Annotated in this window: 43 protein-coding genes (1 of these 43 running past the window's edge); 17 read left to right on the plus strand and 26 right to left on the minus strand. The window is 48.4% G+C overall.

Features of this window, described 5'->3' with window-relative positions:
* The first annotated feature begins 468 nt into the window (after positions 1-468).
* The 3 genes from QNJ26_06890 to QNJ26_06900 all read left to right on the plus strand — a co-directional run bounded on the left by QNJ26_06890 (position 469) and on the right by QNJ26_06900 (position 5,190).
* Complete coding sequence (locus QNJ26_06890; GenBank protein ID MDJ0985252.1) at positions 469-2,067, plus strand: protein kinase; 1,599 nt, start codon at positions 469-471, stop codon at positions 2,065-2,067.
* Positions 2,068-2,185: 118 nt separating this feature from the next.
* Positions 2,186-3,952, plus strand: a complete 1,767-nt coding sequence (locus QNJ26_06895) for a protein kinase (protein MDJ0985253.1) — start codon at positions 2,186-2,188, stop codon at positions 3,950-3,952.
* Positions 3,953-4,152: 200 nt separating this feature from the next.
* On the plus strand, positions 4,153-5,190 hold the full coding sequence (locus QNJ26_06900; GenBank protein MDJ0985254.1) for a zinc-binding dehydrogenase: 1,038 nt from the start codon (positions 4,153-4,155) through the stop codon (positions 5,188-5,190).
* 280 nt (positions 5,191-5,470) lie between these two features.
* Here the strand turns inward: QNJ26_06900 and QNJ26_06905 are convergent, their stop codons facing one another.
* From QNJ26_06905 to QNJ26_06930, 6 genes are all read right to left on the minus strand, one after another.
* Entirely contained in the window at positions 5,471-6,592 is a 1,122-nt protein-coding gene (locus QNJ26_06905) for a Coenzyme F420 hydrogenase/dehydrogenase, beta subunit C-terminal domain (protein MDJ0985255.1), read from the minus strand.
* Between the two features lie 140 nt (positions 6,593-6,732).
* Positions 6,733-9,786 carry a CoB--CoM heterodisulfide reductase iron-sulfur subunit A family protein gene (locus tag QNJ26_06910; protein MDJ0985256.1) on the minus strand — a complete coding sequence of 1,018 codons (3,054 nt, stop codon included), beginning with the start codon at positions 9,784-9,786 and terminating at the stop codon, positions 6,733-6,735.
* Between the two features lie 2 nt (positions 9,787-9,788).
* On the minus strand, positions 9,789-10,664 hold the full coding sequence (locus QNJ26_06915; GenBank protein MDJ0985257.1) for a CoB--CoM heterodisulfide reductase iron-sulfur subunit B family protein: 876 nt from the start codon (positions 10,662-10,664) through the stop codon (positions 9,789-9,791).
* A 209-nt stretch (positions 10,665-10,873) separates the two neighbouring features.
* Entirely contained in the window at positions 10,874-12,613 is a 1,740-nt protein-coding gene (locus QNJ26_06920) for a 4Fe-4S dicluster domain-containing protein (GenBank protein MDJ0985258.1), read from the minus strand.
* 208 nt (positions 12,614-12,821) lie between these two features.
* Positions 12,822-13,298 carry a response regulator gene (locus QNJ26_06925; GenBank protein ID MDJ0985259.1) on the minus strand — a complete coding sequence of 159 codons (477 nt, stop codon included), beginning with the start codon at positions 13,296-13,298 and terminating at the stop codon, positions 12,822-12,824.
* Between the two features lie 210 nt (positions 13,299-13,508).
* Entirely contained in the window at positions 13,509-14,597 is a 1,089-nt protein-coding gene (locus tag QNJ26_06930; GenBank protein ID MDJ0985260.1) for an ATP-binding protein, read from the minus strand.
* Positions 14,598-14,897: 300 nt separating this feature from the next.
* Between QNJ26_06930 and QNJ26_06935 the strand changes: the two genes are divergently transcribed.
* A complete protein-coding gene (locus tag QNJ26_06935; protein ID MDJ0985261.1) occupies positions 14,898-15,239 on the plus strand; it encodes a DRTGG domain-containing protein in 342 nt (113 codons plus the stop codon).
* Positions 15,240-15,414: 175 nt separating this feature from the next.
* On the opposite strand, the gene QNJ26_06940 is transcribed toward QNJ26_06935, so the two are convergent.
* The 4 genes from QNJ26_06940 to QNJ26_06955 form a co-directional block, all read right to left on the minus strand.
* Positions 15,415-15,858 carry a hypothetical protein gene (locus QNJ26_06940; GenBank protein MDJ0985262.1) on the minus strand — a complete coding sequence of 148 codons (444 nt, stop codon included), beginning with the start codon at positions 15,856-15,858 and terminating at the stop codon, positions 15,415-15,417.
* Between the two features lie 154 nt (positions 15,859-16,012).
* Entirely contained in the window at positions 16,013-16,705 is a 693-nt protein-coding gene (locus tag QNJ26_06945) for a DUF1641 domain-containing protein (protein ID MDJ0985263.1), read from the minus strand.
* Positions 16,706-16,715: 10 nt separating this feature from the next.
* Entirely contained in the window at positions 16,716-17,957 is a 1,242-nt protein-coding gene (locus tag QNJ26_06950; GenBank protein MDJ0985264.1) for an FAD/NAD(P)-binding oxidoreductase, read from the minus strand.
* Between the two features lie 149 nt (positions 17,958-18,106).
* Positions 18,107-18,526, minus strand: coding sequence for an Rrf2 family transcriptional regulator (locus QNJ26_06955; protein MDJ0985265.1), 420 nt, complete (start codon positions 18,524-18,526; stop codon positions 18,107-18,109).
* A gap of 304 nt (positions 18,527-18,830) precedes the next feature.
* On the opposite strand from QNJ26_06955, the gene QNJ26_06960 reads away from it, so the two are divergent.
* The 3 genes from QNJ26_06960 to cysK all read left to right on the plus strand — a co-directional run bounded on the left by QNJ26_06960 (position 18,831) and on the right by cysK (position 21,530).
* Positions 18,831-19,121, plus strand: a complete 291-nt coding sequence (locus tag QNJ26_06960) for a hypothetical protein (GenBank protein MDJ0985266.1) — start codon at positions 18,831-18,833, stop codon at positions 19,119-19,121.
* A 293-nt stretch (positions 19,122-19,414) separates the two neighbouring features.
* Positions 19,415-20,413 (plus strand): serine acetyltransferase, encoded by a 999-nt coding sequence (locus tag QNJ26_06965; protein ID MDJ0985267.1) that lies wholly within the window; start codon positions 19,415-19,417, stop codon positions 20,411-20,413.
* Between the two features lie 193 nt (positions 20,414-20,606).
* Entirely contained in the window at positions 20,607-21,530 is a 924-nt protein-coding gene (gene cysK, locus QNJ26_06970; GenBank protein MDJ0985268.1) for a cysteine synthase A, read from the plus strand.
* Between the two features lie 198 nt (positions 21,531-21,728).
* Here cysK and lpdA read toward each other — a convergent pair whose 3' ends face one another.
* The 3 genes from lpdA to QNJ26_06985 form a co-directional block, all read right to left on the minus strand.
* Positions 21,729-23,138 (minus strand): dihydrolipoyl dehydrogenase, encoded by a 1,410-nt coding sequence (lpdA, locus tag QNJ26_06975; protein ID MDJ0985269.1) that lies wholly within the window; start codon positions 23,136-23,138, stop codon positions 21,729-21,731.
* Between the two features lie 2 nt (positions 23,139-23,140).
* Complete coding sequence (gene odhB, locus QNJ26_06980) at positions 23,141-24,463, minus strand: 2-oxoglutarate dehydrogenase complex dihydrolipoyllysine-residue succinyltransferase (protein MDJ0985270.1); 1,323 nt, start codon at positions 24,461-24,463, stop codon at positions 23,141-23,143.
* A gap of 248 nt (positions 24,464-24,711) precedes the next feature.
* Positions 24,712-27,462: a 2-oxoglutarate dehydrogenase E1 component gene (locus QNJ26_06985; protein ID MDJ0985271.1), complete on the minus strand. Its 2,751-nt coding sequence runs from the start codon at positions 27,460-27,462 to the stop codon at positions 24,712-24,714.
* Between the two features lie 224 nt (positions 27,463-27,686).
* On the opposite strand from QNJ26_06985, the gene QNJ26_06990 reads away from it, so the two are divergent.
* The 10 genes from QNJ26_06990 (at position 27,687) to QNJ26_07035 (ending at position 40,995) form a co-directional block, all read left to right on the plus strand.
* Positions 27,687-29,162, plus strand: coding sequence for an HDOD domain-containing protein (locus QNJ26_06990; GenBank protein MDJ0985272.1), 1,476 nt, complete (start codon positions 27,687-27,689; stop codon positions 29,160-29,162).
* Between the two features lie 259 nt (positions 29,163-29,421).
* Positions 29,422-30,510 carry an efflux RND transporter periplasmic adaptor subunit gene (locus tag QNJ26_06995; protein ID MDJ0985273.1) on the plus strand — a complete coding sequence of 363 codons (1,089 nt, stop codon included), beginning with the start codon at positions 29,422-29,424 and terminating at the stop codon, positions 30,508-30,510.
* Positions 30,511-30,772: 262 nt separating this feature from the next.
* Complete coding sequence (locus QNJ26_07000; protein MDJ0985274.1) at positions 30,773-33,880, plus strand: efflux RND transporter permease subunit; 3,108 nt, start codon at positions 30,773-30,775, stop codon at positions 33,878-33,880.
* 247 nt (positions 33,881-34,127) lie between these two features.
* On the plus strand, positions 34,128-35,123 hold the full coding sequence (gene trpS / locus QNJ26_07005) for a tryptophan--tRNA ligase (GenBank protein MDJ0985275.1): 996 nt from the start codon (positions 34,128-34,130) through the stop codon (positions 35,121-35,123).
* A 269-nt stretch (positions 35,124-35,392) separates the two neighbouring features.
* Positions 35,393-35,650 (plus strand): hypothetical protein, encoded by a 258-nt coding sequence (locus QNJ26_07010; protein ID MDJ0985276.1) that lies wholly within the window; start codon positions 35,393-35,395, stop codon positions 35,648-35,650.
* Between the two features lie 20 nt (positions 35,651-35,670).
* Positions 35,671-37,065: a class II fumarate hydratase gene (locus QNJ26_07015; GenBank protein ID MDJ0985277.1), complete on the plus strand. Its 1,395-nt coding sequence runs from the start codon at positions 35,671-35,673 to the stop codon at positions 37,063-37,065.
* A 368-nt stretch (positions 37,066-37,433) separates the two neighbouring features.
* Positions 37,434-37,640 (plus strand): hypothetical protein, encoded by a 207-nt coding sequence (locus tag QNJ26_07020; GenBank protein MDJ0985278.1) that lies wholly within the window; start codon positions 37,434-37,436, stop codon positions 37,638-37,640.
* A 170-nt stretch (positions 37,641-37,810) separates the two neighbouring features.
* Positions 37,811-38,758 (plus strand): UbiA family prenyltransferase, encoded by a 948-nt coding sequence (locus tag QNJ26_07025; protein MDJ0985279.1) that lies wholly within the window; start codon positions 37,811-37,813, stop codon positions 38,756-38,758.
* Between the two features lie 25 nt (positions 38,759-38,783).
* The gene (locus tag QNJ26_07030) at positions 38,784-39,497 is read left to right on the plus strand and encodes a cytochrome b5 domain-containing protein (GenBank protein ID MDJ0985280.1); all 714 of its coding nucleotides are present in this window, start codon (positions 38,784-38,786) and stop codon (positions 39,495-39,497) included.
* A 688-nt stretch (positions 39,498-40,185) separates the two neighbouring features.
* Positions 40,186-40,995 carry a cytidylate kinase-like family protein gene (locus QNJ26_07035; GenBank protein ID MDJ0985281.1) on the plus strand — a complete coding sequence of 270 codons (810 nt, stop codon included), beginning with the start codon at positions 40,186-40,188 and terminating at the stop codon, positions 40,993-40,995.
* Between the two features lie 95 nt (positions 40,996-41,090).
* Here the strand turns inward: QNJ26_07035 and QNJ26_07040 are convergent, their stop codons facing one another.
* The 13 genes from QNJ26_07040 to QNJ26_07100 form a co-directional block, all read right to left on the minus strand.
* On the minus strand, positions 41,091-41,741 hold the full coding sequence (locus tag QNJ26_07040; GenBank protein ID MDJ0985282.1) for a class I SAM-dependent methyltransferase: 651 nt from the start codon (positions 41,739-41,741) through the stop codon (positions 41,091-41,093).
* 30 nt (positions 41,742-41,771) lie between these two features.
* Complete coding sequence (gene ubiE / locus QNJ26_07045; GenBank protein MDJ0985283.1) at positions 41,772-42,566, minus strand: bifunctional demethylmenaquinone methyltransferase/2-methoxy-6-polyprenyl-1,4-benzoquinol methylase UbiE; 795 nt, start codon at positions 42,564-42,566, stop codon at positions 41,772-41,774.
* A gap of 780 nt (positions 42,567-43,346) precedes the next feature.
* The gene (locus QNJ26_07050; GenBank protein MDJ0985284.1) at positions 43,347-45,758 is read right to left on the minus strand and encodes a serine protein kinase PrkA; all 2,412 of its coding nucleotides are present in this window, start codon (positions 45,756-45,758) and stop codon (positions 43,347-43,349) included.
* Between the two features lie 18 nt (positions 45,759-45,776).
* Complete coding sequence (locus tag QNJ26_07055) at positions 45,777-47,462, minus strand: SpoVR family protein (protein MDJ0985285.1); 1,686 nt, start codon at positions 47,460-47,462, stop codon at positions 45,777-45,779.
* Between the two features lie 149 nt (positions 47,463-47,611).
* The gene (locus QNJ26_07060) at positions 47,612-48,994 is read right to left on the minus strand and encodes a DUF444 family protein (GenBank protein ID MDJ0985286.1); all 1,383 of its coding nucleotides are present in this window, start codon (positions 48,992-48,994) and stop codon (positions 47,612-47,614) included.
* Between the two features lie 94 nt (positions 48,995-49,088).
* The gene (locus tag QNJ26_07065; protein ID MDJ0985287.1) at positions 49,089-49,295 is read right to left on the minus strand and encodes a hypothetical protein; all 207 of its coding nucleotides are present in this window, start codon (positions 49,293-49,295) and stop codon (positions 49,089-49,091) included.
* A 411-nt stretch (positions 49,296-49,706) separates the two neighbouring features.
* Positions 49,707-51,776: a serine protein kinase PrkA gene (locus tag QNJ26_07070; protein MDJ0985288.1), complete on the minus strand. Its 2,070-nt coding sequence runs from the start codon at positions 51,774-51,776 to the stop codon at positions 49,707-49,709.
* A 676-nt stretch (positions 51,777-52,452) separates the two neighbouring features.
* Positions 52,453-54,993, minus strand: a complete 2,541-nt coding sequence (locus tag QNJ26_07075; GenBank protein MDJ0985289.1) for a heavy metal translocating P-type ATPase — start codon at positions 54,991-54,993, stop codon at positions 52,453-52,455.
* A 257-nt stretch (positions 54,994-55,250) separates the two neighbouring features.
* Positions 55,251-55,769, minus strand: a complete 519-nt coding sequence (locus tag QNJ26_07080) for a c-type cytochrome (GenBank protein MDJ0985290.1) — start codon at positions 55,767-55,769, stop codon at positions 55,251-55,253.
* Positions 55,770-56,054, minus strand: coding sequence for a hypothetical protein (locus QNJ26_07085; protein ID MDJ0985291.1), 285 nt, complete (start codon positions 56,052-56,054; stop codon positions 55,770-55,772).
* On the minus strand, positions 56,054-56,329 hold the full coding sequence (locus tag QNJ26_07090; GenBank protein ID MDJ0985292.1) for a hypothetical protein: 276 nt from the start codon (positions 56,327-56,329) through the stop codon (positions 56,054-56,056). The genes QNJ26_07085 and QNJ26_07090 overlap by 1 nt, the downstream gene beginning before the upstream one ends.
* Positions 56,330-56,380: 51 nt before the next feature.
* Positions 56,381-56,617 carry a cbb3-type cytochrome oxidase assembly protein CcoS gene (ccoS, locus tag QNJ26_07095; protein MDJ0985293.1) on the minus strand — a complete coding sequence of 79 codons (237 nt, stop codon included), beginning with the start codon at positions 56,615-56,617 and terminating at the stop codon, positions 56,381-56,383.
* Between the two features lie 224 nt (positions 56,618-56,841).
* Positions 56,842-57,671: the 3' portion of a cbb3-type cytochrome c oxidase subunit II gene (locus QNJ26_07100; GenBank protein MDJ0985294.1), read on the minus strand. 103 nt of this gene lie beyond the right edge of the window; the window shows 830 of its 933 coding nt (coding positions 104-933); its start codon lies beyond the right edge, outside the window; the stop codon is at positions 56,842-56,844.

Here is a 57,671-nt window from a genome sequence, read left to right on the forward strand (position 1 = left end):
CCAGATTATGAACAAAATTTACAGGTGGTTTTTGCAAGGGGTGTGTAAAGCCCTTTTCGCCGGAGATATCTTTTTGCATAAACACTGAGCCCCGTTTGGGGCGACGGAATTTAAATACATAATTATTGCTTCTGCCCGCCGCTGTGGGGAGTGCAATTTGCGAAGCTCTGCATGGGAGCGGGTGTATTGTAACGCCGCATCCGAATGGAGGTCTGTAGGATGAAGCTGAGAGCGGAGCGACATAAGCAGAAGCATAAGCGGACTGCTTTTTACAATTTAGGGCAGCGATTTGACTTAAAGCTCATGCCTCGAGGGAGGTGTGGGCTTTCTTTATTTCAGCTACCATGGTTTGTTGATTCGGAAATGTTGCTGTAACAACACTAGACGAATTATTTTTGCAACCATAAAACTTCTACTGACAAGTAAATCTGATCGATGGCAGGTAAAAAAATCAATTGCTGGGAATTCATGAAATGCGGCAGAGAGCCTGGAGGAGCCAGAGCGTCTGAATTGGGCACCTGCGTCGCAGCAACGGATTCATCTTATGGAGGCATCAACGCCGGTAAAAATGCGGGGCGTATCTGCTGGGCAGTAGCCGGTACCTGTTGCGACGGAAAAATCCAGGGCACCTTTGCTGAGAAGCGCGACTCGTGTACGGAGTGCCCTTTTTATCGATTGGTTCAGGAAGAAGAAGATATTTCAACTAAAACACACAAAATTCTGAACTATTTTTCAGAAGATGAAAAAAGATTTCTGGCCTCCAAGGTGACCTGTAAAATCATTGAGGCCGGCGAACGTTTTATCACCCAAGGCGATGTTCAGCAAACGGCTTATATCATACAGCGGGGCGCCTGTTTGCTCGTGGTTGAAAAGGAAGGTCAATTGCACCCTGTGGGTCATCTGGGCAGAGGTGATATTGTCGGTATCCGCTCATTTCTGACCGGAGAGCCTCAGAGCGCCCACGTGGAGGCGGAAACGGCCATGGAACTCTGGGCCCTGGATAAGGGCCTTTTTGACAATATCTCCAAAAAAGATCCGGAGTTGCTTGAATTTCTCACGGAGCTTGTCGCCAGCCGGTTCGATTCCAAAAGACCGACGGCTGACCGGGTCATTGGAAAATATATGGCGATGGATATTATTGGCCGCGGGGCATACAGCATTGTATACAAAGGCAAAAACACGGACCTGGGTATGCCGGTGGCTATCAAGATGCTCAGACACAACCTGGCGATGGATCCTGACTTTATAACAGGTTTTCGAAACGAAGCCAAAATCATTGCAGGTCTAAAACACGACAACATTTTAAGAGTCTATGATATCGAAGAACGCTTTAACACCGTCTTTATCATCGAGGAGTTGGTTGAGGGTGAATCTTTGGCCAACATGCTATCTCGGCTGAAATGCATACCGCCAAAATTGACCATCAGTTTTCTCATTCAACTGTGTTCGGGACTACAATATGCCCATCAAAAAGGCATCATCCATCGCGATATCAACACTTCTAACATTTTTATTCAACAAAACGATCGGCTCAAATTACTCGATTTTGGACTGTCATGCCCAATCGGAACCGAAGATTTGGCCTCCTTTGGTACCATGGCCTACATGGCACCGGAACAGATCCAAAGCGAACCCATGGATCAGCGTACCGATATTTACGCCATGGGGATCACGGCTTTTGAAATGCTTGCCGGCCAAAATCCATTTCCGGAAACAGATGCCCAGAAGCTCATCGATTTGCATCTGAATTGCGGCATACCAGACCCGGCGGATGTGGTTGCGAACATCCCTAAAACGCTTCGGCAATTCATCCTTAAAGCCTGTCGGCGGAATCCCGATCACCGCTATCAGACTGTAACCGAAGCCCTGGATGACCTAAAGGGTCTGGCCATTGAACTGGGTATCACCGGCAAGCAATCAGATGCGGAAAAAATGAATATGACCAGCCTGTTTATGGTTTACAAAGAAAACCAACAACCGGCCGTCAAACAATTAATGGAAAGCCTTCGGGAACAGGCCAGGGAGCTGGGCATCGATTTAAAATCGGCAGATCTCTCGGATTTATAATTATGAAAAAAATATAACGATCTGAAGCGCAAAATTGTTGCCATCCATGGCCGCATGCGCCATAGAAGGGGTTATATAAAATAAAAAGGATAATAACCTCTTTTAAAAGGAAGATCTTATGGACCAAAACACTTCTCGAAGACGGAGTCAAAGAATCGACCTGGATCCACCGGAAGTCGGGATTCTCTTTTTGGAAGAAGCTGGCTATGTTTCCGGGACCACACTGGCTCCGCCCCCCAAAAAGCTATTTGTCGACCTGATCAATCGCAGCGACGAAGGAGTGGGTATTCGGGCTGAACAAAAAATCGAGCCGGCCACTGTCTTTTATTTGAGTGCTTTTAACAAAGCAGAAAAAACCTGGGATCTGTTTGTGGGTGAATCCAAATGGATTATACCGGATGAAGAAAAAGATCAGAGGCACAAATTGGGAGCGACCATCCAGCCGACTGAAGATACGAACGGGCTCTTTGGCGATGGTGATTCCCTTGACAAAAAAATACCGCTTGCCTCCGATTATCAATTTTTTCGCAAAACGGATTTGTTGAAATCTATCTCCCGGGATTCGGTCTGTCCCATACTTAACTGTATAACGTTTCAGCATGTGAAGGCCGGCGAGCGGTTTATGACGCAGGGCGATCCCGGTGATGACTGCTACATCATCCAAAAAGGCACCTGTGTTATCAATGTCGAAAAAAATGGTGAGCTGATCCCGGTGGCGCGGCTGCGTGAAGGGGATATCGTTGGTGAGATGGCACTGATTACCGGAGAGCGCCGCAGTGCGCATGTGGAAGCTGAAACCGACATGCAGCTATGGCGCCTGACCAAAGAACAGTTTGATGCCATATCTGAGGTTTACCCAGACTTGCGCAGCTTTTTAACGGACCTGGTGACGAAATGGTTTGAAACCCGAACCATAACCGCTGATCGAAGAATCGGCAAATACCTGATTACTGAAATTCTGGGAAGCGGCGGTTACAGTATTGTTTATCGGGGCGTGCATGAGGCGCTGCACATGCCGGTTGCCATCAAAATGATGAAACATGATATGGCCACTTCTTCGGATTTCATTAAAAAATTCAGAGAAGAGGCCCGCATCATTGCAAAGTTCAATCACGAAAATATTGTACACGTCTACGATATCGAGGAGCGCTACAAAACGCTTTTTATTATTATGGAGCATCTTGAAGGCATGTCATTGAGAACGTTGCTCAAGCGCATGCTGAAACTGCCTTACCAGCGGGTTGTTCACTACCTTTTGCAAATCTGTGCCGGCTTGCAGTACGCCCATGCGGAAAACGTGGTGCACCAGGATATCAAACCCGGCAATCTTTTTATTTTGCCAAATGATAAAATTAAAATTCTTGATTTTGGACTGGCCTCTCCGTGCGGCGCCGAAAGCAGTTTCACGGGCACACCCTTTTACATGTCCCCCGAGCAAATTGATTGTCTGCCAGTCGATGCCAGAACGGATATTTTCGCCCTGGGGCTTACGGCATATGAAATGCTGACCGGTCAACGTCCGTTTGCCGAGGAGGATGCCTGGAAAACCATGAATTTGCGTGTGGAACAAGACATACCGGATCCGGCAGCGATCTTGCCTGATTTGCCCGCAACACTCAGCAAATTTATCATGAAAGCCTGTGCGCGGGATATCAACCAAAGATACCAAAACGTGGCTGAGATTGTTGAAGAATTGCAACCGCTGGTTGAAGATCATGGTCCAGTACTTGAGACCGATTCATCGGCCAGTCGCAAAATGGCGACCATGTTTTTGCTGTACTCGGATGAGCACCAGCCGGAGCTGAACCGGATGATGGAAGAGTTTTGTGAGAAAGTCAATGAGTTGGGGGTTTCATGCCGGGCAGCGGATTTTAAAGAGATTTAGTATAGACAGGATTAGCTGTATCATTCAGGGCATACGCATTGCGTATATTTCAATTTTGCCTGCCCGCCATCGTGGAGACCAAGAGCCATCTTCCAACCAACGGAAACCAGGTGGCCTCACGTGGCGGGTGGGTTTCTAAAATCTATAGAAATTTTAATTCTATTAAAACACAGCGTAATTTAATCAAGGAAAAGGTCATCATGGCTGCTTCCATTCCTTCAGAAATGCGGGTGCTCGAGCTGGAAAATTATCATGAGGACATAACCAAAACTGTTGAGGGCTTGCGTGTTGTGCAAAAGCCGACCCCGCAGCCGGGTTCCGGGCAGGTGCTCGTCCGCATAGAAGCCGCCCCCTGCAATCCGTCTGATCTAATATTTATGCAGGGGCTTTATGGCGTCAAAAAAACCTTGCCGGCCGTGCCGGGCTGGGAAGGGGCCGGCACGGTGGTGGCCAGTGGTGGTGGAATGATGGGCAACTGGCTTAAGGGCAAACGGGTGGCCTGTGGCGGCCAGGCGGATTCGGACGGCACCTGGGCTGAATATTACATTGCAGATGCCAAAACTTGCGTGCCGTTGCGCAAGGGCATTTCTTCTGAAAAGGGCGCAACCTTAATCATTAACCCGCTGACGGCCTGGGCCATGGTTGATACGGCTAAAAAAGGCGGTCATCGAGCCATCGTCCAAACTGCGGCTGCCAGCCAGCTGGGACGAATGGTAGTGCGTCTGGCCAAAGATGCCGGAATAGCGTTGATAAATGTCGTGCGGCGCCAAGAACAGGAAGATCTGCTGAAGTCATTGGGGGCGGAAGTCGTGTTGAACTCAGAATCGGAAGATTTTGAAGCCCGGCTGCGTGAAGAATGCCTTCGCTTAAAATCGACCATGGGTTTTGATGCTGTCTGCGGGGAGATGACCGGAAAGATTTTTAGCGCCATGGCGCCGGGAGCCACCGTCTTGGTATATGGGGTGCTTTCATTTGAACCTGCCAGCGGTCTGGATGGGGGCGATTTGATATTTGGTCAAAAACGCGTGGAGGGCTTCTGGTTAACAGACTGGGTCCGCAAGGCTGGATTCGTGCGCGTTTTTCAGGCCACCGGCCAGATTCAAAAGCACATTGCCGCTGGGTCTTTTGCAACCCAGGTACGGAAAAAGCTCAAATTAGAAGATGTCCCCGCAGGCATATTGGAATACCAAAAGGAAATGACCGCAGGGAAAATACTTATTATTCCAAAGGAAATGTAGAAGTCATTTGAAAATTTTTTACCGCTGATTTGCGACTTTTGAAAAGCGCTAAGCTTGCTGCGCTAATCCGCCTGAGGCGGAGAAAACTCGGCCTGGCGTCCTCAGACAGTTCAAGATTTTGCGCTCCGCATCGCTAAGCGCTTTGTATCAAAAGCTCGCAAAATGCGCTTTAAAAAAGTTTTCAAATGGCTTTAAATTTTGAGAAATTGAAGCCTTAAAACAAGCGGTTCTGAGGATTAGATATCGAAGCACATAAAGCAATAGAATTGATGGATGCGTATCAAGTCTTCTGCTTTAAACCGGGGAATTTGCGGTCCAGCACTTTGCGGTTTTGAGCGGCTGTATCTTTTTTGCGGGCCGACCAGGTCTGGACCTTTTTTAGCGCCCGGGATGTCTTTTGGGGAAAATCCTTGGTGCGGTTTTCCTCAATAGCCGAGGGTCGGGCGTCGGCAAAAATGGCGCGGCCGACGGGTGTGCGGGTTATGACGGTGGTCCAGCCTTCCTCGGAGCCGATACCGCCAAATGATATATCAGCGTATTCGGCAGAATAATCCGGGCAGAAATAGCAGGCAAAGCGTTTCATGAACTCGAGCTCTTCGAGCATCATGGTTTTTTCTTTACCGCCTTTCAAGTGGACGATCAGCTCTTCTTTGATGTTTATTTTTTTGACATCCTTAAATTTAAATGCACCGATCTGACCGATTTTTTCCTGCTCTTTTTTGCCGAACACAAAATTACCCGAGCAAAATAAACCCAGGCAGAATTTAATCGAATCAGAGGGAATGATGCCCAAAGCCTGCATGCGCCGTACCGCTTTGATCTGGCAGGGGGTGCCCACAAAGGCCACACGCGACAGGCCTTTTTTGATCAGGGGATCAAATTCTTTGATCTGTGAATAGGTTAAATAATAATCGCTGAAATTGGTCATGCCGTGGGAGGTATCAAAGGAAAAGCCGGCGGCCTCCAGGATGTCTTTTTCGGTCTCCGCCAGAAACGGCAGGCGCTGAAACGGGCCGGCCGGTTTGGTGACGATGGCGCCGTCAATGCGGCCGCGTTTGAACAAATGTACCAGCAAAGCGGTGACCACCCCGCCGTCGGTGGCCTTTTTGCGGATTTTGGGATCCACGGCCCGGGCAATACTGGTTTCAATCACGCGCCCGATGGGCGGGATCCAGCCCGAACTTTGGCGGGTTTCTTCATCCAGCTCGTCAATCTCAGGGCAGATGCTATGGCACAGGCCGCATTCAATGCATTTGGCTTCATCCGCATAGCGGGGCTTGCCTTCGCTGTCCAATTCCAGGGCAGCGTAATTAACGGCCGTGCAAAAGGTCACGCACCCGCCGCAGCGATGGCACAGCCCAGGTTTCTGCACATCCTCAATCAAATTAGTAAAGGTTTTCATTTCAACTCCTGTTCGGTTGGCCGGTTTGCCTGTTACCCGTTGAGCCCGTTATAAAAAATTAGATTGAAATCCTTGTTTAACCGACTAACCGGAAACGGGCCAACTGGCTCAACCCGTACCCATTTCCAAATGAATAAAAGTTAGCTAAAAATCGATTCTGATGGTACACCCTCGAATAAGCACGTCTTGAGCTGCGCAAATATCTGGCCGGTGTCAAAGCCTTTCAAATGAATGGCCGCAGAGCGGCAGGAGGCCACGCACAGCCCGCAACCCTTACACAGGGTGGCTTGAATTTCAGCTTTGCCGCTTTTTTCATCAAATTTGGGCGCCGAATAGGGGCAGATATCCACGCAAACCCCGCAGCTGCTGCAAAAGTTCGGATCTACCATGGCCACCGTGCCGCTGACGGAGACTTCCAGGGCAGATAAAACCGTTACTGCCCGGGAGGCAGCGGCCTGAGCCTGGACGATGGATTCTTCTATCGGTTTGGGTGCGTGCGCGAGACCGCAGACAAATACGCCATCGGTGGCAAAATCATTGGGCCGCAGTTTGACATGTGCCTCGGCAAAAAAGCCATCGTCATTTTGCGGCACCTTAAACATTTGCGCCAGGGGGTTGGCTTTTTGCGGCACCACCGCACTGGCCAGAACCAGCAGGTCGCTTTCGATCACCATCTGTCTTCTGAGCACCCGATCGGTAAAGGTAATGTTGAGGCCATTTTCGGCGGCGCCGACCCCGATTTCCTGGTCGTTGTCATAGCGGATAAACTTAATGCCCTGTTCGCGCGCTTCGCGGTAAAGATCCTCCCTGAGACCGTAAGCACGCAGATCGCGATATAATATGAAAATATCCGTAGCAGGATTTTGGGCCTTGAGGCTCAGGGCGCTTTTAATCGATGCGGTGCAGCACACTTTGGAACAATAGGGGCGCTCGGGATTCCGTGATCCCACACATTGGACAAATACAGCCGTGCGACCGGGATCAAACCCGTTGCCGGCCTTGAGTTTGTTCTGGAGCTCCAGACCGGTAAGTACCCGCTGATCCTGGCCGTACAGATAGTCGTCGGGCTTAAACTCCTCGGCGCCCGAAGCAATCAGGGTCACACCGTGTTCGACAACGTTGTTTTCCCCGTTTATCTGGACCGTGGTTTTAAAATTGCCGATAAATCCATCCACATTGTCAATCCGGGCATTTAACAGCAACTCGATGTTTTCATCAGCGCTAACATCAGCGATCAGGCTGTCGAGAAACGGGCCGATCGCCTCGGCCTGCCAAGTTTCCGCCAGGTGGCGGGCCTGGCCGCCCAGTTGTTTGTTTTTTTCCACCACCACGGTTTTGTACCCCTGATCGGCCAATGTCTTAGCCGCCGTCAGACCGGCCATGCCGCCACCGATGACCATGGCGGTCTGGTTGATTTTCATTTTGGGCTCCGCCAGGGGCTCATGCAGCGCGACCTTGGCCACCGCCATCTGCAGCAGGTCTTTGGATTTATCGGTGGCCTTGTCCATGTCGTCTTTGTGCACCCAGGAGCACTGGTTGCGGATATTGGCCATCTCAAAAAGGTATTTGTTGAGCCCGCCGTTGATCAGGGTTTCCTGAAAAAGGGGCTCATGGGTCTTGGGTGTGCAGGCGGTCACCACCACCCGGTTGAGGCGGTGCTTTTTGATGGTCTCTGAAATCTGGGTCTGGGTATCCTGTGAGCAGCTGAACAGGTTTTGCTCGGCGTAGACCACATTCGGCAGGGTTTTGGCGTATTCGACCACGGCGGGCACATCCACAAACCCGGCGATATTGGTGCCGCAGCAGCAGACAAACACGCCGATACGCGGCGGCTCGCCTTTGATATCGATCTCTTCGGGCAGCGCTTTGGTTTTGGTCAGCGTTCCGCGAGCATCTGCCAGCCGGGCGCCGACTTTGCCGGCCGCCGCACTGGCATCGATGACCGACGACGGAATGTCTTGCGGCTCGTGAAAAGCGCCGCACACATAGATCCCCGGTCGCGAGCTTTGAACCGGATCAAATCCGCCGGCGCGGGCAAACTGATAGGAATTTAAATCAATATCCAGTTTCTGGGCCAGCGCAACCGCCTGTTCCCGGGCGCCCAAACCCACCGACAGCACGACGATATCAAATTCTTCTGCCTGACTATGGCCGGCCGCATCGACATAGCGAATCAAGTGCTTGCCGTTATCGCCCATGGGCTCGACATGCGTGATGCGCGATTTAACGAAACGCACCCCCAGATCATCTTTGGCCTTGTTGTAGTAGCGCTCGAAATCTTTGCCGAAGGTGCGAATGTCGATGTAAAAGATGGCCGTATCCAGGCCGTCGCTGCTGTGCTCTTTGGCCAGGATAGCCTCTTTGACAGCGTAGGTGCAGCAGACTGCCGAGCAGTAACCACGGGCGCCGATGTGTGTGTCGCGGGATCCAACGCATTGCAGCCAGGCAATTTTTTCAGGCTCGGTTTTATCCGAAGGTCGCAGCAGGTGCCCGCCATAGGGCCCGGAGGCCGACAGGATTCTTTCAAATTCCAGGCTGGTGACAATGTTGGGAGATGCTGAATAGCCGAAGGTGTCATAGGTGCTTGGATCAAAGGCCTCGCTGCCGGCGGCAATGACCACTGCGCCCACTTTCAGCTTGAGGTCTGTTTTTTGATCTTCAAAATTGATGGCGCCTGTTGGGCAAAATTTTTCACAGGCTTTGCATTTGCCTTTCAGAAAATAAATACAGGTATCGGCATCAATGGTGTATTTTAGCGGCACCGCCTGGGCGTACTGCACATAAACGGCCTTGCGCTTGCTCAGCCCGCCGTCATAGGCGTTGGATACTTTTTTGGGGCATTTTTCCGCGCAGGCATCACAGGCAATACATTTGTCCATGTCGACATAGCGCGGGTGTTGTGTCAATTGGACGTCAAAGTTGCCTTCTTTACCGCTGATACTGTCAACTTCAGTAAGGGTGAGCAACTCGATGTTGATGTGCCGGCCGACCTCGACCAGTTTCGGCGATATGATTCACATCGCACAGTCATTGGTGGGAAAGGTTTTGTCCAACTGCGACATCATGCCGCCGATGGAACTCGAGCCTTCCACCAGGTAGACATAATAGCCGGAATCGGCAAGATCCAGAGCGGCTTGCATGCCGGCTATCCCGCCACCCACGACCATGACTGCGCCTGTGCCTGATTGCGACATAATTACTCCGTTATTAGAAAGGATGTAATGTTGGTTAAATCAATTTCATTTCGATCAATGCCCAGGGTTTTTTCATCGATACCCATGCTTAAACCCAGCAATTGAGGGTACAGGATTGGCGCCAGGGTTTCGCCGTCGTTCGATTGCGCGGCCATACGCTTTTGCACGCCGTCAAACTGCAGCTGGGTATAGGGGCAAGCGGTGCAGATAAACTGAGCACCGGTCTCCCGGGCGCTGTCGATTTTCTTTTGCGCCATATCCATGGCCAGCTGATCATTGACGCCGGTCAGGGGCGCACCACAGCAATCCAGTTTGCGGGTCCACTCGACGCTAAAGGCGCCGGTGGCCTCAACGAGTTCATCAAAAATTTTGGGAGAGACCGGATCATCAAATGCGGTTATCGAGCTGGGTCTTAAAGCATGACAACCGTAGCTGACCGCTATTTGAAGACCGCTATAGGCTTTGGAAATTTCTTCTTTTATGCGTTTCAGTCCCACATCATGATATAGGGCCGACAACAGGTGTTTGACACTGGTTTGGTGTTGATATGCCAGATTTTCCCGGCCCAGGATACGGTTGATGTCCGCTGTCAACTCCGCATCCTGGCCTAAAAAATATTCCGCTCGTTTTAAACTGCCGTAGCAGCACTTGCACATCACCAGCATATCTAATCCGGCTTGCTCGGCAAGCGCCAGGTTTTTGGCAGCCGACAGGACATAGGCGCGATGATCGGAGTTGCGCACCGGATACCCGCAGCAATTAAAGCCGTCCATCTCAACCAGCTCGATACCCAGCCGGGCGCATACGGCTGCGGTAGCGTCAGCGTATTGCTCAACGCGGGAAGGGATGTTGCAGCCATGGAACAACGCAAACTTCATAAATTTCCTTTTGGAAATGGCCTTTTTTCGGTTTTTTTCAATAGCGGTGTTTTCCGCTTATGTTAGTTCTCACGCAAAGTCGCAAAGTTTTTTTAAATCAAACTATTTTTCTTAACTGGTCAGCGCCTTTGCATAATTAATATCAAACAGTTCCCGTTAACGAATAATCAATAACTAATAACAAATAACCAATAACCATCCCTCGAGCCCTATTGCTCAATGGATGCGACCGCGAAGTTTTTCAAGCGATACAAAATATCACACACCTCCACCTGCTGCGGGCAGTTTTCCTGGCATTTGTAGCAGGTCAAACAATCCCAGATCATACCGGCACCGGACGCCATCTCGTTTAGTCCCAAACCCAAACTGCACATGATTTGATGCGGCAGCAAGCCGAGCTCCTGCTCGGGGTCATCATAGTTGGCAACCACCGGGCAAACCGTTGTGCAGCTCTGGCAGCTGAAACAATGGACGTAAGTACGGTCTTTTATGGCCGGTTGGGCTTCCGGGTCGGCCTGCGCATTCAGCGGGATGGGCGTGTCCGGATCGGTCAGGTTAACAAAGTGGCCGGATACCACCTGCCGGGCCTTATCAACCGGCGCGCTGTAACTGTCGGCGCCAAGAGTTTGTTGAACGATCAACCCCCGGGCAAAGGAAAAAGGGCTTAACACGTAGGGCAGCGGCGGACCCTCTGCCAGCAGAGACTCGCGCACACTGTACCACAGCTCTTTTAGCCGGATACCGGAAGGACAGCGCACCGTACAGCGATCGCAGTTGGTGCACAGATAGACACCCTCCTGGATGGCGCGCATCTGGGCATCATCCAATTTTTTGCCGGCTGCCATTTTTTTGAGCAACGTCATTTTTTCCGAAGGTAGGATGTATTCGTTGCCGATGGCCTCAAAGACCATGCCCGCCGAACAGTTCAGACTGCAGCTTCCGCAGTGAGTGCAGGCATCCAGCTCCATGACCTGGCGCGTGACCACGTTGGCCGGCACTGATTTTTTCGGATCCATGACGCGGTTGGCGATCAGGCTAATGGGGGTGGCAAACAGGTGAAACATTTTGCTGAATGGCAAATAGGCCAGCCCGATAAAGCAGGCGATAATATGCACGTACCACAACAGGGTAACACCGTTGAGGTCATCCAGCCACAAAGCAATCGGTTTAATGAACTTGGCAGTGGCAAACCCGGTGAATGCATGGGATGCCGGTGCATGGCAGTCCAGGCAGCTGCTTTCGTGCACTTCAAGGCCGGCCTCCAGCAGCTCCTCGTCAAAAGGCGCCTGGATGGTGGGCGAGACCGTGCCGTATTCTTTGACCCAGAGGGTTTCCAGCGCCGCAATTTCCTCTTCGTCATCCAGACCGGCATAGTCGTCAACCATGCGCATAAATTCGCTGTGAGAGGCGATTTTAAGACCCAGCAGGGCGACTCCGGACAGCATGATCACCGCCACGATCATGATGGCATAATGATCCATTGCGCCTGTCTTAAGGCGGCGGGGCTTTACAAGGTATCGGCGAACCATGGCCAGGATCACGCCGGCCAGCACCATGGCACCGAAAAAATCCCGCAGAAAGAAAAACGGGTTTACAGTGGAATAATATTCGCTGAATAATGCTTCTGAAATCACGGATTCCAGGGCATGCATCAGCAACAGCAGCATAAAGCCGTAAAATATCAACATATGCGCCAGCCAGCGCGAAACGCTTTCTTTAAAAACGCGGCGCTGCAGCAGGACATCCAGCACGATCGCCTCGATGAGACCAAGGATTTTTGAGCTGAAAATGACGCGGACGAAACCAACCGCAGCCGCCTGCAGCCGTTGGGCCGTCGTGAAGTCGTTTCCCAAAATGCCGATTTTACGGCTAAACCAGGTAGAGATTTTGTAGATCAATCCCAGGAGAAAGATAACAAGAGAGGTATAAAAGAGATAATCAAACACCATACGGCGACATCCTTATTTGATGAAACAAAAGATGTAACCAGCCAGCAAACCGGGCCGGATAGCTGACGTCAAATCAGCCTCAAAGTGGAGCGAAACGAAGGTGGAGATTCAAAATGATGTTATACGCCGCGATTTTTAGTTGGTATCGTTAACGGTCATTTCAAAACATGCAGAACATAAACAATCGAGCCAACTGCCTTACGGGGAATCAGGACGATTTTTTTTGAGAGGCTTTCTGGGCCCAATCGGCTTCCATTTCCTTTTTCCACTTGGGGCTACGCTTGCGTTTCTGCGCATTCTGGATCACCTCGGGAATCAGCTGCAGCAGCCGCTGTTTATCGATGGGTTTTTCCATAAAGGTGTCCGGGCGGAAATATTCATAATCGGGCCACTGGCTGTAGTTAATATCCAATTCATCACCCATGGCGGAGATGCCGATAATGGGTGTATCCTTCAGATCTTCATCTGAGCGCACCTGTTTGCAAACCTCAAATCCGGAAAACAGGGTCTCCATCATGATATCGAGCAAAATGACATCGGGGCGCTCTTTTTTGATTAAGTCCATTCCCGATTGGCCATCTTCTGCAGTAAGCACCTCAAAACCATTTCGTTGCAGGAAGGTCTCCATCGTAAACAGCAAGTCCGTATTGTCGTCAATCATAACGATTTTGAGGTTGTTCCCCATGGTCAGCTCCTTTTTGGCGTCAGGTTTAAAAAGAATGAAGTCCCCAAAGCCGGATTCAACCGTCGCTATATCCTAGTTAAGCACTATGATATATAGTATCAAACGTCCAGCTTCGTCAAGTGATTACCGGATTTTTTGCATTAAAATCAATGAGAGTTTAGATATCAAATTTTTATAGCAATTTGAGGCTAAATCTATAACTTACAAATGTTATTTTATTTTAAAAATAATGCTAAATCGGGTGCCCTTACCCGACGCCGAAGTTACCTCAATTTTTCCGCCGTGACGGTTGACCACCTTTTCCACAACCGCCAGGCCGAGTCCGGTTCCAGAGCTGCCTTTGGTTGAAAAAAATTCCTCATATATGTTGCGCTGGGTGTCAGCATCCATACCAATCCCATTATCGGTGACTTCAAACATAAAATGATCGGCATCCACCAGGTCTGTTTTGACACTGACGGAATGTTTCTTTTGCTCCTTGTCGACAAAGCACGCCTCCAGTGCGTTCCAGATCAAATTGTTGAGCAACCGTCGGATGCTGGCGATGTCCAGATGGACCTCGGGGACGGCATCATTAATTTGTTGTTTTAGCTCGATATCCAAACTGGCCGCTTTTTCGCGGAACAAGGCCAGCGAATCCCGGGCCAGCTGCCCGGGCGAAATACGCTCGTATTTCAGCGGGCGATCTTTTGATGAGTACAGTATATTTTGGACCACATCGGCAATATCGAAAATATTTTTATTGACGATTTTCCATCCTTTTTGGGCCATTTCGATATTATTGTCTTTGAAGCCCTCGTCAACGACATAGGCACCGCCCTGCAGTCCTTCCAGTATATTTTTGATGCCATGGGATAAAAGGGCGATAGACTGACCCAGGGTGACCAGTTCCTTGCGGTCCTTTTTGAGCTGGGTGATATTGGTGGCCAATTCGATGACGGCGGTAACAACCCCGTTTTTATCGATGATGGGCGACGTTTGAATGAGAACCTGGGATACACCGCCGCCGCTCAAGGTCACATTTTCCTCGGCAATATGCGGTTGTCTGTCTTCGAAGGTTTTTTGTACCGGGCAGTTGGGGCATATCTCCGATACGCATTTATAGACCATGTGGCATTTTTTACCGATACCGTCGCCAAAATCCTTTTTAAATTTGCTGTTCACATACAACAGGTTTAAATCGCGGTCCTGAATGGAAACGTAGCAGGGCAGATAATCGACCAATTGATTAAGGTTCAACCCTGGGATAGCTGGGGAAGCGGTGGATTTATTTTCAGGGCTTTTCTTTTTGGGAGCCATGTGAGATCAACCGGAATAAAGGGAATACCGCCAACGGTGCCTGTCGAATTGCGCCTTCACTATAACCAAACGGGCCTGATAAATCAATTGTATTCAAGTTGCGCGGGCAAAAAGGGCTTGAATTATTTAGGATGCTCTATTAGGTATAATCAATTTAAACAAATGAACGTCATTCTTGGGTTGCCTGTTGAGCCAGTTTAACTTCCGACATGGGCAAACGAGCCATTCTCGTGTGACAGGGACCTTCGGCAGGTAAAGGGCTCAACCTAACAATACAGAAAGCGAGAGGGTGATGATGCCATGAATGTCAAAGAATTTGTGGACCAATTTAAGCTGCACGTGGCCGCCGGGCAAAATGAGCTGGATCGTAATATTCAAGGCGGGTATTGCGGTGATCTGCTAAGCGATGTAATGGCCAATGCGCCCACCGGTTGTATCTGGTTGACGGTGCAAACCCACCAGAATATTGTCAATGTGGCAGTGTTGCATGAGATGGCTGCGATTGTGCTCACCGGCGGGCAGACCCCCGACCAGGAAACCATTGATCGCGCCAATGAAGAGGGTATACCGCTTCTGATGTGGTCAAAATCGGCCTATGATCTTGCCGGTAAATCCTTTGCTGCCGGCTTGGTCAATCCCTAGGGGTAACGATTTCTCACACGTCGGCTGTTTGGGCGGCTGTAAACCCCGTGGCATGGGCCTCCAGACGAATTTGGTTAAGCCCCAAAAAAACAATACCTGCAGGCGAAAACGCTTATAAGCGCTTCGGCCGCAGGCATTTAATTGGCAAATTTTTCTGGCGCTCTGGGCGCCGCTATCAATTTCTTTTAATCCCCGGGGAATATTGCAGCGTCGCGCCGGTTTCCATCGGCATCCCTTTTTCAAGTTTGGCAAGATCGTTTTGAATGGTCTCAATTTCGTTTTCGATCTCTTCCAGGGCGCTTTGATGTTGGGCAATCTTTTTTTGCTCAATGACTTGTCGCGATTCCAGCTGTTTTAGCTGATCGCGCAGCTTACTGATTTTCTCACCTCGCAGGGTGTCACTGATGCGGTCCATCAGATGACTGTGCTTGCCTTCAGGATCCGTGATGAAATACCAGGTTTTGGTTTGATAGCTGTACCAGGCTTCTCCGGAAACGTGCTTGCCTTTTAAGCGCACACCCGCTTTCCAGACCTTAAAGCCGCCTTCCTCCTTGGGAACGCCGTGGATGCGCGCCTGCCGTCGGCGACCATCCTCGCATTGAACCATCTGTTTTTCCATAATCTTTCTCCAGCAAAATTTTACCCAAAGCCTAATGTTTTTATGCCAGAACTGTTGGAAAAAGGCAAGAGTCCCCTTTTTGCCAAATCATTTTTTTTACTTGTGCAGGGTGCCGGCCGTGAAATTTTCGGCGGCACCCTGCCAATATAAAAAATTAAGCGATCGGTTCTGCTTCCTGGGAGGCGGTGCTGCTGCCACCATTTTTCAGATCGCCCATGGCTTTGGTTAACTCCATTAATACGCCTAAGCCCTGGCGGGCTTCTTTGCTGGACAGCGCCCCCAGCATGCCAAAAGGTCCTACCGGTTTGGCATTGTCCAAATCCACTTTGCCGGGCAATGCGGCCATTTTTCCCAGAAAGGCCTGGGCCTGCGGACTGCTGAGGCTCTGGGCCAGGCCCAGAAGGGCTACCAGGCCATCACCGATCTGATCGACATCATCGGGGCTGTAAGCTGCGGCCACTTTGGCGCGTACATCCAGGGTTGATTGGATAATTCGCAGGACGCCTTTTTGCTCGAGGTCATCCAGATAATTGATCAATTGCGGCACGGATGACTTGAGCAGGGGTTCAATGGTAAGCGCAAAGTCGACGACATTTTCCATCTGTTCCAGGGCAAACTGCATGTGCTTGACACTGCGTAAAAACCGTTTGCCCAGCGCTAACAGATCTTCCAGCTGAAAGCCGGATTCCACATCTTCAAGCTCTCGGATCAACAGCCGAAATGCCTGACCGCTCAGGGGGATCAAATCTTCTCTGAGCTCATTGATGCCCCTGGCCGATGCCGATACCGGTGCCAGCTGCGCTTCAATGCGATCGAGTCGCTCAAGAATTTGTTCTTCGGTTGTCATGGCGGCCTCCTTATGCTTGGGTCATGACGTGGCGCATTTTACCGGCCATTGTCATTTGTTGTTCCAGTGGCAATTCCACACCCTTGAGCATCATGTTCCAGTAAACCCACTTGAACATCATTTTGCCCCAGTAGTTCATGTAGCTGTCGCCCAGCAGGCTAAAGGGACCGAGACCCGGAAATGGAAATTTGCCGGGCAGCGGTTCATATTCATAGTTAAAATCAATCAAAAACGCTTTTTCATGACCCGAGCAGATAAAGCAGGTGGCATGGCCGTCAAAGGTCCCGTGAGGTTCCTGGCCATCGATTTCACGCAGCAAATTTTCAACCACTGTTTCGGATTCATAGTGGGCCACCGCACCGGCCTTGGAAGCTGGTACGTTGGTGGCATCGCCGACGACGTAAACATGGTCGGCATTTTTGGCTTTGAGTGTGAAATGGTCGGTATCGACGAAGCGCAGCGGGTCCTCAAGGCCAGAGCCTTCCAGGAAATTGGCGCCAAAATTGGGCGGAATCGCTACCAGTAAATCGTAATCCACTTTTTCGCCCTTGTGCGATTCAATGGTCTTTTCATCGACATTGACCTGTGCGATATCAAAATTCGGGGTGACCTTGATATTTTTTTCAATGGCAATATCGCCCAGGATGCTTGATGCAATCGGCTTAGAAAATGCACCGGCCATGGGTGTGACCAATTCAACTTCCACATCACCGCGGGCGCCTTTGGTTTCAAAAAACCAGTCGGCCATAAAGACAAACTCGATTGGGGCCACCGGACATTTATATGGTAACTCAGCGATGTTGAGCACGACGCGTCCCTTATCGAAATATTTCAACTTTTCATATAAGGCTATGGCACCATCCAGCGTGTAAAAATCATGAATGTCTTTACGCCATCCATCCATCATGCCCTCAACTTCTTCTGGCTCGATATCGCAACCGGTGGCGATCACAAGCCAATCATAGTTGTATGTCCCCTTTTTGGCTTGTACTTCACGTTTGGTCGTATCGAGACCAACCACTTCGTCCAATACGAAATCAACGCCTTCGGGGATGAATTCCCGTTTGGGTTTTTTACAATCTTCTTCGGTATAGACACCGAATGGAATAAACAGCCAACCCGGCTGGTAGTGGTGGACTTCATCATTGTCGATGATGGTAATCTGCCACTCTTTGGTGCTGAGCTTCCTGCGCAATTGGGTGGCTACCATCGTTCCACCGGCTCCTGATCCTAAGATAACAATTTTTTTCATGGTATCCTCCTGTTTAGTAATCGGTTGGCTTAAAACAAAATAAATTGAATCCCTTATATTATTTTTGAAAATTTGGAATATGCTCTTGCCACCTCATGTATTCATCGCACGCATATCCGGGCAGGTTTTGGATCTACAGGTGCAATATGTCAATCATCCCCGGCATAATTTCCATTCATCAGATCGGATATGGTTGTCGAATCCAGTTTTTGATACAGAACCTCGGTGGCATCGCGCCAGGCCAGGCGAACCTGGCAATCATCAGACATGGGACATTTCTCTGGAAAGCTGACGCATTCGACCAGATCGGCCTGCCCCTCAAACAATCGCACCACCTGACCCAGCGAAATATTTTCCGGCTTTTCGGCCAGTAAATGCCCCCCCTTGGGGCCGCGCACGCTGGTCACTAATTTGGCCTTTTTCAATGGTCGAATGAGCTGTTCGAGGTATTTGACCGATATGTCCTGGCGCTTTGAGATTTCACCGATTTGTACTGGGCCTTGGTCCCTGTTACGGGCCAGATCAACCAGGATTCTGGTTCCGTAGCGGCTTCTTGTGGATAGTTTCATATATCTCTGCCCCTGGTTTTCAGAGTTTATCAATCTATATAAGATTAGTATGAATTAGCGACAAACGTCTCTTGTGTCAAGCAAAAAAATACATTTTTAAGGAAATATTGTGCGGGATTGTAGATTTTTTGACCCGCTGGAATGTATAAATTTTAAAACAACGTCGCAAGTTGAATGGCCGAACCTTCTTATTGACATGACCCCGATCGGGTTTATTATTAGGATATTATTATAATTTTTTGATTATTCGATACAAAATTCAGTCGGTATCTGATGATTGCAGATAATTAGAAAGGGGGCAGCTATGGATGTAAAAGACTATTGCCATTCCATGGAAATTGAGCTTAACGGCTGGAAAGCAAAAATGTACAATATGATTCGCAAAGTCGATAAGCTTCGTGGCGCCGACAAAGATAAGCTTGCAGCCCAGGTAGAGGGTTTGCATAAACACATCGAAGACATCGAGCGGATTGTCAATACACTACAAACTGAGTGCCCGGCGGATTTTGGTCCTCAGAAACAGGAAATTGACGCATCTCAGGATGAGATGAAGAAAAAATATGATGATGCTATGGCGGCTGTCCTGCAATTTTAACAGGGATCTGTTTAATACAAGGCTTGCCTTAATTTTTCACAATGATGTGATGTATAAAGCAGAGCTCATTAACCTGCTAAGGCGGATTAAGCTCTGCTTTTTCATTTTAACTGATTCAAACCGCAGAGCGCTTATGGATAGATCTCCACATGGTAATATACATTACCGGGTTTGTGGAATGACGGTTGTGCCTGGCGCTTTGTTTATTGGGCATCTGATTTGACCTAAATCAATGCCCGCTCAAGCGATCATCGTCTATACCATTTTAAGTGAGTACGTATGGAGGTAAATCAGTGGTGGAACAAAAAAAGCAAGACACGTGCAAAATAGATTTCCATGATCTGAGCTCGATCAAAGCCCGTTTGCCCGAAATTGCCGAGGACATAATCCAGAGCTGTACAGATCAAGAGTGTTACACGCACGTCGATTATGAGCCGATACCATCACAGGAAGGCGTCATTGAAATCATCAACCGCCTCAGAGAAATTCTTTTTCCGGGATATTTCAGTCAGGCTAAACTTGATCCGGCCAATTTAAAATACGCCGTCGGGCAATCTGCGACCGCCCTGTTTGATCTGCTCTCCGAACAAATTTGCCACAGTATTCGACACGATTGTTTACGATATGATCAACCTTGCAGCGAATGTGATGAGCAGGGATACCGACTGGCCCTTCAGTTCTTGGAAGCCATTCCAAAGCTTCGCAAAGCTCTGGCAGCTGATGTGCGTGCAACCTACGATGGTGACCCGGCGGCCAAAAGTTTTGATGAGGTTATTTTCAGCTATCCGGGAATATTCGCCATCACCGTATATCGGATTGCGAATCTTTTGCTGAATATGGGGGTGCCGCTACTACCGCGCATTATGACCGAATACGCCCACAGTACAACCGGTATCGATATCCACCCGGCCGCCAATATCGGTAAAAACTTTGTCATTGATCATGGTACCGGTGTGGTCATCGGTGAGACCACCAAAATAGGCAACAATGTCCGCATTTACCAAGGGGTCACACTGGGCGCGCTATCCATTCCCAAGGGCACCATTGAAGACTTCAGAGGTAAGAAACGTCACCCAACCATTGAAGATGATGTTATCATTTATTCCGGTGCGACTATTTTGGGCGGAGAAACCCTTATCGGAGCCCGTTCGGTCATCGGGGGCAATGTGTGGCTGACCGAATCGGTGCCTGCAGATACCACCGTTGTAATTGAGACCCCGCGACTGATCTATAAGTCGAAGAAGCAGAAGCTGTTGAGGGAGCAGCTCAAAGCAGCCCATCAGTCTGGTTAATGGTTATTCGTTATTGGTTATTGGTGGTTCTTAGGCGGCGTTTTCTTCGGCTGAAATTAAAAGTAATTTTCTACTATAATGATCTAAGTCGGCCACGAAAACTTCTATTCGTTTTTTTATCAGTTCTATCCAGTTTTCCAATAAAGAATAACAAATAACTAATAATGCGCAGCATTTTTACGGGAGGTTAGATATGAAATATCATTCTATTATCAGCAGCGCCATTGGTTCAACGCCGCTGGTGCGGCTGAATCGAATTAATGAAGGTCTGGATGCGGAGATTCTGGCCAAATTGGAATTTTACAATCCACTGAATACCGTTAAAGACCGTATTGCTGCTTCGATGATTGCCGCCGCTGAACTGGATGGTTCAATTACATCGAAGACTCTGATCGTTGAGCCCACCAGCGGAAATACGGGTATCGCGTTGGCCTTTATCTGTGCTGCTAAAAATTACCGTCTGTGTTTGACGATGCCCGATACCATGAGCATCGAACGACGCAAACTGCTCATCCACATGGGGGCGGAGCTGGTTCTAACCCCTGGTGCCAATGGCATGCCCGGGGCGATCGAAAAAGCGCAGGAGATATTAGAATCCGAAAAGAATTCCTTTATGCCCAATCAGTTTAACAACCCGGCCAATCCCAGAATTCACCGCGAAACCACTGCGGAAGAAATTTGGCAGGATACCGAGGGCCAGGTCGACATTCTGGTTGCCGGTGTCGGGACCGGCGGTACCATTACCGGGGTGTCGCAGGTCATCAAACCGCGCAAACCGTCTTTTAAGGCCATTGCGGTGGAGCCCACCGACTCACCGGTACTTTCCGGCGGCCAAAAAGGACCTCATAAAATTCAGGGAATCGGTGCCGGTTTTGTACCGGATGTCCTGGATCAGTCACTGCTGGATGACGTGGTGACCGTTTCCAACGACGACGCATTTGAAACATCGCGCCAAGTGGCCAAAATGGAAGGCATTGTTTGTGGTATTTCTTCCGGTGCGGCGGTGAAGGCGGCTCTTGAGGTAGCCAAGCGCCCGGAATCCAGCGGAAAAACCATCGTGGTCATTATCCCCAGCCCGGCTGAGAGGTATATCAGCACGCCCCTCTTCGAGGATTAAAAACGATTTCAAAAATGCATCTAATGCCCAAGGGCTGTGTTAAAAACCGATTCAAAATGCTCGAATACTATCGTGTATGCTCCACTTTTGAATCGGTTTTCGCCTTGCCCTTGAGCATGATCTACTATTTTTGAAATCGTTTCTAGTACCCCAAAAGAATTTTGATGGCGATTTGATAATGCACCAAGAATAGATTGATTACCTTTGAACGGCCATGGCGGCTTCCATTAAGGCCTCTGCAAAGGTCGGATGCCCGTGAACGGTGCGGGCGATATCTTCCGAGCTGCCGGCAAATTCGACGGCCAGCACACCTTCTGCAATCATATCGGCTGCCCGTGGCCCGATGATGTGTATGCCTAAAATCCGATCGGTTTTTTCATGGGCAAGAACCTTCACGAGCCCCTCTGTCTCACCCAAGCAGCGAGCGCGTGCCACACCGGTGAAGGGATATGTTCCTGAACGATAGGGAATATTGCGTTCTTTGACCTGCTCTTCGGTCAAACCCACACTGGCCACTTCCGGCCAGGTGTAGATGATAGATGGGATGGCGTCGTAATTGACATCACCCGGTCGCCCGGCGATGATCTCGGCCACCGCGATCCCCTCAGCCGAGGCTTTGTGCGCCAGCATGGGGCCGGGAATCAGGTCACCGATGGCATAAATCGACGGAATATTGGTTCGATAGGCCTGGTCCACTTTTACACATCCGGCGTCTGGATCGGTTTCAACCCCCACTTCCTCAAGGCCCAGACCGCTTGTTAAGGGTCGCCGCCCGACACTTACCAGCAATTTATCACAGGTAACCGTTTCCTTTTTTCCCTTGGTTTCCAGTTCGACTTTAATGTTTTTGGCCATTTTTTTGGCCCGGGTGACCTTTGAATTCATGTGAAATTTGAATCCCTGACGTTTAAGAACCCGCTGCAATTTGCGGCTTACCTGGCCGTCGGTGCCGCTGGCGATGTTAGGCAGCATTTCAAATACGCTCACCTTGGCGCCCAGCCGCAACCAGACCGAACCCAGCTCCAGACCGATATAACCGCCGCCGACGATGCCCAGGTGTTTGGGTACCGCATCTAATTTTAAAGCGTCGGTGGAGCTGATAATCTTACTGCCGTCAAATGGCAGATCCGGTAAAGAAATGCTTTCACTGCCGGTAGCCAGAATAATGGCTTTGGCGGATAAGGTGGTTTTTTTCTTTTTTTTTGACGAACCTGATCCCGATTCGATTGTTACCTGATCGGGCGCGGCTAGCCGCGCGGTACCCTCAATGATTTCCACCTTATGGCCCTCAAGCAGCCTTTTGACATTTTCAGTCAGATCCTGAACCACTTTTTCTTTGCGGGCCATCATCGCCGCCAGATCCAGGCCGATACGACCGGTTTTGATACCGTGATCGGCAAACTGGCTTTTAGCGAGCTGCAGATATTCGCTTGAATCCAGCAGGGCTTTGCTGGGGATACAGCCGACATTCAGACAAACACCCCCCAGGCGAGGTGCTTTTTCAATACAGGCGACTTTCAAACCCAGCTGGGCGGCGTGCACAGCAGCCACATACCCACCGGGTCCGCTGCCAATAATGATCACATCATAGGTGCTGTTTTCAGCCATAACTAAATCTCCATCATTATGCGTTCCGGGTTTTCGGTACATTCTTTGATGCGTTTGAGAAAAGTGACGGCTTCACGACCATCGATGATGCGGTGATCATAACTGAGCGCAACATACATCATGGGCCGGATAACGATCTGGTCGTCTATCGCCACGGGCCGTTTTTCGATACGGTGCATGCCCAAAATTCCGCTCTGGGGCATATTCAAAATAGGTGTACTCAACAGCGATCCGAAAACACCGCCATTGCTGATGGTAAATGTTCCGCCCTCCAAATCCGACAGTTCCAGTCGATTCTCCCTTATTTTATTGACAAAATCGATAATGGCCTGTTCCAGTTCGGCGAAGTTGAGCTGATCGGCATGGCGGATGACGGGAACCACCAGCCCCTTTTCTGAACCTATGGCAACTCCGATGTGATAATAATGATGGTAGATGATGTCTTTATTATCGATATAAGCGTTGACTTCGGGAAATTCCTTGAGCGCTTCTACACAGGCTTTGATAAAAAATGACATCATACCCAGGGAGATGCCGTATTTTTCTTTGAAGCTGTCTTTATACTGAGCACGCAGCGCCATCACCCGGGTCATATCGATATCGTTAAAGGTGGTGAGCATGGCCGTATTTTGCTTGGCAGCCAGCAAATGAGAAGCAATTCGCTGGCGAATAGGGCTCATCGGTTTGCGCGTGATCACTTCTTGGCCGGGCTGTGGTGTATCAGCTGATGGCTGCAGTTGGGTTGGGACGGGTTTTTGAATGGCTGCATCGCCTGGAGAGGTCGCTGGCGGCTGCAGCCCTTCCATAAACAGGATAACGTCTCCTTTGGTGATGCGCCCGGCGGGCCCGCTCCCTGAAATGAGGGCCGGATTAAGGTTTTTCTCGGCGATTAAGCGGCGAACAGATGGCGCCAGACCTTCCAAATCAGGTGATGGTCTAGATGGTGCAGGTGTGGATTGCGGTTCCGGTGGCAGCGGGGTCGGTGGCGAAGGTGTTTCCGGTGCCGGTGCTTGAGGTTCTGCGGCGGGTGGTGCCTCCTTTATTTGAGGTGCTTCCGGTGCCGCCGGCGCTTTTGCAGGTTTTGGCGCCACCGCGGTGTCAATCGTGCCGACCACAGCGCCGATGGCAACCGTTTCGCCTTCCTGAACTTTGATGGCCAGTGCGCCCGCAGCTTCAGAAACAACTTCTAAAGTGACCTTGTCGGTTTCGATCTCAAAAAGGGGCTCGTCTTTTTGGACCGTATCACCATCACTTTTAAACCACTGGGCCAGCAAGGCCTCTGTAACCGATTCGCCCACGCTGGGGACCTTCACCTCTATTATCATATGTGCCTCTTTTTCATTTACAACAAATTATCAGCGGTATTTAAATTAAGAACTTTTCCCTATCAGGTGTCAGGTGTCATACCAGGGGACAGAGAACAGAAAACAGAGGGCAGAAGATATTCGGTTGTCTTATCTAACAGTGTTTTTCATCTGTCGTCTGACCTCTGTAATCTGAAAATCTGAAACCTGAATCCGCTTGCGGCGGAACACCTGAAACCTGTTTGAGACCGGCTGCAGGCCGGCTCAAACTATCCGGCCACGGCTTTGCCTTTACCCTTGCGGATGGTCGGCGGGCCTAAAGCCTGCGCAACGATCGCCTGTTGTTCCAATTTGGCAAGGCTAGGAAAGCCCGAAGCCGGGCTGGAAGACGCTTTTCTGCCGATATATGTGAATGATTTTTCGGTAACAGCGTTCAGGCGCGGTTGTACAAATTGCCATCCCCCCATATTTTGCGGTTCTTCCTGTACCCAGAACCATTTTTTGGCCTGACGATATTTTTGGAATATCTTTTTGAGCTGCGATTCGGGAAACGGATAGAATTGTTCCAGCCGCACGATGGCAACCTCAGTTTTGCCCATCTCTTTGCGGTTTTGAAACAGCTCGTAAAAGATCTTACCGCTGCAGACCAACACCGTTGATGCCTGTTTAGATCCTGCGGGATCATCTAAAACTGGCATAAAATGTCCGCCAGACAGGTCTTCAATAGTTGATACCGCCAGTGGGTGTCGTAACAAGCTCTTGGGTGTCATGACAATATGGGGTTTGCGAAAGGGCGCTTTGACCTGACGACGCAACAAGTGGAAATATTGCGCCGGTGTGGTCGGGTTGCTCACCTGGATGTTGTCGCCGGCACACAACTGTAAAAAACGCTCAAGCCGTGCACTGGAATGCTCGGGGCCCATGCCCTCATAGCCATGGGGCAGCAGTAACGTCAGGCCGCTGAGCCGCTGCCACTTGGTTTCACCGCTGGCAATAAACAGATCAATAACGGACTGGGCATTATTGACAAAGTCACCAAACTGCGCTTCCCACATCACCAGGCTGTTGGGTTTGGCCAAAGAATAGCCGTATTCAAAACCAAGCACTCCGGCCTCAGATAAAAGGCTGTCATAAACATCAAAGCGGGCCTGTTCGGTATCGATTGAATTTAAGGGGTGGTAGGGTGTTTCATTCTGGATATCAATCAAAGTGCTGTGACGCTGGCTAAAGGTGCCGCGCCCGCTATCCTGGCCGCTGAGACGTACAGCGAAGCCTTCTATGAGCAAAGACGCAAACGCCAGCGACTCGGCATTGGCCCAATCAATACCCTCGCCTTGCTCAACCGATTCTAAGCGCTTTTTAAGCAGCCGTTGCAATTTGGGGTTGAGGTTAAAGGCTTCCGGTACCGTATTTATTTTTTGGGCCAGCGAGATCAGGGCGTCTTTATCGACTCCAGTAGGAATGGTCTCATCGGTATAAGTGGCACTGATGCCTTCCCATTGTTCAAAAAAACGGGAATCGGGAAACGGGCATTCACTGCCGTGAACGGTCTCATAAGCCTGGTCCAAGCGGCTGTTGATTTCCGTTGTGAGCTTATCGAGATCTTCGGGTTTGGCAATGCCCTCGGCAATTAGCTGCTCGGCATAAAGCTGGTGTAAAGAGGGGCGCTGTCGGATACGGTCATACATACCGGGCTGGGTAAAATAAGGTTCATCGCCCTCATTATGTCCATAGCGGCGATAGCAGACCAGATCGATGACCACATCTTTGGCAAACTCGCGGCGGTAATCCGCGGCCAGCTGCATGACATGCACCACCGCTTCGGGATTTTCGCCGTGCACATGAAAGATGGGGACCATCAGCATTTTTGCGATGTCGGTGGAATATCGAGTGGAGCGTGCATTTTCGGGAAGGGTGGTGTAACCAATCTGATTGTTGATGATGATGTGAATCGTGCCGCCGGTTTTATAGCCTTGCAGCTGCGACATATTCAAGGTTTCAGCAACGATGCCCTGTCCCGCAAAGGCGGCGTCGCCATGCATTAACAGGGGCAGAACCTGAGCGCCGCTGCTGTCGCCGGTCAGATCCTGGCGGGCACGGGCAAATCCCTCAACCACGGGGTTAACCGCTTCGAGATGACTCGGATTGTTCATTAAAAACATGCGCAGCTGTTGACCGCTGGCGGTTTTAAGGTCGGCCAGGTAACCATTGTGGTACTTCACATCGCCGGCACCGACGAGTTCTTCGGGGTTATAGCAGCTTTCAAACTCGCTGAGGATATCTTCATAGGGCCTCTGGAGGATGTTGGCCTGAACATTTAGTCGGCCGCGGTGCGCCATGCCGAGAATGATCTCTTTACCGCCGAATTCAGCCACATGCTGAATTAAAAAATCCAGGGCGGCAATCAAGGCTTCACCCCCTTCAAGGGAAAAACGGGTGACGCCGATATATTTTTTATTTAAAAAATGTTCAAACAAAGTCGCTTGGGTCAGATTGTTTAAAATGCGCTGTTTGGCATCCGCCTCCAAACGGGGCTGGTTGCGATCCGGTTCCATGCGGTTCAAAAGCCAGCGTCGCTCCGATGGGTCCTGCAGGTGCATGAATTCCACACCAATGGAGTGACAATAGGTCTCTTTGAGCGCCTGAATAATATCTTTCAGGGGTGCATGTCCGGCCGTGGTGAAACGGCGGGTAAAAAAGTCGCGCTCCAAATCCTCCGGGCTTAGGTTAAAGGCCTCCAGATCCAACAGAGGATGCGAGGTCGGGCAGGCTGCCAGCGGATCAAGACAGGCCAGCAGATGGCCCAGATCGCGGTACCCATAAATCAACGATTCGACTCGTGATTGCCGCAACAGCTGTTCTTCCTCAAAGCCCTCACCGGCTTGAGGGATTCCGGAAGCCGCCAGTTCAAATCCTTCAAAAAAAAAGCGCCAGTCCTTGGAAACGCTGGCGGGGTCCGTTTTCCACCGTTTATATTGTGCCTCAATATACTCGGCATTCCAGGCGGCACTTAGCTCCATTGTGAATTTACCTTTTTTAATTCAAAATGAGGGTCAACAACCAAACTTTACATGGCGATCATAAGAGAAAGCCCTATACCTGTCAATTTTTATTTGGCCGGCTGGCAACTATGCTATCTTATGGATATTTCATCTATAAAATGCTATGCTATATGTATAGTTGTATTGATTCTATAGCTATTTTTCTAAATTGCAAGCAATACGATTTGTTAAAGGAATATTTGATGACATCATTTGCATTACCTCGATCTGAATCCGAATTTAAAGAATGGATTCTGGAGCTGGTCAACACCCTTTTGACGATTATGGAAGAAAAAGATGGATCTCTTAAAAAACACTCCAAACGCGTAGCCGATAACAGCGCTAATTTTTGTGAGCAATACAAGCTGCTGCCGGAAAATGAAAATTTTGATCTCTATCTTGCCGGTTTGCTGCATGATTTTGGGATGGTTTTTTTCCCGAATACGCTCTTATTAAGTGATCCTAATGATCGAAGCGATGAGGAAAAAGTTCAGATGCGAAAACACCCGGTGGTGGCTGAAACCATTCTTTCCAATATGAGCTCCCTTAAAGGTATATTGCCTTTTATTCGGCACCATCATGAATCCATTGACGGCAGCGGCTATCCCGACGGCCTGAGCGGCGAAGATATCCCGCTCGGGGGGCGCATTCTTTGTCTGTTCAATGAACTGGATACCATGATTTACCCGTATTCAAAGGAGCCGGCTGCCAGCACCTCTGATGCGCTTGCTGCCATAAAAAATGACGCCGGCAAACACTTTGACCCTGAACTGATCGAGCAATTCGCTGAGTTTGTCGAAGCCACGTCCGCTCAATCCGATGATTTTCTGCTGAAAAAAGAAACAGCCTCCATTAAGCAGATTTTTACCAAAATCATTCAGGATTTCAATTCGGGCAAAATTTTGCCGCCGGTAATGCCGCAGGTCGTCAAAGAGGTAAAGGGGGTTATCCAACAGCCCAATTCAACGGCAGATCATGTTGCGGCTGTTATCGAGAAAGATCCGGTGATATCGTTGCGCTTGATATCGGTTGCCAACAGCCCGATCTATCGCGGTATTCACAAAATCAGAAATTTAAAGGAAGCCATCCCCCGCCTGGGGCTAAAAGAAACGCTAAACCTTGTCATTGCCATTGCCAACAAAAGCCTCTACGAGACCGATCGGGCCCAATTCAGAATTCTAATGGATAAACTATGGGTGCATTCACTCGCATCAGCTTACGGTGCCAAACTCATCGCCGAACACCTGAAACTGGATGATCCGGAAAATTATTTCCTGATGGGTCTGGTGCATGATGTTGGCAAGTGTTTGCTGCTGCAGGCATTTACCAACATTTCCAAAACCAGAAAAATCAACTTCGATGTTATCCAGGCCAATATCCAACAGGGTCATTTGAGTATCGGTGGCGTCTTGTTGCGTCGCTGGGGTTTTGATGATATTGTCGTAAAAGTTGTTACCCGGCACGAAAACCTTGCGCCGAAACCGGAAACCGAAAAAGAGCTTCTGGTGGTGCATGTGATCAACCTGCTGACCCGCAATATCGGTTACAGTCTCTTTGACGAAGAAGTGGATCTTGAGGAGCTGGAATCTGCTAAAATTCTGGGAATTGAGCCGGAAGCACTCGAAGCAATTGGTGCTGAGATTAAATTGATTATCCAGGATGTTGCCCACCTATTCTAAAAGCTATCTCAAAAATGCATCTAATCCGCCGGAGGCGGACCTTTGGACGTGATCCACTATTTTTGGATAGTTTTTGAAAAACATTCAACTCCTCACTTGAAGCTAAAGTCTTCTTTGAATTAACCTATCTACTTGTCATACCTGTAAATATCCTTATTTTAGTCCAATTACAACCAGCCCATTTAATTGACTTTTGGCTAATTTTGATGGTAATCCTACTCGTAAACCCGCACATTCAATCAGCAGCTTGGAGGCATGCATGTTCACCAGATTAAAACGAGTTTTGTGCGTTTTGATTTTAAGCGGATTGTTATTAAACTTCTGTATTACGGCTCTTTGGGGTCAGGACAAACCAAAAGGTCCGCCTCCTGCTGTCGTTAGTGTCGCACCGGTAAAAACCGGTGAAGTTAGCCCTCAAACAGAATTTATCGGAACCGTATTTTATGAAGAGGTGTCCGATGTCGCCTCTGAGGTGAGCGGACGGGTGGAAGAGGTGCGCTTTGAGGAGGGCCAGCATATCAAAAAGAATCAAGTTCTCATCAAACTGGGTGCGGATATTCTACAAAAGCGGCTTTTGGGAACATCGGCATCTTACGAACAGGTTTTAATTGAGCTTGAAATTGCACGTATTGAGCTCAAGCGCATGGAAAAGCTCTATAAAACCAAATCGATATCTGAACAATCTTATGACGAAGACCGTTTTGAGGTTAAAGGAATTGAAAAGCGGGCGGACTCCCTGAAGGCAGAGGTAGAGCGCATTGAAATTGAGCTGCAGAAAAAAGTGATTCGGGCTCCGTTTGACGGGGTTGTCATCAAACGCCATGTAGACCGCGGGGAATGGCTTGCAGAAGGGGCGACGGTGGCTGTATTGGCCAAAGATGATGTGGTCGATATTGTGGCCGATGTTTCTGAAAAATTTATTCCTTATGTTCAAGTTGGGATGCCGGTCCAAGCGACCATCAACGGCAAGGAGATAACGGGATCGGTTATAGCAATTGTGCCCCGCGGAGATGTGGCTACCCGCACGTTTCCAGTCAAAATTCGAACACCGAACACACTGGCGCTCATAGAAGGCATGTCGGCCAGAGTGGTGCTGCCGGTTGGTCAGCCCCGCAAAGCGCTGGTGGTTCCCAGGGATGCGGTCATAACCGTATTTGGTCAAGTTGTCGTCTATGCGGTTAAAGAATCCAAAGCCCAGATGATCCCGGTAAAGGTTATCGGCTATCAAGGTTTGGTTGCCGGCATAGAAGGTGCGGGTCTGGCCGAAGGTATGCAGGTGGTGGTCAAGGGCAATGAGCGGTTACGCAACGGTCAAATGGTCTCCACTTCTTTGTATGAAAATAAATGAGAATATTTTCTGTATGATTAAATCGGAAAATAATTCTTTTAAATTCTCATTTATTTTCACCCCGCGGGCGAGCCGTGGGCTTCCATAGGTCCGCCTCAGGCGGATTATTCAAGGCGAAGCATAGTTCACTATAGCTTCGCCCTTAACTGCCGTGCCTATGGAAGCCTCCGACTTGGACAAAGATGTGTACCTAATGTATTGTCTTTTCAAAATTCATCTGACTCTAATGTCAAATAACGGATAATAATTAACGGTAGTGTCTATGAATGCTGTTAGATTCTCCATCGAAAAACCGGTTACCGTGATCGTGGGTGTGATTCTCATCGTCTTGTTTGGCATCATCGGTCTAATAAGGATGCCATATCAATTAAGCCCCACCGTGATCGAACCGGAAATCAGCGTCACCACCACTTGGACCGGTGCCACGCCTTACGAAGTTGAGCGGGAAATTATCGAAGAGCAGGAAAAAGTATTAAAGGGCATCCCAGGGCTGGTGGAAATGGAAAGCGAATCATTTAATTCCCGTGGCAGCGTGACGCTGAGGTTCAGCCTCGGGACTGATCCGGATGATGCCCTGCTGCGGGTTTCAAACAAGCTCAACGAGGTCCCTTCTTATCCGGAAAATGTCGATAAACCCGTTATCACCGCTACTGGTGCCGCTACCTCACCAGTGATCTGGATGGTGCTAAAGACGACGGGTGATAATCAACAGTCGCCCTATCAGTATCGGACCTATTTTGAGAACAATATTCGTCAATATATAGAGCGTACCGCCGGTGTCGCCGATCTTTTTATCGGCGGCGGCACTGAAAAAGAGATGCATATCATTGTTCAACCGGAAAAACTGGCGGCTTTCGGGCTGACCATATCCGAGCTGATCGATATTTTGCGTGCTGAAAATATTAACATTTCCGCCGGCATTATGGGGGTGGGGCGGCGGGATTACCGCATCCGGGCCACGGGTGAATTTCGATCACCCGCAGATATCAAATCCATTGTGATTCGCTCCACCGGCCAGCAGCGTATTCGGGTATCGGATCTGGCGACAGTTGAATTCGGTTATGAAAAATTGACCACCGCCATGTTGCACCTGGGTCAAGAAGGGATTGCCATCGGGGTCAAGCCGGAGCCGGGCGCCAATATCCTGGATTTATCCGACCGTCTGGAAGCAGTGGTCGAGCGTTTGAATACTGAAAAACTGGCACCCGACAGCATCAAGCTCGATTGGGTGTATGATCAGCGGCCCTACATTCGGGGCGCCATCAATCTGGTGCGTCAAAATATCCTTATCGGTGGAACCCTGGCCATCATTGTATTATTGCTTTTTCTAAGAAGCATCATCTCTACGGTTATCGTGGCCACAGCCATTCCGATCAGCATCATCGGAACCTTTACGTTTATGCATGTGATGGGGCGCAGTTTGAATGTGGTCAGCCTGGCCGGCATCGCGTTTGCCGTCGGTATGCTGATCGACAGTGCCATTGTGGTGCTTGAAAACATCGACCGCCATCGCAATATGGGAAAACGTGCTTTTGAGGCCGCCTATGATGGGACCCGTGAAGTCTGGGGCGCTATTTTAGCCTCCACCCTGACGACCATCGCCGTGTTCTTACCGGTCATCTTCATGGAGGAAGAAGCCGGCCAGCTGTTTCGCGATATTGCCATCGCCGTCACTTTTGCCGTTGGGCTGAGCCTTTTTGTTTCTGTTTCGGTGATACCGATGTTTGCGCGCCAGCTTTATGAGTTGACCCGCAAACCGATGAAATCCCGTTCCACAAAAGAATTGCTGTCTGGCGGAGGCTCGCGCCTGATTGACGGGTTGATGTCGCTGGTCAAGTGGGTCACCCACAACTGGATCACCCGAATCGCTACAGTAATCATTTTCAGCCTGGTCTCGATTTTCGGTTCCATGATGTTGCTTCCCAAAGCGGAGTATCTGCCGCACGGCAACCGCAATCTGGTAATTAGCCTGTTGATTCCGCCACCGGGTCTGTCATTTGACGAGCGCAAGGCCATCGGGGAATATATTTATCGGGTCAATGCGCCCTATATCGGCAAAGACCACAATGGATTTCCGGGCATTAAAAATATGTTTTACGTGGGCGCTGAGCAAATCATGCTATTTGGTGCCATCAGTACCCATGAACAGCGCGCCGGCGAATTGCTGCCGTTGTTCACGCGCACCATTTTTTCCATTCCCGGTATGTTCGGAGTCAGCACCCAGGCGGGTGTCTTTCAAACTTCCCTGGGACGCGGCCGGACCATCGAGGTCAACATTAGCGGCGATGATCTCAATCGAATCGTCCAGGTGGCCGGGGCCATGTTTGGCGCTATCATGAAAGAAATTCCCGGTTCACAGATACGACCGGTGCCGTCGCTGGAGCTGCTGTTTCCCGAGGCGCGCCTGGTGCCGCTGCGCGATCGTCTTAAAGCGGTTGACATGACGGCCAGGGATTTCGGTGTTGCCTTAGATGTCCTTATGGACGGCAGGGATATCGGGAATTTCAAAGAAGAAGGCCAGAAAAAAATCGACCTGATTTTAAAAGCGTCCGAAGAAGACATTCACTCGCCGGAAAAACTGTATCACTCTATGATCGCCATTCCCGGTGGGCGCGTTGTCCCAATTTCATCCCTTGCCAAGCTGGAGCGAACCACCGGAATCACCCAGATCCGTCATCTTGAACGCCAGCGTACCATTACGTTGCAGGTGACCCCGCCGTTTTCCATTCCGTTGCAGGAAGCCATGGAAACCATTACCACCCGGATTATTCAGCCGATGAACGGACAGAACATGTTGCGCGGCACCGATGTTCGACAAAGCGGTGTGGCGGACAAGTTAACCGACGCACGTCAAACCCTGCAGTGGGATTTTATCCTGGCGGCGATCATCGCCTATTTGCTGATGTCCGCTCTGTTCGGGAATTTTGTTTATCCGCTGATCATTATGTTTACCCTGCCGCTGGCGGCGGTCGGCGGGCTTTTGGGGCTGAAACTGGTTAACTGGCTTGTTGCGCCCCAGCCCTTTGATATTCTCACCATGCTGGGGTTTATCATTCTTGTCGGTGTGGTGGTCAACAATGCCATCTTGATTGTCCACCAGGCCTTAAACAACGTGCGTCTCAACGGTATGACGTATCAAGAAGCGGTCCTGATGTCCACGCGCACCCGCTTGAGACCAATCTACATGAGTGCGGCCACTTCCATTTTCGGCATGCTGCCGCTGGTGTTGGTGCCCGGTCCGGGATCGGAGTTTTACAGAGGACTGGGCAGCGTGGTTTTAGGCGGTCTGGCCATTTCAACGATCTTCACCATATTTGTCATCCCGGCCTTGCTGATGTTTGCCATTAAGATGGAACGACCCACAGCATGATGATCAATTTTTACTTTAGCCTTTGTCACCCCTCTTTTACCTTAAATCCTTATTCCTTTCCTGAAATGTGTCTAAGGTTGAGGAATTCTGCCCTTTTTATTATTGCTCACGCGAAGCCGCCATTCATTTTAACTCGCATTAGGCAATCTATATGATTTTTTTTGAGCCGAAGCAACCTTGTCAACCGCTCTTTCAGCATTAAATTTAATATCTTGGACTATATATTGACGGTTTAAAGAGGTGCAGGGTGAACAATATTGCCTTAAGCGGCATCAAGCCAACCGGAACACTGCATATCGGCAACTATTTAGGGATGATCAAGCCGGCCTTTGACCTGATTGAAAATTATCAAACCTTATATTTTGTGGCCGATTATCATGCCCTGACCACCGTCAAAGACAAAGCAACCTTGAATCAGCATGTCTATGACGTTGCTGCTACCTTGTTGGCTTTGGGGCTGGATCCCCGCAAGGTCATTTTCTTTCGCCAGTCCGATATCCCGCAGATTTATGAATTTACCTGGATTTTAAGCTGTTTTGCCGCCAAAGGATTGCTCAATCGGGCACACGCCTATAAAGCAGCGGTCGCTGCCAATCTTAACGCTGGGAAACAGTCCGATGCGGATATTAATACCGGTTTGTTTAATTATCCGGTTTTGATGGCGGCTGATATCCTAATCTACGGCGCGAATTGGGTGCCTGTGGGCCAGGATCAACGTCAACATGTAGAAATTGCAAGAGATATTGCAGATGCTGTTAACAGCATCTGTGGGAATGTGTTGACCTTGCCGGAAGCCTTGATACAGGAAACAGTGATGACCATACCGGGTATTGACGGCCGCAAAATGAGCAAAAATTACGATAACACCATCCCCATCTTTGCCGATGACACATTCCTGCGCAAACAGGTGATGCGAATTGTTACAGATTCCAAACACCCGGAAGATCCCAAAAGTCCGGATGAATGCAATGTGTTTGGCATCTATAAACACTTTGCCGCTGAGGATACCATCGCGTCCCGGCGCAAGGCCTATCACGAAGGGGGATTGGCGTACAGTGACATCAAACAGGAGCTGTATGAGCTGCTCAGCGAGTTTTTTGGCCGACACCGGGACACCTACCATAAGCTGCTGGCGGATAAACCTCATCTGGATGCTATTTTGAAACAAGGTGCTGAAAAAGCACGCGCGATAGCCGAACCCATGCTTGACCGAGTGCGTCGGGCCATTGGTATAAGGCGCTAATCAAAATTAGGTGTCAGGTGTCAGGTTTCAGTTCAAAAATATAGGTTAAGAGTTCAAATTTCAGCGTTGCGTGTTACGCGTTTCGAGTTTTGCGGTTTGAGCAGCCAGCGGCCAAAGAAATGAAATGATAAATTTTGAACCAATCGAGTTTATGCTGTTATTATTTTGAATTTAGTAAATGATGAATTATTTTATACATACGTGAAATTATTGCCTTGAATAAAAAGCTATTTCCTCGAATCTGAGGTTGTGATAAAAGGAGGCTGCTCATGATTACCAAAGAAGAACTTTGCCAAAAAATAATTGCCTTGTATCCAGATATTGGGCAATGCGGTATTGATGTCAACGTCGAATTTGATAAGGATCAAAATTCCTGGGTGGTGGATCTTAAAAAAGATAAGATTGAGCTGAAGACTTTCTTGGAAGAAGGGGATGCCGAAAAGTGCATGATCGGCGAGCAATGTGTCAGCCTCGGTATTGAAATCGCTCAGCTCAGGGCCAATATTGAGCGCATGCCGACCCGGTAAATCGTCTCCCCGCGCCATTGATGATGAAATATCGGAAAGAAAAAGACACCATGGGAACCGTCATGGTTCCGCAAGAAGCCTATTATGGGCCCCAAACCCAACGGGCGGTTGATAACTTTCCTATTGGTCGCTTAACCATTCCGGCTAACTTTATTCACGCCCTGGCTTTGGTTAAAAAGTGCGCCGCGCGGGCAAACAAAGAGCTGGGATTGTTAGATGCCAAGCTGGCCGACGCTATCGAAAGCGCCGCGCAAGAAGTCATCGACGGTCAGCTTGACGATCAATTTGTCATTAATGTCTTTCAGACCGGATCCGGTACTTCCACCAATATGAATATGAACGAAGTGGTAGCCTGCCGCGCCAATGAGATTTTAAGTGGTAAAAAGAGCGGCAAAACACCGGTCCATCCCAATGATCATGTCAATCTGGGCCAATCGAGCAACGATGTGATCCCGTCGGTGATCCATATCGCTGCCCTGCTATCCATCCGTGAGAATCTTATTCCCGCTCTTCAATCGCTTCAGAAATCGCTTGTGAAAAAAGCGCAAGCCTTTGCCAACATCCATAAAATTGGCCGAACACATTTACAGGATGCGGTTCCCATGGTACTGGGCCAGGAATTTTCCGGCTATGCCCGCCAGATCGAACTGGGGATTCAAAGATTAGCTGCGGCCGAAGACCGGCTTGGCGAGCTGGCTTTGGGTGGTACGGCGGTGGGCACCGGCGTCAATACCCATTCTGAATTTGCCAGCCGGGTTATTGCCCTGCTTTCTTCTGATACAAAGATTGTGTTTCAGGAAGCAGCCAATCATTTCGAAGCCCAGGCTGCCCAGGATGCCGCCGTAGAGACCAGTGGTGCTCTGAAAACCCTGGCAGTGAGCCTGACTAAAATCGCCAACGACATTCGTTGGCTGGCTTCGGGCCCGCGCTGCGGTATCGGTGAAATCAACCTGCCATCATTACAGCCGGGTTCATCCATCATGCCGGGTAAAGTCAACCCGGTGATACCCGAAGCCGTTATCCAGGTGGCGGCCCAGGTAATGGGCAATGATACCACTATTATGTTGGGCGGGCAGGGCGGTAATTTTGAACTTAACGTGATGCTGCCGGTAATCGCTTACAATCTGTTGCAATCCATTGAGCTGCTGGCGGCAGGGGCAAACGTGTTCACCCAAAAATGTATTGATGGCATCACAGCCAACGAAGAAGCCTGTGCAGGCTACATCGAGAAAAGTCTGGCGCTGGCAACGGGGCTGGTACCTAAGATTGGATATGATAAGGCTGCTGCGGTTTCAAAAAAAGCCTATGAGTCAGGTAAAACCGTACGGCAGGTTGTACTGGAAGATAATATTTTAACGGAAAAAGAATTTGACCGGTGGCTGCAGGGTCAATTCAAAACATTTGATGATGTTTGAATTTAGCTTGGCTATCGGCAATTAAAAATATATAAAAGCAAAGCTGGTCATGTCATTTTTTCTCCTGCTAAGCGGGATTTCACTTCTAAAATGTAAAAATTAATGTGTTCAACAAGCGCTATGATAAGCAAATTGCTTACGGCCCGATATTTCGGATTAAATACACGACCTTCCAAACGTAAAGGCGTGGATGCCAATCATCCCAAATATCGGTCCCCGATCAACTTCATTAATTAAAAAAAGCATAGCGCCTTTCAGAAAAAAACATGACCTTTTTACAGTGCGATTTAAAAGTAAACTGTTTGAAAAGGCTATCTCACAGAAACTGATAATAGGAGCTGTTGCGTTGAAAGAGAAGGAGGAAATACATGGCCCGAAAGTATTACAAGGTTAAAACTGCCTGTCCACAGTGTGGCTGCACCGAGCTGACAACACTCACACCTGAGGAAATCAAAGAAAAATACGGCGAGGTTGCCAATTTTGACATGGAATGCGGTGAATGCATGGAAAAATATACCGCTGATAGAAAGAGCGCCTGTCCGGAATGGGATGAAGACTGTAAGCTACAAGAATAAAGGCAAAAAAAACACTTCACCACTGAGGTCACGGTCTTCGACCCTGAGCTCAGACCGAAGGGAGCACGCAGAGAAAATTTTAAAAATTAATACTCCACACGGGATTGAATCTCTGTGCTCTCAGTGTTCTCTGTGGTAAAAAAACGCATTCCTATACAAGGAAAGAGTTAATGGCCGAAACCTCGTGCCAGTATGATTTTACCGGCTTTGAGCGCCTGAAGCTTTTTTGGGCGCTTTCCAGGACCCCCCATGGCTTGTTGGATATGTCCACTGCAGCGCTGGCATCACTGCTATGGCTGGGCCATTTCCCTTCATTTAGGATTATTGCCCTGGGGCTGATTACTGTTTTTGCCGGATATACGGCAGTGTATGCCCTCAATGACGTGGTAGGCTACCGTTCAGACAAAAAGAAGCTTCAACAGGGGAATCTGCGTGAGATCGAGGACTGCCATGATCTCGATGCCAAGCTTGTACGCCACCCAATGGCGCGCGGGCTGCTGAGTTTTAAAGAAGGGCTTGTCTGGTCGGTGGCCTGGTCGCTGCTGGCCCTTATTGGTGCCTACCTGTTAAATCCCGTTTGTGTATTGATTTTTGTTGGCGGTTGTGTTCTTGAAACGATCTACTGCTATATGTGGAATGTCAGCCCTTCGCGGACCATTGTCAGCGGGGTTGTCAAAGCCGCCGGCCCGATTGCAGCCGTATATGCGGTTGATCCGAATCCGGCGCTATCTTTTGTGCTCGTCCTATTTTTGTTGCTGTTTTTCTGGGAAGTCGGCGGCCAGAACGTTCCCAATGACTGGATCGATCTGGAAGAGGACGTGCGTTTCGGCGCCCGCACTATCCCCATTCGTTTTGGGCTTGAGCAGGCCAACACTATCATATTCGGCTCCATTATGCTGACATTGATCCTGTCGGGAGTATTGTTAACCTTGTCTCCGATCACTTTCGGGCTTCCGTTTATCATTGGCTTTGCGCTGGTGGGGTTTTATTTTTTATTGCTGCCGACCATCACATTATTTCGAACAGATGAAAGTTCTCATGCCATGATTTTGTTTAACAAAGCCAGTTATTACCCGCTGGCGATGCTGGTTGTTGTGGTTGTTAAGTTGCTCTTTTGATGAAGGAATTCTGAGGAGGTTTTTAATGCAGGAATTTGACCAGGCCGAACTTGAAAAATACGATGGCAAAGATGGGCGCCCCATTTATATTGCTTACAAGGGCAACGTCTATGATGTGACCAACAGCAAATTGTGGAAAAATGGCATGCATATGAAGCGCCATCATGCCGGCGAAGATTTAACGGCTGATATACAGGGGGCGCCGCATGAGCCCGATGTTTTAGAAAGATACCCCCAGGTGGGCACGCTGAAAGAAGAAGCAATTGCAGACGAACCTGAGATGCCCCGCTTTTTGGCCCGGCTGCTGGAAAAGCAGCCTTTCCTCAGACGGCATCCCCATCCGATGACGGTTCATTTTCCGATTGTTTTTACGTTTTCCACGTCGGTTTTTAACATTTTGTATTTGATGACCGGCATAAAGTCCCTGGAGGTCACTGCCCTGCATTGCCTGGCGGGCGGCATTTTGTTTACCGCTGTCGGCATTGCCACCGGCGTCTACACCTGGTGGTTGAATTACCTGGCCAAACCCATGCGACCCGTCAAAATCAAAATACCGCTGACCCTTTGCCTATTGGCCACCCAGATCATTCTGTTTGTCTGGCGCATCTCCGATCCGAATGTCCTCGATTCCATCCAGGGCGCCAGCATTTTGTATCTATTGCTCGTGCTGGCGATGATTCCGATGATTACGGTTATTGGGTGGTTTGGGGCTTCGATGACCTTCCCTGTCGAACACTAAAACTCGTTTCTGAGCACTCATCTTTTGGCCCAGGGCGGTGTTGTCCCGCGAATTGAAATACTCACGTACTTCGTGTACGCTCCCTTTTCAATTCACGGGACGCCGTGCCCTGAACCAAAACCTGGGCGCTCAGAAACGAGTTTATTATTTTTGAATAAGGTCAATTTTTGAAGCGGCCCACGGCCTTTTGAACACCTTAATTTATTAAAAATAAATGTGAAATCCCGCATTTTGCGGGAGCCCTCAAACAAGATCTAACGCCCTAAAAGCCGATTTAGTGTTTTTAGTAGAGACGTCGTTTATCCCTGTCCAGCATAATTTGGAACCTATTGTGACGCTTCGGTCGAAAACTGGAAATTTCCCCCATGCGCTTGAAGATTAAAAATAATAGGTGTATAATGTTTTTATGGATAAACGAACTGCCATAAATGTTGATCAATTCCACGATACGCTCCGCAAAAAGCACATCTTGTGCCACGAACATGGGCCACCCCCTGTAACGACCTGACTATTCACCTAGCTCCTGTAATTAAACAAGCACCGATTCAGCCAGTCTGAACTGGAAGTGGTTCGCTCTACTTTGACGGATCGCGCCTTTAACGATCCTGTTCGGTCTCCACCACAGCTTTGCGGTGCGTTGTCTATCATTAACCATCAACACCATTATTTGCAAACATAGGAGGAAGATATGGCCGTTATTACTATTTCAAGAGGATCTTACAGCCGTGGCAAAGAAATTGCCGAAAAAGTTGCTCAGAAGCTGGGTTACGAATGCATCTCAAGAGATCTGCTTCTGGAAGTGTCCAAGGAACACAATATACCCGAATTAAAGCTGGAGCATGCCATTCATGATGCACCCGGTATGCTCGAGCGCTTGAACCGCAAAGAAGAAAAATATATCGCTTACATCAAATCCGCACTTTTAGAGCACCTCAAAGTCGACAGCGTTGTCTATCACGGCCTTGCCGGCCATTTTTTTGTCAAAGACGTCCCGCACGCACTTAAGATAAGGGTCTTGTCGGATATGGAAGATCGGGTTCAGCTGGAAATGGAGCGCAAGAACATCGATGCCGAAGAAGCTCGCAGCATGCTTGAAAAAGACGATGAAGAGCGTCGCAAATGGAGCCGACGCCTTTACGGGATTGATACGGCTGATCCCAGTCTGTACGATCTGGTTGTCCACATCAAGCAACTAACGGTGGATGACGCCGTTGATTTGATTTGCGACACTGTCTCCAAGGAGCATTTCAAAACAACCCCTGAATCGCAGCGCCAGATCGAAGATCTGGCTTTGAGTGCCGCCATAAACAAGGCGCTTATAGACGTAGGACCGGACATCAGCGTCTGTGTTGACAATCAGACCGCTTATATTGACACTGAAGCGGCCATCTGCGCTGAGGAAAGTTTTGTAAAGGAAATCAGAGAAGTGGTTGAAACTTTCGAGGGCATATCGGATATCAAGATCGACTGCCATCCAATCGTTGCGCTGAGCGAATAAGGTAAACGGCAACGGTGTGCAAAATGAAAATTGCGCACCGTTGAAGTCAAACTGTCGGATAGCGGCATTCACAAAGCTTTGGCCATTCAACTGGTTCAGTCTAACACCACCTTGCAGGCATCCTCATGGCGGGCGCAGGAAATGGACTGGCTGTCGGCTTTAACGCCCACCCCCAAAATGCCCATGCTTTTGAGCTCAAAGCTGTGGGTTAGTGTTAAATTGACGTCTTGAAACGCGCGGCGCAGGTCCTGGCTATTGAAGCGATCTTTTTGCGGATGGACGAGAAGATGTTTGGTGATAAAGTTTTGATACAGACTGGGATAGTATTCTTCCATAAAATAGACGCCACCGTGTTTTAACACCCGGTTAACTTCAGCCAAGCCATCTCTCCAAGCAGGAACGTGGTGTAAAAATCCAAAGCCAAATACGGCATCCAGAGATTGATCTGCATAAGGTAGCCGGGTCGCATCACCAACACACAGGGAAATGCGGCAGCCGTTGTGACCATGTATACGGCGGCTTGCCTTTAGGATCATTTGCAGGTCCAAATCTAGAAGATATAGTCGGGTGGGTTGATACACCTTGCGGATTAGGTTGGCACCGACTCCCCGCCCGCAGCCCACTTCTAAAATGGTACTGCCGGTCTTCAAAGCGACTGTGCCTCTAAACCACTGCATCACTAGATTTTGCTTAATGTGTCTGACCGGACTGTTTACAAACCAGCGCTCTAATCTGTTCAGTTTCATTTTACGAATTTCAATATTGGGTTTTAATTATTATTTGACTGCCAGATGAATAACAGCGATTCCGTTGGTCAGACTGCGATATGTTACCTGTGAAAAACCAATTTTGGTGAGTAACGCTGCAAGTTCATCCGGCAGCGGAAACATACGAATAGACTCCGGCAAATGGGTATAGGCTTTGCGGTTTCCGGCAATCAATTGGCCCAGAAACGGCATGATATAAAACGAGTAAAAATCATAAAGCCAGCGAAATACAGGCCAGGTGGGTTTGGAAAACTCCAAGCACATGAGTTTCCCACCAGGCCTCAACACGCGGTACATTTCTTCAAATCCTTTTTCCATATTCGTCACATTGCGAATGCCAAAACCCACCATGGCGGTATCAAAATGGTGGTCAGGAAAAGAAATCGACTCGGCATTTCCCTGGATGTACCCCATCCGATCTTCAATATCGGTGCCAATCACTTTGTGGATGCCGGCCTGTATCATGGCCCGATTGAGGTCATAAATAACAACGCGACCGGCAGAACCGACTGCTCTGGCAGCCAAAATCGCCAGGTCGCCGGTGCCGCCGCAGACATCCAGGATGCGATTGCCAGGGGCCAAATTGATCATTCTGACAGCTGTGCGCTTCCAGGCGTAATGTATACCGAAACTTAACAGGGTGTTCATGAAATCATAGTGGCGGGCTACCGAGTTAAAATGCTGAATAACCCGATCGGTTTTAGCAGTAGCACTGATGCGCTCATAACCAAAATAAGCCTTATCGTCACTTTTTGACCTGTTTTTAATTTGTGTTTGGCGTTTTTTCTCTTCGAGCCATTCCATATTTTTTCCCATTCCATGAGAAAATATATACCTAATTTTCGGTAAAAATTGCCGAAATTAAGGATAACATAATCAGATTAACGTTAAAGTTCAACCTGAAGATTCGACTTTGGGTAATTGGGCCGTATGACCCAAGAATCATGGATTGATCATAATTCAAACGGCGAATGTGCTGATAGTCAATGATTTGACAGCCTTCGACCAATTACCAATGACTAGCCCGACTGAAATTTTGGCTAACGTTTCGCACTTATTCACGAAATGAAAAAGATTGTTTTTAATAGAAAATTTGGCATGAATTCTGCTTTTAGAAATAGGGTCATATCTATTGACTACGCTGCTTGCAACAATAGATTCAAGCTCCGTGGATGCGGTATTTTATGGCCGGAACAGGAGACATAGAGATGAGTTGTTCTGAAACCAACTATTGTAAAAAGGAAAAAATGTCCGTCTGTACCGCTGAAGATTCCAAACAACAGGAAAAATGTAGCTTTTTCGAAAAATCAAGCTACGAACATCGATGTATGTACTTCATCTTTGATGAGTATTGCGATTGTCTTAACGCGCAAATACATACGAAACGGTAAACGGTCAGATTAAAGCCAGGACAGATATTTCAACAGAGGTTCCCGGATGAGCCGCCTGGAGGCGAACCAGCAGGATCGCGGTTCCATGACGGTTAGATAGGGCAAAGGTACGAGGTTTTAAACCCCAAAATGACAGATTGGTTATTCTGGGTGCCCTTGCGGTGAGAAAATAACGCCCCCCTAAATTCCCCTTTTAAGCTTCGGCAAACTTCTTTGCCAGATCATTATCGATAACATAAATGCAGATTTCTTTGGCACCCTGTTGGGTATATTTGCATTTTTCACATAAATTATTAATCAGATAGGTGACATCGTCTCTGATGCGCTTGTCATAGGTTTTAAAATCTTCGTGATCGTAATCTTTGATGGCCCGCCGAAAGTTTTCGTTTTTAAGAAAAGGATCCAGCACTTTTTCCTTCAAATTGTGCACATAACGATCATGCATTGACTGGTATATCTTGGTTTCTGAGATTGGAACACCCTCTACCATGATTTCCTGGGTAAGTGTTTTGGAGGTATATTCCTTCTGGGTCTCATCTCGAAACGTTTTGCGTTGATTACGATCAGCCTTGGGTCCCAGCAATTTTTTCTCGATGCTTTCCAGAAATTCTTCTGTAATTTCAAGCTTTTCATTGGTGTAGGTGCAGGTCTCAATTGAACCGATCTCAAAATTAATGGCAAACAGATAGTTTTGGATCTCCCTGGCAATCTGTTCTTCATTATAGTAGTAGAGCGATTCCTTGACCTCTTGCAGGATGGTGTAATCATACATGCGCAGCAGGGAATCCAAAAACCCACCGGGGATCAAATCTCTGATTTCCTTGCGGGCTTTGGTAAAAAAATTGCACAGATCTGACATATTGATGAGCTTATCTTCTTTGGCATAGGTCGAGTAAAATCGATTAAAAATGTTGATGGAATCACGACCAGAGATACCTTTTTCACCTTCGGTTTCAGATTCGGCAATAATTTTACGCCGTTTCTTGGCGGTCAGTCGCTTGCGGTCCTTTTGCAACAACCAGGTGGGTATATATCCGGTATAGATTTCCATTTTTAGCAGCTGTAAATTTTCATCACAAAAAAGACGATAGCGTGCGGGGTCTTTGATCCAATTCAACATGGCGTCTGATTTGGTATTCAAACGGGTGGAGATAATAACTCTGGCAAAATTGTGCAGCACCCGCGGCAGGAAACGTTCATCAATATGCCGGCCAAAAATATTACGATAAATCTCCACTTCGGTGGAAAGATCCATTACATACGGTATTTTGATATATTCAACCCGGTCCAAAAACGATTGAAATCCCTGGATATTTTTTTCATCTTCTGGATTCATCACCGCCAGCAGCAGGGAGTTGACATTTTCTTCAATATCTTCCACCTTGTGGACTCCCTCACTGATGATATTGTGCAACTCGATTAAGCGCTCGGTATTGTGGGATTTGATGTCCATGAGGGCATAAATCCCGTTATTGGTCTTGGCGTATTGTGAAAAAATGTATTTGACCAGATTGCTATCCCTGAGAAAATTGTTGATGCGCCGCTGGAGCATCATATTGCTAAGCACATTTTGTTTCATGGGGTGGTCTCCGGGATTAAACACACTGATGCCTTCACCCAAGCGGCGGCTGAAGCGATAGGGTCGCGCATACAGCATTTCAAATACCCGTTGAGGGCTCTTTAACCGGCTTAAAAGAGCTTCGTACAATGAACTGCAGATCGTACAGGGCTGATCTCTAAACACCCAATCATATTCTTTTTCGGTGGATAGCTGCCATTTAAATTTGTCGTTTTTAAATAAATCATCAAAAAATTCGCGGCGATAATGCTTGGGAATCATTAGCAGAGGATTGTCATGGCTGGGGCAGGGGATCTCAACAAAATCCTCATCAATATAGGGGGTGTCGGAACCATTGAGCAACTCCTCTGCATCGGTGGATGAATTGAGCAGCCTTTTGCCACCAGCGGAAGGGTTCAGATCCGCATCTGTGTTTTCCAGCAGGCCGGAAAGCTGTTTGAGAATGGGATGGGCCTCATAATCTTTATATTGGCCGAAGGTGTTGCGGTCAAAGCGCCAGACCGTCTCATATCGAAAGCCGGATTCGGTATTGGCGTACTCTTCAAACTTGGTGAGCATGTTATTCAAGAAGGTACTTTTACCGCAGCCTGGCGGCCCTTTAAAGATATAGATCTTGTTTTGCTGGGTGCCGCGCTTGAGCGATTCCACTAGGTTCACCAGGCGGTTGGCAAAAAGACGATCGGCAAAAAATGGGTTGTCAGTTCCTTCTACGAACAGTTTGCTGCAATCATAATAGGCAAAGTTGATGGATTCTGGGTCATCGGGGTATTCATCAACACCTTCACCAACATAGGCCTTCATCATATCGTGAAACACCTGAAAAATATTACGTGTCACGGTTTTGGGCTGGTTAACCAGCTCATTGAGAAAGACCTCAAAGGAAATCGAGGTGCGCTGCTCCTGGGTACTCATATTCTGGTTAAGATTGAGCATCGCTTTTTTGATACTATCTTCAGCGCCAATATCAGCTTTGGCTTCCTTTTCCCCTTTTTTTAAGGCTTTGATGGCTTTTTTTACTTTGCCCATGAGGTCTTCTCTCCGGTATTAACTTGCTGCTGGTTTGTGGACATCTGAGTTCGCTAAAGTGACTTTGGACAGCTTGCGGTCTTTCATGGTGTATAATACCCGTCCCCATTTTATATCCATTTGTTTGCCCGCCTCCTCAGTTGGCAGTGCCATGCCCGGAATCGGAATCCGAATCTGTTGCGGTTCGACCTTTTCCACCTCACTGGTTTCCAGTTTGACGGTAGCGCCCCACATATATTCGATGCCCATCATGGTATTGGCAATAAATTCTTTAACGAGCGGTTTGCCCTCGAAGTGATGATATAAATAAAGGTCTCCATTTTTGGATTTTTCCAAATCGATGATGATATGGGGCGGATGATACAGGGTATCAAAGAGCATCTGGCGATAATCTTCTGCTTTGCGGCTTTTTACGTAATATTCCCAGACACCCCTGTTCTGATTGAGCCGTTTGCCGGCCACAAACAAATTATTTCGATTGATAAAATCCTGATCGACAAACGTGTTAATGAACATAAAATCGTTCAGGTTTTCGCGGACATTATAAACAAAGGCCTGGCCGCTTCCGGTTTTGGCATCAAATTTTTCCCTTTGGCGGGCATCCCGTAAGCGTTTAAACTCGATTGAATATTTGCCTTTATCCGCCAGTTCCTCGATGTAATGGAAAATCCGCATCCCCAAAGCATAGGGATTCATTCCCACCCGCGGCAATGACGTCACGAAGGCATGGGTACGGGCAAAATCGACCTCGTGTCCTTCGATGCGGTCGTCCTGCAAAAACAGCTTCTCGTGCCAGTAGCTGGCCCAACCTTCATTCATGATTTTGGTTCGGATTTGAGGCTGAAAAAACAAAGAGGTCTTGCGAACCATCTCGATTACCGGTTTCATCCAGCGATTTTCTTCCTTGTTCAAAAAGTCGGAATGTTTCAATATATGCTGCACCAAATCCAGCTTTTGATCGGTGCCTTCTTTGAGGCGTTTTTTATAGATGGCATCAAATTCCGGATATTTCCGAAGCACTTCCGCAAAAAAGGCTTTTTCGCCATGATCCTTGCTGGTTTTGATGCACTCGTTGTACCGTTCAACCTCTTTTATATATTCATTGATTTTTACCTGTTTTTGAGATTGTAAAAATTCATCAAAATAAAAATCCAGCATCTTTGATTTGTTGGCAATCTGCGGCCGGTTCCAGGTGGCCAATTCACTGTGGTATCCTACCAGATTATCGATGCTGCGGGCAAACTCAATGACGTAGTCCAACCAGCGGCCCTTTTCGGATCGGAATTTAGCGATCATGCGTTTATCCGATAGTGCACGGCCGGTGAAGTCATATTCCCAGGTGTGCCGAAAATACAAATTGTTCTGGAAAAAATCGATATGGGCCAGCACATGGTAAAAAATCATGACATTCATCCAGTCCGGATTGTTGTCATTGTAGTATGAGATGGCCGGGCGCGTATTGATTACCGTTTCATAGGGATTGCTGGGGTACAGTTCGTAACGGCCCTTTTCTTTGAGCACTTCGACATCATGAACCCAGTAATCATAGAGAGTGGGGATCATCAATTTGGGGGTCAGTTCGATCAAATCCCGGTTGGTGACAATATATTCCAGGGTTTCATCCTGAAAGTTCAGCCCGGCTTCCCGGGCCCGCTCTTTGCACCCTTCCATGATCTTTTTGGTATGCTGATCAATTAATTCCATTCGGTATACACCTTAAAGAAGGTTTCACCACAGAGCTCACAGAGATCACAGAGTAATTTTATAAGATTTCATCTTCTCTTGTTTGTGTATTCAATCTCTGCGCGCTCTGAGTTCGCTGTGGTTAAACATAGATGCCAGATATTAATCGGCTATTCTGAAATTAGATGTTTAATTCCTTCGATTAACCGTGGTTCGCCGGCATTTTCCGGCATGACATCCAGCCGGATGAATTCCGCTTTTTCTGTCAGCAGCCCGGATTTTTTTAAGTATTTTTCAACTTCTGTGTTATGCGTCGCTTCTTGTGTGTGTTCGGCGATGGAAATGCCGACCCGACTGGCGTAACTCAGCATTTTTTCCAATTGTGGCAGGGACTCTTTGCCATCTGTGTCCCAATCATCACCGTCGGTGCCGTGAAAAATGTAAATGTTGTAATCCCGGGCCAGGTTTTCTTTTTCAACAATTTCGTTAACCAGACGGTATGCTGAGGACACTTGAGTACCGCCGGCCACTGCTGAGTTATAGTAAGTGTAAAAATCCTTTACCTCTGAGGCCTCGGTATCATGCAGAATAAAACGTGTTTCCACCTGCATGGCATACTGATATAATAGCCAACTATAAATGAGGACGTGTTGAGCAACCACCAATTCTGTTGACCTGCCGGCCATCGACCCCGAATAATCGCGCAGAAAAAAGACCATGGCCTGGGATTCGTAGTCTTTTTCCCGGGACAGCACCCGATAGATCATATCAGCAGGTGATACCAAAAATTGTGACGGATCGATCGCGTTGATGTCGGGCAGGTTTCCAAGGTGAATATTGGTTTCAACTATTTCTTTTAATGTGGCTTTTTTATCCAACAGTTGCCCAAACCCGCGGTGTCGATCGGTCAGATCATAGGTGTAGCGGGTGAGGGATCTTTTCTTACCTTTGTCTTTAAGATTCGGCAGCTGAAATTTTTCGGTCAGGATGCGGCCCAGATCATAGGCGTTGGACTCCATTTCGTGCTGAGCGCCCTCCCCCTGTCCGGGACCGGTACCGTCACCCGCGTCGGGTTGATGGATGGGTTGCTCACCGATCACTTCGCCCTCTTCTCCATCGCCGGAGCCGCCATAGGGCTCTTCTTCTGAGTCCTGTAATGATGGGTCATGGATGAATTTTTCTTCAACAGTGGAGGGAACAACCACGACTTTATCTTTGCCGCCCTTCCCAGGCTTTATCAAACGGCCAACGTTGATTTTGCGTGGGAACCCATCTTCTTCGCGCTGTTTGTCTCTTTCCAAAAGTTCATCGATGGATCGCAGGCTGGTGCTGTGGGTGCTTTGCAATGCGGTGATGCCCTGTAAAAATGTCAGGTCATCATATTGGTAAATATTCTGAAATTTACGAAATGATTTTGTGGTCCCAGTGTTGGCGCTATCGGGCAGGTGATGGGAGCCAACCATTTCCAGCTCGGCCAGAATCTTACGCTCCAGCTCGGGCGTCAGCCCTTTTTCTTTCAGACGCTCATATAGCTCTTTACTTTTTGGATCCATATTTTCCCCCGGCCGTTAGCCAAAGGTTTCAGGTGTCAGTCAAATAACAAAAACCTGCAATTCTCTGCAATTATGCTAATCCCAGATCAATTTTTTATTTATCCTTTTTTGATATAGGCAGTTTGCCATTTAATCTATCTATTAAAATGGACATTGGGCGAGCCATAACTTTGGCCCTTTCTAATACGCTCCATTTTTCAGTGCATACAGCTATTATAAAGGCGATCAGCAATATTAAACAAATTGTCACTACATATGGCATCATGCACCACTTAATGAGTGCAATAAATATTTCTGTCATATTTAATCTCCGACTGAAAAATCTTATATGGAATCAGAGGGAGATTGTCACAAAACATTTTTTTGACCAATGTAATAAACTGTGTTATCTTTTTATTAATCTAGATAGATTTATTTCGTTGGTAGCGTCTTGAATCTATCACTAACTAAAGGCCGTTTTGTGACAATCTCTCAAAGCGGCCTTTTTCTATGCCGCTTTGCTGCTTTCACAATTGACGGTACTAAAAAAACCTTCCAAATCTTGGCTCAATGATATTTGCTTTAATCACCCCCCGAGAATTAAGTGTTGGAAACAGGGAAGTTTTTTGAGGAGCAAGGCCGCACAAAGTTTTTAGCCTGAGGCGTACTTGCAGTACGTTGAAGGCTAAAAACTGCGGAGAACGCAGCTCCTCGGAAAAATCCCCTGTTTCCACTATTTTTCGTCTTCTTGTGTGCAAAAATACTCGATCGTCTTCTGCGCACAGGTCTTACAGTAACCCAGCTTATTGAGCATGGTTTCAATCATGCGATCGTAAAGCTTTTGGTTTTCTTCATTGGTGCGGTTGGCCAATGCACCGATCAAGCTGCCGGCGCCGGCGATATCGGATTTCAGACGTACGTCGGTGACGGCTTTAACCAGTTCCAGATTGTCCATAAAATCGTAATCCGGATCGACTGAGATTTTCTGACCATAAATTTTACGAATCGACGTTCGAAAAGACTCTCGCTGCTCCTCGGTTTTAAGCCCCAGACGCTCCTCGACGCTGTTGATATAGCGCTCGTCGATTTTTAAAGCCTTCAGCTCCCCGTTTTGCGGATCTTTGTATTTCCACATCTTGTCCGGGCCTAAGTTTTCGGCATCAATTCCGATAATCATGTTGACATAGTTCATCACATCTTTGCGAATGGCATAAGGCTCATCCATGTAGGCATTGAACATCTCGGTCATGATGCGTTCGCGATACAATCCCTTGCCGGTTTTGAGATCTTCAAGATATTTGGACCGGTCGTTGGCTTCGGTCACGTAATCCAGAACAATGCGTTCCAGTGCTCTGAAGATGTCGTATGCGAACATGCACTGGCCTTCATTGGTTTCAGAGCTTTCAATCAACAATTGAATGGCCCGACCCAAATTCCGTTGCCCCAGACCTTTTTGACCAAAACGGTTGATAATCTCCGGATCCTGGTTGAGGGTGTCGATGACTTCCGCCAATGTTTTGATGCTTTTTTCGCCGGCAACCTCTCCTGCGGCCAACTTCATGGTTTCCACCGGTGTCAGTTTTTCAGAGCGCGGCAGGCGGCTTAGAACCGAAGTCACCGAAGCGGCGTAATTTAAGTTGGGATCCTGATGTAAATCTTCACGGGTCAGGGTGGTGCGGGTTTCACTTCCGATGGCATAGCCGGTCAACTGTTTTTGCAGTTTGTAATTGGTATTATGGGATACGTAACAGATGCGGCAGCGGTCAACGATGGGCGCTTCTTCTTTTTCTGACAGAAAGCGGTGAAATTCGGAATTGTTGCTGGTGGCCACAATTAGGGTATCGATCGGCCATTTGAAGCCGTCGATCTCAATGTTACGGTTCTGAATTACACCCAGATAAACCTGGACCAGGTCTTTTTTGTTCTTATAGATTTCGTCACTGAAATGAATCCCGCCTCCGGCGACCCGTGCCAGGGCGCCCCGACGCAGATCAAAACGATAGGGATTGTTGGTATCGGTGATATGCAACAGGCGCTGAATGGATTCTTCACCCAGCAGATCCACGGCCGATGATGTAATTTTGTCTTTGGCCGGATATTTTCCAGTGACCGTACCCAGGCTTTCAGTCAATGGTACGGGTGTAATTTCGATGAATTTGAGCATTTCATCGATGTTGCCGTCGCAATGATTGCGCAGATCATTCCAGATATAGCCGCTGCAGGCGCCTAGCGGCCGATAATCGGCATAGAATTTTTCGATATCTTTATCGGAAAAGCCGATCTGTTTGGCCAAAAATGCCTGGGTTTCATCCGGATCATCAAACAGATTCATGGCCAGGATCATGGGGTCTTCGTAAGTCTGGGATTCAATTGTGGTAATTTTGCCGTAGTTGCCGAGCTTCTCCAGATTCAAGAATTTAAAGGTGAACTTACGATTTTTTTCCTTGGCCAGAAAACTGCGATATTTGCCCGACAAAAATTCCACAAAATAGGTTTTGCCGTTACCCGGTTCACCCACCAGGACAAAGGCCATTTCCTTGGAGGAACCATTTTCGGCGGCATCTTTCACATATGACACAAAACTGTTGATTTCATCATACATGCCGATAACGTGCTTGGCGCCATTGCGGAATATCTTAAAATCATAGGTTGTCTTACCGTTCACCACCACTTTTTCAATTTCACTTTCCAGGATCATGCGGGAGACTCCCTGGAAAGCATTTTCAAACCGCAACTTGCCGTCTTTGACAGCTGCCAAGTGCTGGTGAAGCGTGCTTGAATTTTTAGGCATTTTTCCTCCCATCGTATATGGTTGTTTGAAATTATTGTTGTTCAGCGTGTGGCTCAAGCTGCCAGCTCGTGGATTTATTAGAATTCGTCCATTTTGTTCAAATCATGAACATCTGCGGGGATGCTGTTTTCACCTTCGGGCAGGAATTGACTGGCTGGAAATTCAAAATCTATACTAAATACAAGTTCTTTTTAACCCCAATGCCTCGTGTTCCCTAACCAAATGTGTAAGCATCAATCCTGTTTTGGCAACTTGGATATTAAAAAAATTAACGCCTTTTTGACGTTATATTGTAACATTTTTTGGCAGCTTTATCCTATTTTGAACTCAGTTTTTAGGCACTTCGCAGGCACATTTTTAATTCCGTTTTGTGGTCGATTCACGGCAATCCGGCTAACTCCTCATAATTGCTTTACTTTCGCTTGTAGACGGTTCAAATGCCACAACCTAAGCCATTTACGGTCGACTCAACAATGCTGTTCCTTACAACACATCTACATATATAGATGCAAAAATAATACCATTGGTAACAAAATGTTTAATTAAATCGATATTTTTGGTTCCTAGGTTCCTAGGTTCAGAGGTTCAGAGGTTGCGTGTTACGTGTTCCGAGTTTAGTGGTTTAAGCAGCCAGCAAGCAACAGGCCGAAGTCAGAAGCCAGGCGATAAAAACCAGCGGACATTGACCTTAACCTTTGAACGCTGAACCTTGAACCTCGGAACCCTGAGCGGAGTGCTTACGGACCAGCATCAGCGTGTTTCCGATGACGCTGATGCTGCTCAAAAGCATGGCGCAAACGGCCACCAACGGGTTCAACAGGCCGCTCATGGCGATGGGGATACTGATGACATTGTATGCGAAGGTAAAGACCAGGTTCTGATGAATTTTTTGGTTGACCACTGTAGAAAATGTCAGAAAATCAATGACTTGTTCGGGTTCGGCCCGCATCAGGGTCACAGCCGCCACCTCTTCGCCCAGATGCGCCCCGGAATGGACCGCCAGCGAAAGATCAGCCTGCACCAGAGCAGGGGCGTCATTGATGCCATCGCCGACCATCGCAACAAGGTGATTTTGTTTCTGCAAGGCTTTAACGGCGGCTACTTTATCGTTTGGTGTTTGGCCGCCGAAAGCCTCGGGAATTCCAACAGCCTCAGCAACGGCACGCGTCGTCTGAATGCCATCACCCGAAACCAGTTGGGTTTTTAACCCGCGCTGCTGCAATTGCTCAATGGTTGTTCTGGCGCCGCTGCGAAGGGTGTCTCCAAATGCGAAAATAGCGGCCGGCGAATCGCCGATACTCATAAATACGTATGAATCTGTTGATGTTGGCTGTATGCGATTGAAATCATATTCTTTTTTGAAGTCGATGAGGGTGTCCCCCATAAAGCCCGCTGAGCCGATTTTTACAGGGGTATTTTCAAATAGACCGGATATGCCGTTTTCGGCCGTCTGAATTTGTTCGATTTTCGCCGGCTGTAAATGGCGTTTTTTGGCCTGCTGCCGTATTTCCCGGGCGATAAAATGATCTGAATCCATTTCAAGACCGGCCGCTAGGTGAAATACCCCATCCCGATCTTGAGAACCCAAAGTGATCACCTCCTGCAGGGTCCAGTTACCGTGTGTGACTGTCCCGGTTTTATCAAATACAAATGCACTGACGCGTTGTGCCATGTCAAAGGCTGCAAAATCCCTCACCAGAATTCCCTTTTTGCCGGCAATTGATATCCCGGCCACCCGGGCCAGGGGGATGGCGATTCCCAGCGCGCAGGGACAGGAGATGACCATGACGGTCACAGCTCTTAAAATGGACGCTTCCACCGATATACCGCTGAGGGCACATATAACGGCGGTGGCAGCTGCCATTGCCAGAATGACGGGCACAAACCATTGCAGGATGACATCTGTTTTACCTTCGATAGGCAACTTGGTCAGCAGCGTTTTTTCAATGATTTGCATCATCTGACCCAGGGTGGCATCATCACCGACTTTTTCGGCGCTGACTTTAAATTCGCCCTGCTGGACCCGAGTGCCACTTCTAACAAAATCCCCGGTCTTTTTGGCAACCGGCACCGGCTCGCCGGTCAACGCGGATTCATCCACGCTGCCACTGCCGGCCAGGATGTGCCCATCCGCCGGTATAATTTCATTTTCAGCCACACGAAAATGGTCAGCGGGTGCCAGTTGTTCAATGGCCACATAACGGCCGTCGGGAAAATCACGATTACAGATCCTAACTTTTGTAGGTGCCAGCGCAAAGAAATTTTCCAGATCCATCAGCACTTTTCTTTTGGCGCGGCGCTCGAGTGCTTTGCCGAGCAATACGAGGGTGATCAGCATCGCGGCGGTGTCATAGTAAAGATGGATGCTGCCGCGTAAAAGGTTAAACGTGCTGTAAAAATAAGCGCTCAAGGCCCCGATAATGATCAGGGTTTCCATGCTGAAGGCCGCATGGCGCAATCCTGCCCAGGCTTTTTTGTAAAAATCATATCCGCCGTAGATCAAAACGGCACCGGCCATGACAAACATGGGCCAGGATATTTTCGCAGCATTTTCGGCTGAAAAGTCTGTAATAAAGCCGGTATATAGAGCAAAAGATAGCATCATCACATTCATGGTCAAAAAAGCCGAGACTGCAAAACGCACAAATTCCCGTGAGAACTCCTTGGTTTTGCCGGATTCCTCAACCGTTGCTGCCTGGAACCCAAGTTTGCCGATGCTTTGAATGATCTGATCAGGAGAGACCTTGATAGGATCGTAAAGTACCTGTAGCCGGTCCGTTGAAAAATTGCAGGTTGAATCGATGACACCCTGGGTTTTTTGCAAAGATTTATCGATGACCCAGGCACAGGCCGAACACCACATTTTGCTGACCAACAGCGTAAGTGTCAGGGCATTAGGTGCCTCAATTGATGCGGATGCTTTGGCGGCATTTGACTGGGCGTCATCACCCACGGAAGCGGTATCGCGTGAAATTTCGATGAGTTGCTCTTCAGAAGCCGGAATAATACCTTTGGACTGGCATTGCTTGAACAATTGGGTTTCTTTAAACGATTCAGGATTGGGCGAATCTGAAGCTTCCATCAGGATGGTGAACACTTGCCGGCAGCCGTGGCAGCAGAACGCATAATCGGCTCCAGCGATAGCGGCGGTAGCTGTTTTGTAGCGCAGTGGAAGGCCGCACAGGTCACATTTTTTCGAGGTGTTATTTGAGTCAGGGTGCTTAACCATGGAGCCAGGAAAATTCTAAATAATAATTTCTATAATCAAGTTGTCAGGTTTCAGGTGTCAGGTGTCAGCAAAAAGATGACAGAGAGCAGAAAACAGAGGACAGAAAGGCTATTTTGTTTTAATTCCCATCTGTCGTCTGACCTCGTTCTTCTGACACCTGACACCCGACACCTGAAACCTGGATAGGTCTTACTGCCGAACCCAGAATGTAATATGAAAAAAACACGAAAGAAAGTGAAGTTTGGGATTGAAGAGAATTATTCTCGCGTGCCAAGGGATTTGACAAAAGCAACGACTCGCCAGCGATCATCGACGGTGATGGTCGCGTGCAATGGGGGCTGCCGGCCATCGGGGATGCCATAGCTGACATTTTTAAAAAGTACACCGGCCGGGCTGTTTTGGACTTTGGCGCTGCGCAGATCGGTCGGCAAAGGCGCAAAGCTCTGACCGACGCTGCCGTTGCCGTCGTATTTATGACCGTGGCACTGAGCGCAATAGACCAGGTATACGGCTTTACCGCGATCGATCGCAGCCGGCTGGTTCAAATCGAAGGGAGATGGTATGTCGGTTCCGGCCGATACCCGGAAAATGGCTTCGCCACCGTTTACCGGGACTATGCCAGCCTCCTTGATCAGCAGCGGCTCTTCGTAAGGCCGCACGGCAGGTGTTTCCCGCATCCGGCCATAGCGGAAGTTATTATCATAATAGACGAGCGCATTGTAGGCAACCAGAACTACAATGACGACACCAATCAAAAAGCCAATTACCTTTTTCATTTATTCAACACCTTTAAAAGGAATAATATACAAATGCTTTGGGTTTTCTTCCTGACCCTGCTCTTTGAGCACATGCTGAGCGTAAGGTAATGGGTAATAAGGATCCCAAATGGCATAAGCAGACTCCGCAGGCACATCATCTATCGGTCGATAATCCCAGTCGGGCTGCCCAAGGTCCCCAATAACGGTATATGCCAGCCACCCCTTGAAGACAATGATGGCGACAAATAAAAGTACCAATAGCCAGGTTTTGACTGCCGAGGCATGGTGATCCGTATTTTCCATTAGATTCTGACCTCTAAAGTACCAATTAAGACGATATAGGCGAATACCCAGATAATGGTTCCAATCAGTATGAGACTTGCCACCAGGGGAAAAGGCGCGTTGCGGCCTTGAATACCGCCGGGAAATTCCTCGATGATGCGCGTTTCGCGTTCTTCCGCATCTTTACGCTTGACGTAATAAAACCCCAGGCCGATGATAAACAGCACAACCGTTGCCAGGGCCGGAAACAGATACATAACAAAATGCTGAATGCCCAGTAAGGTAAAATATCTCATAGCCGGATTCCTTGAATGTTTTTTAAATCAAACCCTTTCTGCTAGGAGCCATTATTGCATCCCTTTTATCAAGGAAAAGACCACTACCGCCACAGCGCTTGCAAGGCATAGGCAAACCAGTGAAAAAAGAGCAGCGGTTTGAATGCGCGCAAATCTGGGTATTTTTGCCGGTTGGGTTTGCATTTCATTTTGCAGCGGCAAAAAGCGCGCCCTTTGCTGGTCATTAAACTGCCCGCTGTTCAGCGCCCAGAAAAACACCACCAGGCTGATAACAAATCCGGCAGCCATATATGCAATAAAGTAAGGGTAGTACATCTTAGTTAAATAGTTGATTGGTCAAATAGTTAAATAGTTAATAAATCAACGATCAAGCAAGTTATACGAAAATAGGAACTTTATTCGAAGAGCCAGGCCGCACAAGGATTTTAGGTTGAGGCGTACGTTTGGTACGTCGAGGCCTAAAATCCGCGGAGAACGCAGCTATTCGGAAAAAGGGCCAATTTCGCCTAATGTTATGGTTCCCAGGCCGCATCTATACCGCGCGGTTCGGCATTGGCATCGCTCTGGTTAATAAAGTAAACTGCAATGTAATCACCGACCTCCCAGAGCTTCTGGGATTCCAGCTCTTTTTTAAAATACGGCATGGCCGTTCCGGTTATGCCGTTCATCAGCTGATAGTAGATAATCCCGCCGGATATCTCGCGGCCCTTCAAAATCGTGAAATTTAACGGCGGCGGATATATCCAGGGCTGGGCCGGGCCCATGCCGTCTCCGATGGGGCCGTGGCAGCCGATACAATTATTCTGATAAATTTTATGTCCCCGCTGCAAGCTGGCCTTGGTGGTCGGGTACGGATTCGGGATGTTGCGCCACCCTTCCGGCACAATTTCTGCCAGCCAGCGGGCGTTTACATCAGGTCCGGCCTCATAGGCCTTGATAGATTCGGCTTTCCAGTAACGCTGGCGCTCCATGCGCCGGTCGGCATTTTTAAATCCCAGGCTTTGAATATATTGAGTCAGTTGATGAATGCGTTCCATACCCAGCCACTCAAAGGGCGGCATAATCGAGCTCGGCCGCGTGTAACGCGGATTGATAAAATGAGCGATATGCCAGTCATCTGGGTGCTCGCCGCCTTCCTGTGACAGGTCCACACCGGTGCGCTGGGATCCCAGCGCCACGGGTTCGTCGGCCACATAATCGCCGGTTTGGGCAATGCGATGTGCGCCGTGGATCCAATCGATGGCCCGGATGGACTGACTGTGACAGTAAACGCACCCGTTCTCCAGGTAAATTTTACGGCCTTCATTTTCAATTGCCGTGCGAGTGCGAAAAATTTCAGAAG

The organism is Desulfobacterales bacterium, from assembly GCA_030066985.1.
Taxonomy (GTDB): Bacteria; Desulfobacterota; Desulfobacteria; order Desulfobacterales; family JAHEIW01; genus JAHEIW01.

Excerpts from the sequence above, each read along its gene's own strand:
- QNJ26_06895 (MDJ0985253.1), top strand. The coding sequence starts at position 2,186 with ATGGACCAAAACACTTCTCGAAGACGGAGTCAAAGAATCGACCTGGAT.
- QNJ26_06985 (MDJ0985271.1), bottom strand. The coding sequence starts at position 27,462 with ATGGAGCTAAGTGCCGCCTGGAATGCCGAGTATATTGAGGCACAATAT.
- QNJ26_06920 (MDJ0985258.1), bottom strand. The coding sequence starts at position 12,613 with ATGGTGTTTGATTATCTCTTTTATACCTCTCTTGTTATCTTTCTCCTG.
- QNJ26_06990 (MDJ0985272.1), top strand. The coding sequence starts at position 27,687 with ATGACATCATTTGCATTACCTCGATCTGAATCCGAATTTAAAGAATGG.
- ccoS (MDJ0985293.1), bottom strand. The coding sequence starts at position 56,617 with ATGGCTGCCGGATTTGTTATCAGCCTGGTGGTGTTTTTCTGGGCGCTG.
- QNJ26_06930 (MDJ0985260.1), bottom strand. The coding sequence starts at position 14,597 with ATGGCTCCCAAAAAGAAAAGCCCTGAAAATAAATCCACCGCTTCCCCA.
- QNJ26_07000 (MDJ0985274.1), top strand. The coding sequence starts at position 30,773 with ATGAATGCTGTTAGATTCTCCATCGAAAAACCGGTTACCGTGATCGTG.
- QNJ26_07050 (MDJ0985284.1), bottom strand. The coding sequence starts at position 45,758 with ATGGGCAAAGTAAAAAAAGCCATCAAAGCCTTAAAAAAAGGGGAAAAG.
- QNJ26_06925 (MDJ0985259.1), bottom strand. The coding sequence starts at position 13,298 with ATGGGGAACAACCTCAAAATCGTTATGATTGACGACAATACGGACTTG.
- QNJ26_06915 (MDJ0985257.1), bottom strand. The coding sequence starts at position 10,664 with ATGAAGTTTGCGTTGTTCCATGGCTGCAACATCCCTTCCCGCGTTGAG.
- QNJ26_06940 (MDJ0985262.1), bottom strand. The coding sequence starts at position 15,858 with ATGGAAAAACAGATGGTTCAATGCGAGGATGGTCGCCGACGGCAGGCG.
- QNJ26_07035 (MDJ0985281.1), top strand. The coding sequence starts at position 40,186 with ATGGCCGTTATTACTATTTCAAGAGGATCTTACAGCCGTGGCAAAGAA.
- QNJ26_07060 (MDJ0985286.1), bottom strand. The coding sequence starts at position 48,994 with ATGGATCCAAAAAGTAAAGAGCTATATGAGCGTCTGAAAGAAAAAGGG.
- QNJ26_07030 (MDJ0985280.1), top strand. The coding sequence starts at position 38,784 with ATGCAGGAATTTGACCAGGCCGAACTTGAAAAATACGATGGCAAAGAT.
- QNJ26_06995 (MDJ0985273.1), top strand. The coding sequence starts at position 29,422 with ATGTTCACCAGATTAAAACGAGTTTTGTGCGTTTTGATTTTAAGCGGA.
- QNJ26_07055 (MDJ0985285.1), bottom strand. The coding sequence starts at position 47,462 with ATGGAATTAATTGATCAGCATACCAAAAAGATCATGGAAGGGTGCAAA.
- QNJ26_07090 (MDJ0985292.1), bottom strand. The coding sequence starts at position 56,329 with ATGAGATATTTTACCTTACTGGGCATTCAGCATTTTGTTATGTATCTG.
- QNJ26_06935 (MDJ0985261.1), top strand. The coding sequence starts at position 14,898 with ATGAATGTCAAAGAATTTGTGGACCAATTTAAGCTGCACGTGGCCGCC.
- QNJ26_07065 (MDJ0985287.1), bottom strand. The coding sequence starts at position 49,295 with ATGACAGAAATATTTATTGCACTCATTAAGTGGTGCATGATGCCATAT.
- QNJ26_07020 (MDJ0985278.1), top strand. The coding sequence starts at position 37,434 with ATGGCCCGAAAGTATTACAAGGTTAAAACTGCCTGTCCACAGTGTGGC.
- QNJ26_07085 (MDJ0985291.1), bottom strand. The coding sequence starts at position 56,054 with ATGGAAAATACGGATCACCATGCCTCGGCAGTCAAAACCTGGCTATTG.
- ubiE (MDJ0985283.1), bottom strand. The coding sequence starts at position 42,566 with ATGGAATGGCTCGAAGAGAAAAAACGCCAAACACAAATTAAAAACAGG.
- QNJ26_06905 (MDJ0985255.1), bottom strand. The coding sequence starts at position 6,592 with ATGAAAACCTTTACTAATTTGATTGAGGATGTGCAGAAACCTGGGCTG.
- QNJ26_06945 (MDJ0985263.1), bottom strand. The coding sequence starts at position 16,705 with ATGACAACCGAAGAACAAATTCTTGAGCGACTCGATCGCATTGAAGCG.
- QNJ26_07080 (MDJ0985290.1), bottom strand. The coding sequence starts at position 55,769 with ATGAAAAAGGTAATTGGCTTTTTGATTGGTGTCGTCATTGTAGTTCTG.
- QNJ26_07025 (MDJ0985279.1), top strand. The coding sequence starts at position 37,811 with ATGGCCGAAACCTCGTGCCAGTATGATTTTACCGGCTTTGAGCGCCTG.
- cysK (MDJ0985268.1), top strand. The coding sequence starts at position 20,607 with ATGAAATATCATTCTATTATCAGCAGCGCCATTGGTTCAACGCCGCTG.
- QNJ26_07040 (MDJ0985282.1), bottom strand. The coding sequence starts at position 41,741 with ATGAAACTGAACAGATTAGAGCGCTGGTTTGTAAACAGTCCGGTCAGA.
- QNJ26_06890 (MDJ0985252.1), top strand. The coding sequence starts at position 469 with ATGAAATGCGGCAGAGAGCCTGGAGGAGCCAGAGCGTCTGAATTGGGC.
- QNJ26_06950 (MDJ0985264.1), bottom strand. The coding sequence starts at position 17,957 with ATGAAAAAAATTGTTATCTTAGGATCAGGAGCCGGTGGAACGATGGTA.
- QNJ26_07075 (MDJ0985289.1), bottom strand. The coding sequence starts at position 54,993 with ATGGTTAAGCACCCTGACTCAAATAACACCTCGAAAAAATGTGACCTG.
- QNJ26_07015 (MDJ0985277.1), top strand. The coding sequence starts at position 35,671 with ATGATGAAATATCGGAAAGAAAAAGACACCATGGGAACCGTCATGGTT.
- QNJ26_07010 (MDJ0985276.1), top strand. The coding sequence starts at position 35,393 with ATGATTACCAAAGAAGAACTTTGCCAAAAAATAATTGCCTTGTATCCA.
- odhB (MDJ0985270.1), bottom strand. The coding sequence starts at position 24,463 with ATGATAATAGAGGTGAAGGTCCCCAGCGTGGGCGAATCGGTTACAGAG.
- lpdA (MDJ0985269.1), bottom strand. The coding sequence starts at position 23,138 with ATGGCTGAAAACAGCACCTATGATGTGATCATTATTGGCAGCGGACCC.
- QNJ26_06955 (MDJ0985265.1), bottom strand. The coding sequence starts at position 18,526 with ATGAAACTATCCACAAGAAGCCGCTACGGAACCAGAATCCTGGTTGAT.
- QNJ26_07070 (MDJ0985288.1), bottom strand. The coding sequence starts at position 51,776 with ATGGGAGGAAAAATGCCTAAAAATTCAAGCACGCTTCACCAGCACTTG.
- QNJ26_06900 (MDJ0985254.1), top strand. The coding sequence starts at position 4,153 with ATGGCTGCTTCCATTCCTTCAGAAATGCGGGTGCTCGAGCTGGAAAAT.
- QNJ26_06960 (MDJ0985266.1), top strand. The coding sequence starts at position 18,831 with ATGGATGTAAAAGACTATTGCCATTCCATGGAAATTGAGCTTAACGGC.